Below are 57,671 nucleotides of genomic sequence, written 5' to 3' on the forward strand. Positions count from 1 at the left end.
GAAGACAATTGGTGGTTTGCTGGTCAGGGTTCACGCCCTCTGCTTGTTCGAAGCTGCACTTATCTGCAATTTGTGTTTCTGCATGTACACTTGGAATGAGAACCATGTTCACGACGCCCAGGAAAACCAAAACTCCAAAGGCTCTAAGATAATTTCTAATGCGAAGCCACTCCTTCTGCTAGATTAATAGATTTATTTTTTCAACGCTAGAATTATACCATTTTTTACCTTTAAATAACATAAAAAACGACCCGGACCTTAAGATCCGAGTCATTTAAATTATTTCAAAGCGAACATAATTTCCGCTTCACAAGCTACTTCACCATCTACGGTTGCTTTCGCTTTTCCTTTACCCATCGGTCCTTTCAATCTTACAATGTCCACTTCAAGTTTTAGACGATCTCCTGGTTTTACCTGACGCTTAAAGCGGCACTTATCAATACCCGTAAAAAAGGCCAGCTTGCCCTGGTTTTCTTCTTTTTTCAGCATAGCTACCGCTCCCATTTGAGCAAGGGCTTCCGTAATTAACACCCCGGGCATCACCGGGTAATCAGGAAAGTGCCCCTGAAAGAACGGTTCATTCATTGTTACATTTTTGTATCCAACAGCGCGTTCCCCTTCTACGATTTCTTCGACTTGATCAATTAGCAGAAACGGATACCTGTGTGGAATAATTTCTTTAATTTCCTGGATATCTAACATACATGCATGCAGCTCCTTTTGTTCATTCTACCCTTATTATATAGATGGATGTCCCTCTCGACAAAAGATAATTAAGACATCCCTTCAAAAACGGGTCAATAAAATCATAATAATGATTGTTGCATATAAGCTCCCGTTTGTTGAAGACTTGATTTCGAGATAAATCGGGCCCGTTACTTAATATAGAGAAGGGGGGCTACGGAAACAACTCGCTTTCCTGCGGGGGAACTGGCAAGCCTCCTCGCTCGTTTCACTCCCTGTGGGGTCTCGCCTAGCTCCTTCTCCCGCGGGAGTCTCGTCGTTTCCTCCGCCACCCCAACGATATCTAGTGAACGAACCCGGCTATAGCAGACAGGAGATTTACTTCATCTGCCTCAAATACGGTTTCTTCGCTTTAACAATCATTAAAACTCAGGGTGGATGATAGATGATCCACGTTCATTAGGTGGAGATTTTGCAGAGATCTTTGAACTCTCCATGAACGTAAAGGGGCGGAGAGGAACGGTGAAGACTCCTGTGGGATGAACATGATCGGTGAGATCCCGCAGGGCTGTTAAGCCCGAGAAAGCTCAGCTCATGCCCGCGGAAAGCGAGCCGTTCCCTGGAGCCCCTTTCTCCACATATATCTCTAAACTGAGTCTTCAACTAATCGGCCCGTTTGTGCAAGAATGCTTATCTTACAATTCACCACTATTTATCAGATTGCACTAAAACATGTTATAAATAGGTTCTCTAAGAAAATTATAAACCGCTGTGACTAAAGGGGTCACAGCGGTTTATTTTATGACGAGCGAGTTAATTCCTTGTTATCTTCCTGCTTATTAGAAAACGAACGTTCACCGTTGTTCATCTCCTGGGTCTGGCCCCACTCTTCTACTGGAGAAGATGGACTCATCCAGAACGTGTACCACGAGCCTTCTTTAACAATCGGATCTAAATCATACATATCAAATTTAGAATAAGCTGTAACCTCTTTTAACTCTTTCTTATCAGGCAGCGCAAAAAGATTCGAATGAGCTACAAAGAAGCTGTTAAACGCCGATGAAAAAGCTTCCCCATGCTCGGTCTCATTAATAGGTGTGATAACTGAAACGACCCCTTGAGCTCCCACATAACTATATATTTGCTCTAAAAGATCAGGGCGCGAATCCGGATGAACATAATGAAAGATATTGTGAAGCAGTACAACGTCCACTTTCTTTCCATCATCCGGCTTCCATTCATTTATATCTCCCACTTCAAACTTTATATTAGAGAAATCTTCAGATAATACGCGTGCACGGTCAATGACCGTTTGGTTCAGATCTACCCCAATCATTTGGATATCCGGGAATTCTTCGGCTAATTTTCGTAAATAACCGCCATGGCCGCAGCCAAGGTCCACAATGGTATCTACATTTCTTGCGCGTATCATCTTCTTAATCTTTTTAATCGCAAAGTGTTCTAGCAAGGCTGAAGTTTCCGCCACAACTTCTCCATGCCGCTCATGATCGAACAGGGCACGCTCATGAGACTCTAGTATAGACGGGTATTGCAGCATTGTAGGAATATGAAGCTCCATCATTTCTTTCAGCAACGCTTTCACACCAGGTGATTGATCCTGCCCCATAAGAGCAGAGCACCTTCTTTTTGAAGTACGGTAACGTTCATTTGGACGCTTCTTCAGATGCTTAACGGCGACTCCTACTTTAACCCAGGAAGCTAATAAATCATAAGAGTATCCTGTTTTTTCACTGACCGCTTCTACCGTCCTGGCAGATTTGAATTCATCAAACAGTTCTAATTCGGATCCCACATAAGCATGCCAGCTTGGCAGAAACGATTCATTCTTTTTCATCCACTTTCTAGCCTGCATAGCCGTTACCCATTCATTCATATGGTTCACCCTTTCTTAGTTCTCATTTTCCCATGGATAGTCTTCTGATTCTGAAAATAAGTATTTCCATTGTGTCTTATCTTTTATCTTTTTACTACGTGCTGGAAGAACACTCCCCTGGATGGCTCGATCTAGTAAGTTGAAATTCCACGCTCCCAAGCCTGATATATTGAGCATTTGTTTCACGTGAAGCTGGTCATCATCGTAAATCCGCTGAACAGCCTTCATTCGGATTTTTCTCCACCATTCAAAACGGAATGAATAGACGAGTGCTGACAGGTGACTTAAATGGAGAAGCGAAGCAACCCGAGGCTTCCTTACATCTTCATAGTAATGCAAATACTCATGATAATTTTTATTATTTTCTTTACACCAGGCAAGCAGTTCTCCAAGGACGTCAGCATCCTGTACAGCCAGGTTCATTCCCTCTCCGGCCATGGGATGGACGGTGTGAGCCGCATCACCTATAATGGCAAGATTTCCAGAATAATACTTGTCCACGTGATAGGTATAGGGAATCATAAGCTGAACTTTTTTCCAATCGTCAATGGTACGCACTCCCTCTGATAACTCTGGTTCAAGTTCGCTGTAGGCTTGATAGAGGTACTCAAGACCTTTTTCCTTAATGGTCTTGTATTCTCCAGCTTTTATTAGATAAACGGTTCTCACTTCATTGTCAGGGAGAGGAAACAATCCTAGAAAGCGGTCGGCTGTGGTTATAATTTTTCCTTTGGTGTAAGATGCTGGTCTAGGCATTGTAACGGTTAGAAAATGGTGATTGTAGTCTTTACGCTTCACAGCAGCATTCATAGCTTTTCGAGTAGGGGAGCTCCGCCCTTCTGCTCCGATATATACCTTGGCCTCTATATAGAAAGTCTCCTTCTTCTGTTTCACCTTTGCCATTCCTTTTTCAAAACCTAAAAACCGCGCGCCGCCTAAATAGTGGAAATGCTCTTCGAAGGTCCTTCCCTTTTCCCGTATAATGGACTTTGTTTTCTCATGCGGCACCATTAAGGCATGGTCATATTTACTGGCCACTCTGCTATAATTCAGCTCTGTTAAATTAATCTCTTCAGGGAAATTTCCTTCATGGCGGTGAATCTCCTGAAATCTAAGCTGGTCGATCACGTGACCGCATCTCTCAATTTCTTCAATAACTCCAAGTCTTTCCAGTATCGCAATGGTTTTAGGCTGCAGCAGTTCTCCTTTATATACCGGCGACTCCTTCGTCAGCTGTTCAGCAATCGTAACGTGAACACCGCGACTGGCCAGTTTAGCTGCCAATGTTAAACCTCCCACACCTCCACCAGCGATAAATACGTCGGTTTTCAAAGCTTGCTTCCTCCCCACAAAATAAATGATTAGATTTAAGATTTATTCCCTAAATAGCAGTTTCAGAAACAAGTTGATGTGCCAGACATTTCCTAAACACCTGGACATAAAAAAACACGAGTCTGTAGACTCGTGTAGAATTATGCTGATGCTATTCCGTTTTTGTAACAATATCCCATATGTGCTGCCAAGTGTCCCAGCTGAGAGCATCCATAGGTTTTCCGTCTCCGATCACTCCGTATCCGACCATTAACCCAATAAACAAAGCCAAGATGCTTAAGACAAGCACAATGATAATACGCAACCAAATAGGAAGAACACGGATACGGCTCTTATGCCCCGTCTTTTCATTGAAGGTCTTTTTCAGCTTCTGCCAATACCCTTGTTTTTTTGGATGATCTTGTTTAGTCGCTTCGTCTAAAGCTTTACGTTTCTTCTCTCTATCCTGCTCACGTTTATGGTTTTTGTTATTTGTATTAGGATCTGTAGCCATGGTCGTCAAACTCCTTACGTTTATGATCTGAGCTGATTGATCAGACCCATCATCTGATCACCCGTGGAAATCGATTTTGCATTAAACTGGTAAGCTCGCTGAGCATTAAGCATATCTGTCATTTGCTTAGAAATATCAACGTTGGAAGATTCAAGTGACTGGTTCTGTACTCGGGTTTCATTTCGGGAAACTTCTGCAATTATTCCCGTTCCTTCCATACCACTTGGAACTTTAAACCGGTTGCCGCCTGCCGCCTCAAGCATTCTTGGTCTTACGGCTTCCACTACTCCAAGCTGCCCTTCAACGGATGACTGACCGTCGCGTGTAACCACCAATGAACCTTTTTCATTGATCTTCAATTCCGCAAATCCATTTTCAAGCACAATAGGATCTCCCGCATCTCCAATTACAGGATAACCTTCCGAATCAGTAAGCATGACTTCATTGTCGTTAACGGGATTTAAATAAAAATTCCCTGCTCGGGTGTACTGTGTCTCTAAGCCCGCTTCTGTAGGAATTTGCAATTGAAATAAATGACTCTTCTCTAACAAGGCGATGTCCAGTTCTCTACCTGTATTCTGAAGGCTTCCCTGGCTAAGGTCAACATTTGTATGCCCAAGACTTGCACCTGACCCTATTCTAACTCCATCAGGTGTCTGACGGTTTCCAGGAGCTGGTTCGGAGGATAAATTGTCAATTTGCTGGTATAACAATGAAGAAAAGTCGGCCTGCCGACTTTTATAGCCAGTCGTGTTCCCATTAGCAAGATTATTCCCTATTAAATCAAGCTTACTCTGCAGCTGTCCCATTGTAACAGAAGCCTGAATCATCGAACGGTTAATCATTAGTCCCCAACTCCTTATCGCAGTCTGGCAATCTCAGTGACGGTTTTCTGCATACTTTGGTCGTAAGCTTTAAGTACTCTCTGGTTCATTTCAAAAGACCGATATGTATTCATCATTTCTGTCATTGTACGGGCACTGTTTACATTGGAACTTTCAAGAAAGTTCTGTTTTACATCGACTTCGACTGTGTTATCGTCACGGACATCTATAAGCTGAGTACCGTCTTCCCCAAGCCTGTATAAATCTCCGCCTTCTTTCATCATATCTTCCGGTGCCGTGCTATAAGATAAGCCTAAAGGAATAGCTTGTCCATCCACATTAATTATACCTTCCTCAGAGACCTTAAATTCTAGCCCGTTTGTTTCAATCGGATTTCCTGACTGATCCAATACATAGTTGCCTTGGTTCGTAGTTAAAAACCCTTCTCCGTCCACGGTGAAGTTACCATTTCTCGTGTAGCGTAGTTCTCCTGCTTCGTTTTGAACATCAAAAAAAACAGAGCCCGACTCGTCGGGCACGTTTCTTTGTAGGAGAGCTAAATCCGTACCAACCCCCGTTTCTCTCAAATCACCTTGAGTGAAAGCGGGCACAGCCTCCTGCATATAAACACCTGTATTAAGGGATCCGACGGGGTGCTGAACAGGAATATTCCTGCTACTTGTAAAACCAGGCAAGCTGCGGCTTCCCATTTGTTCAAGAAGCAATTCTGGAAAAGCACGCATCGTTCCCTGATCAGCTTTGTATCCTGGTGTGTTGACGTTCGACATATTATTCGATAATGTTTCCTGCATGCGCTGGTTAGCAAGCATTCCTGAGGCGGCTGTGTAGAATCCTCTTAACAAGGTGATCGCTCCTTTATTAAAATTAACGCAAGCTATAACACTATTTTACTGCGTTTATCCATGTTTTCTAGTATGATTCCTGTTCCAGCCGCTACACAATCCATGGGAGAGTGAGCAATCTGCACAGGGACTTTCAATTCTTCGAAAAGAAGCTGATCCACACCGTGAAGAAGAGCACCTCCCCCCGTCAAGGTAACCCCACGATCAATAATATCAGCAGAGAGCTCTGGAGGCGTTCTCTCTAATACTGCTCTAGCCGTTTGAACAATAACCTGGACAGGTTCGCGAAGCGCCTTCTCTATTTCTTCAGAGCTGACCGAAATCGTACGAGGGAGACCAGTAATCATATCACGGCCCCGAATATCAACTACTTCTTTTCGAGTCGCTGGAAATACAGTACCTACCTTAATTTTTATATTCTCAGCCGTCCGTTCACCAATTAATAATTGGTATTCTTTTTTTATATATTGAAGTATTTCCTGGTCCAATCGATTTCCTGCTATTTTGATCGACGAAGCTGTAACAATTTCCCCCATTGAAAGGACTGCTATATCAGCCGTTCCTCCCCCAATATCAACAATCATATTTCCATGTGGCTGATATATATCCATGCCTGCGCCTATCGCAGACACTTTTGGTTCTTCTTCTAAAAAAACTTTCTTACCGCCTGCTTTTTCAGCGGCTTGCTTTATTGCCTGCTGTTCCACTTTGGTTATATTGGTTGGACAGCAGATCAGCATCCGTGGTCTGGATAGAAAGCTTCGAACATTTATTTTTTGGATAAAGTACTTGAGCATAGCTTCTGTTACATCGAAGTCTGCAATAACGCCATCCTTCAATGGACGGATAGCTTCAATATTCCCAGGTGTGCGTCCCACCATCCGCTGAGCATCTTCTCCTACTTCCAGTACTTTTCCAGTATTACGGTCCATCGCAACTACGGTTGGTTGATTTAATACGATCCCTTTACCCTTAACATGAATGAGCACGTTAGCTGTACCAAGGTCGATCCCGATATCTCTTGCAAACATGTCCTGTAGATCCTCCCTATTGAAAGCATCCATGCCCGTAAACACACAAAATCGGCATAACTCTTCCGGTTAAGTGAGAGGTCCATAGTATTCAACCATGTTTTGGGCATTCCATCTGCGTTTTGAACTTTTACATCTTTGAAAAAGTTGCGTTCATTGCCTGTGTACCATCGTACACATCTAATTCTATATTCTATCATAAAATTATGACAATCGTCGCATTCGGATGAAAAAATCACCTTACCTGCAGGGGATTTTTCTTTAGGGAGAATGATAAAGGAAGTTAGGCAAGAGGCTGCACAGGTCCTTCTTCAATCAGTTGGGCTTTATACTTTCTTCGAGTTGCTTCTCCTCCACGGAGGTGTCTGATCTCCTTATGATAATCTAGAATTTTTTTAACTTCTTTAGCAAGCTCCGGATTCACTTCCGGGAGTCTTTCTGTAAGGTCTTTATGCACCGTACTTTTAGAAACGCCAAATTCTTTGGCGATCACTCTGACCGTTTTTTTAGTTTCAATGAGGTGCTCTCCAATCCTGATGGTCCTTTCTTTGATGTAATCATGCACTCCACTCGCCTCCTGTGATTGTCTATCCAAGGGGGTGGTTTCAAAGGAAAGCGCTTATGCTGTTAGTATGAGGGGGGTACTCTAGGTGTAAGTCATGGTGTTCCACCCTGGACGTTACCGAGTGCTCGGTTATCCTCATTGTATTAATAAAAAAGGTGAGTTATGCCACAGGGATAAGGTTGGAGCTTGCTTTATAGTTGTTTTTTATGTAAATGCTTTTTGCTAGTTTATGGTACAGCATTAAAAAAATGAGGGGCAGGCCCCTCATTTAGGTTTGAGTTGAAGAAATGGATGATGCACTATCCTCATCAGGAGTTTGTTCTCCTTCAGTGTTATCCGCAGGATCTTCATCCGTATTTAGTTCCTCATCATTTGGCTCATCAGATACTTCTGGTTCTTCTGTTGAGTCTTCGGCTGGAGTGCTGTCATCTTCAGCAGAAGGTACTTCTGCTTCTTTCTCAGCTTCTGCTTCTTCTTTCACTTCTTCTCCAATCTTACTGGAAGGTTGTCCGAAAAAGCTTTCCGGGTTAACAGGCTGTCCATCATTTCGTAATTCGAAATGAACATGCACGCCACTCGCTTGACCGAAGGAATTCTGTCCGGCAGAACCCAGCACATCACCTTGAGTAACTTCAGAACCAGCTTGGACTTTAATGTCAGCTAGACTAGCATAGACAGTTGATATGTCTTCATCATGTGTAATTTCAATGACATTGCCATAAAGTGGGTCTTCTTTTACTTCTGTGACTGTTCCTGATAGAGCTGCTGTTACTTCAAAAGCTTCTCCATCTTCTCTAGTTATATCGACGCCTTCACTCTGATAGTACTTATTGTTGTATAGGACCAGTGCACTTTCTTGATCTTCCTGAGACGCATTGTAATCATAGAACTTAGTAACGATTGACGCGGCTTCTTCATCAACGACTGGCATTTGCAAGTTTTCGTTTTGCTCCATGACTGGAACTGAATCCTCTCCGGAATCCTGAGTAGTGAACTCATCCTGGACTTCCGTTTCAGATTGATTAGCTAACTGGTTTTCTACTTCCTTACCACTTTGCTGATACCAGAATACCCCTACTAGAACTAATGCTGCTACTGACAAATACAACGCTGGATACAACCATTTCTTGCGCATTAAGCGTTTAAACTTTAATTTAGTCACGCTTTTCTTTCCTTCCTCTCTCATGTTCATCACCTCAAAAATCATTCTGAACACTTCTGAGGAATTATATACATGAAGAGGAAATTTTTTCTTAAAAGTATTTACAACTTCATAATAGAAATAAAGATCACCTTGGACGAACGAGTTTGTCCAAATTGTAACCCCTCCAACTTATGAAATGAAAAGCAGGGCCCCTGGCTTAAGGCCCTGTCTTTATCATATTCTATCAGTTGACCGACTTATCATTTCTGGAAGTTAACAATGCCGTCTGTTTATTGATAGACGATACTTCTGTATCGTGATAATAATGAGTCACAATATCTTTATAACTGCTGCCGCTCTTAGCCATTCCATTTGCTCCATATTGACTCATTCCTACACCATGGCCATACCCTTTTGTCGTAAAAATGACGTGATCGCCTTTTTGCTGCATCGAAAAATCGCTTGAAGGCAGCTCGAAGGTCTCTCTTATCTGTCTCCCTGAGAAGGTCTGATCCCCAACCTGAACCTTATCTACACGATTTCCCTCTGTCTTTGTCATGGTCATGTTTTGCACATTCCCTTTAAAATTTACGCCAAGAGCTGTTTGTACCTGAGTAATCGGAATAATTTTCTGATCTGTGAACTTAGGTGATTGTTGATCCCAGGGACTTTCCACACTTTTTAAATAAGGAATCTCATTCTCCCAGTAGTCTTCAGCATTTTCCGTGTATCCATTGCTTGTTGAAAAGAAAGCGGCCGTTATTGGCTCCTGGTTATATGTGATTATTTCTCCTGCTGTCTCGCTTACAGCTGAGTTGATTTTCTCCATATTGCTCGTATATTGATCATGCCACTGAGCTCTGAGTTCTTCATCATTCTTATACACCTGGTGATTAACGGTGTCCGTCACATCAGCTTCCTGCGATACAGGCTCTTCCTCAAGCAAATGTCTCGTTATATATGTTCGTGCTGCTAACGCCTGCGCTTTTAATGCTTCCAATTCAAATTCAGCAGGCATCTCAGATGCAACCACCCTTGCAACATATGTTTCCAGCGGGACTTCTTCTATCTTCCCTGATTGGCTTCGTTCAACTCTGACCGCTATTGGAGAGAGGTCTTCTGATGAATCAGCGGCTTTTTCAATCGGATTTGGAGTCTCCTGGACTTCATGTGAAGCACTGGAACCTGTAAAAGGTACCACAATTAGAGTAGGTAGTATAAGTATAGCCCCAAAGAGGCCACTTGTTATGAAAAATGCCATCCAATTTTTTCTTTTCATTCTCACCCTCCTGATTACATTGTAGATCTCTCTACTAAAATGTATCCCTCAAACAAGGATGATAGAACCAAAAAAAAGCTTGGCTGTTTCAAAAAATAATGAAACAACCAAGCTATAAGGATATATACATTATAAGGTCGATAAAGATTCGTTAGCTTCTTGTTCTTCAGAGTAAGATTCTTGTTCGTTAATTCTTTCTATATCAGCACCGAGTCCCGCAAGTTTATTGGAGAAATCAACATATCCACGGTCCAGATGCTTAAGTTCTGTTACGCGTGTATAACCATCGGCCACAAGACCAGCAAGAATAAGGGCTGCTCCCGCTCGTAAATCAGTCGCTGCTACTTCTGCTCCTTGTAAAGATGAAGGACCCTCCACAATAACGTTGCGGCCTTCAATCTTAAGATGAGCATTCATACGGCGGAATTCTTCCACATGCATGAAACGATTTTCGAATACTGTTTCCGTAATTACGCTTGTGCCTTTGGCGTTTAACATTAAAGCCATCATTTGAGACTGCATATCAGTAGGAAAACCCGGGTGTGGCATCGTTTTAATATCTGTAGCCTTCAACTGTTCAGGGCCAATAACTCGAAGTCCATCATCTTCCTCTTTAATGGTAACGCCCATTTCTTCCATTTTTGAAATAACTGAACGAAGATGTTCACGCATAGCACCTTTAACTAATACATTACCTCCAGTAATAGCCGCTGCAACCATAAATGTTCCAGCTTCTACGCGGTCAGGGATAATGGTATGAGTCGCTCCAATAAGCTTGTCGACTCCTTCGATACGAATGGTCTCGGTACCAGCCCCAATAACCTTACCGCCCATTTTATTGAGATAATTGGCTAAATCTACAATTTCCGGTTCTTTTGCACAGTTTTCAAGGATTGTTGTTCCTTCAGCCAGAGCTGCAGCCATCATAACGTTTTCTGTAGCCCCTACACTTGGAACATCAAAGTAAACCTTGGCACCCTGCAAACGACCTTTAACTTCTGCCTCAATGTAACCATTTCCTACGGTAACTTCGGCACCCATAGCTTCAAAGCCTTTTAAGTGCTGATCAATAGGACGTGATCCAATCGCACAGCCACCAGGCAGGGCAACCTTAGCATGGCCATACCGGGCCAAAAGTGGTCCCAGAACGAGAACAGAAGCTCTCATTTTCCTCACATATTCAATTGGTGCTTCTGTCTCGAGATCCCCAGAAGCATCTACGGTAACTGTGTTTCCATCTACTTTAACATCAGCATTCATATGTCGAATCACTTCATTGATAGTCGTGACATCTGCTAAAGCAGGGACTTCGTGTAAAACACTTTTTCCTTCACTGGCAATTATACTTGCTGCGATGACAGGCAGTACGGCATTCTTGGCGCCTTCTGCTTTTACAGTGCCATTCAGCTGCCTCCCACCACGGACGATGATTTTTTCCAAATTTCATTCTCCTCCGCGTCCATATTCATTATTATTAATATTCAGCAGTAATAATGGGTGTGCCAATAGTGATGTTTGTCCGCCCGCCCAAAGTTCTTGTAGCGAACTGAACATTCATCTTTCCACCGGCTGTCGGGATTGCTTGTCCCCATTCTTCCGTATATCCGGAGCTGCTAGTCCAATCTTTTTCTGCAACTTGATCTAATGGTTTAATGTCGAATGTTTGTTTGAATTTTTTATACACTAAAACATCATCTATAATACCACTAGACTCCGCTTTAAGACAAGAGAAAATTAGGACGTTTTTCGAGAAATACCGTTTCTCAATCTCTCGTATCCGATCTTTTACTTCTGGTGTCAAAGAAATTGTACCCTTACCAGCTATATAGTAAACCAATTCCGCCTTTTCATCTTTGTTTTTCGGCAGAATAATGCTATAACTTTCGTCAAATTCCCTATTATTAAGACCGTCTTTTAGAATAATCTTATTTGAATTATCTTGATCTTCATACGATACTTCAGCAGTTCGATGGGATTTGGAAATCTTCTTTTCCAATAATAATGAATCTGATCTCGGTATCGTCTCTTTAAGGGTGATCGACCATGCTGTTACGTCAAGCTGCTCACTCTCAGCAAATGCTGCAAATTTTTCAATAGGTGTCTCCGCAGTCAGTTCCTGTGAATAAGCACCTGTACATACCATAATCAATACCGTAATACCTGCTAGTAAACTTTTCATCTTCTGATGCCTCCCCAAGCATAGACTTACTATAAGTCTGACCGGAGAAGACAACAATCATACTGGACATTTTTAGACAAACTATTCACTTAACACTAGTCTCATTGATTTTCGTTTAAAATAAGTAGACCAGACTATTAGACCATGCTATAAAATCAAGAAAAAATCGACTGACCGTTGTTCCAATAGCAATGGTAATAAATATGAGTAAAACTCTTGCTTCAAAGACACGATGTTTCCTGAAAAACGCATCGAAATTGACCGACTGAAGCACTCTCCACGTTATGATAATGAAGATAATGTGTGAGGTCATACTAAGAATAGCTTCTTCAGCAAAATATTGATCCATACGAACTCCTCTCTTTCGTCTCTACTTTTAGGAACAGCATTCATCTACACAAAAATACCTTTTTATCCAATCGGCTAAACTCTAATAAAACAGAAGGCGACAAAGAAAATATTTCTGTCTCATTTCCCGGGCAATAATGACAAATATTTCTGCCAAATGGATATCTTAAGAGCTACCTTGCTGCTCCTTTGGTTAAGACTGGCCGAAAATTAAACACCAAAATTTCTATCAGGTTTCTTTAATAAAAAAACTGCTCTCAAGATGAAAGCAGTTTAGAAATTATTCTCATAAACATCTAAGCGATTAATGGCTCGCTTAAGGGCCAATTCAGCCCGTTTGAAATCAATGTCGGCTTGTTTGTCCTGGAGACGTCTTTCAGCACGCTCTTTAGCCATTCGGGCACGGTCTATATCAATATCAGTTGGCTTTTCAGCTGATTGAGCGAGTATGGTCACTTTATCAGGTCTCACCTCTAAAAAACCACCGCTGACTGCGATACGATCCGATTTCCCCTCGCCTTTCAGGCGTATGGCGCTGATTGTAAGCGGCGCCACCATAGGAATGTGACCGGGTAGTATTCCCAACTCTCCACTTTCCGCCTTACAACTAACCATTTCAAATGCTTCTTCCAATACCGGGCCATCAGGAGTGACGACACTCACCGTTAGTGTGCTCATATACATTCCTCCTTGGCTGTTAAGTGAATAAACCGGGCGCTCCTATGAACGCCCATTATCACTTGTGTTGACAGGTTTACTGCATTTGTTTTGATTTTTCAACAACATCCTCAATACGACCGACTAGTCGGAACGCATCTTCTGGGATGTCATCGTGTTTGCCGTCAAGGATCTCTTTAAAGCCTTTGACTGTTTCTGCAACAGGTACGTAAGATCCTGGCTGTCCTGTAAACTGTTCAGCCACGTGGAAGTTCTGAGATAAGAAGAACTGCACCCGACGTGCACGGGATACGGTCAATTTATCTTCATCAGAAAGCTCATCCATACCAAGAATAGCAATGATATCCTGCAATTCTTTATAACGCTGCAATGTACGCTGGACTTCGCGAGCTATTTGATAATGCTCGTCGCCAACTACATCCGGGTCCAGAGCACGGGAGGTAGAAGCAAGTGGATCAACAGCAGGATAAATCCCCTGTTCAGAAAGCTTACGCTCAAGGTTAGTCGTTGCATCCAAGTGCGCGAACGTCGTAGCCGGCGCAGGGTCAGTATAGTCATCGGCAGGCACATAAATAGCCTGAATAGATGTTACTGAACCTTTGTCAGTAGATGTAATTCGCTCCTGTAATTGCCCCATCTCAGTCGCTAAGGTTGGCTGATAACCAACGGCTGATGGCATACGTCCAAGAAGTGCAGATACTTCAAGACCACCCTGGGTAAAGCGGAAGATGTTGTCGATGAAGAACAGTACGTCCTGGCCTTGTTCATCACGGAAATATTCTGCCATTGTTAAACCAGACAGAGCTACGCGCATACGCGCACCAGGCGGTTCGTTCATTTGTCCAAACACCATAGCTGTTTTCTTAATAACACCTGAATCGGTCATTTCCCAGTAAAGGTCGTTACCTTCACGCGTACGCTCACCAACACCGGCAAATACAGAGATACCGCCGTGTTCTTGGGCGATGTTGTTAATTAATTCCTGAATGAGTACGGTCTTACCTACTCCGGCGCCACCAAACAATCCAATTTTACCACCTTTTACATATGGAGCTAAAAGGTCTACAACTTTAATTCCAGTTTCCAGAATTTCAGTTTCTGTAGCTAAGTTTTCAAAAACTGGTGCTTCGCGGTGGATTGGATCACGACGTACATCATCACTTAAAGGTTCATCTAAATCAATATTGTTACCAAGAACGTTGAATACTCTGCCCAATGTTACTTCTCCCACTGGAACTGAGATTGGGCTGCCTTTATCGATAACAGGTGTGCCACGCATTACACCTTCTGTGGAAGACATGGCAACAGTACGAACGGTGTTGTCACCCAGGTGAAGGGCAACTTCTAACGTAAGGTCGACGTTTTTTTCATCTTCGGATTGCGCATCATAACGTACATGTAGTGCGTTATTAATATCTGGGAGCTGCCCGTCATCAAATGTTACGTCGACAACTGGTCCCATGATTTGTGTCACGCGTCCATTACTCATCGATTTCCCTCCTAACTTACTGTTCAAAATCCAAGAGTCCCTATTCGAGGGCAGCTGCACCGCCGACAATTTCAGTAATCTCTTGGGTAATAGCAGCTTGACGTGCACGGTTATAAGATAGCGTCAGATCACCAATAAGGTCATCAGCATTATCAGTTGCACTCTTCATAGCTGTCATACGAGCTGCATGCTCACTAGCTTTACTGTCAAGTAAGGCTCCGTAAATCAAGCTCTCAGCATATTGCGGAAGCAAGACTTCCAAAATCTCTTCTTGGTTCGGCTCATACTCATAAGAACTTGTGGATCCTACACTCTCTCCACCAAAGTCCGTCAGCGGCAAGACTTTTTTCTCGGTTACTTCCTGTGTGATAGCACTAACGTAATGATTGTAATAGATATATAATTGATCGATCTCTTCGTCTGTAAAGAGTTGAATCGTATCCGATGCGATATCTTTAATATCAGCAAAGTCCGGCTGGTCTGCCAAGCCAGTAATATCCATATCTACCGGTATATTACGTTTACGGAAGAAGTCTCGTCCAATACGGCCAATGGTGATTAGTTTGTACTCTTCAGCAGAAGTATGATGCTGGCGAATCTGCTGATAGACTCTTCTCAAGACACTGCTGTTAAATGCTCCTGCAAGACCTCGGTCAGAAGTGATTACCAGGTACCCTGTACACTTTACTTCCCTTGATTCAAGCATTGGGTGACTTGCATCACCTCCGCCTTGGGAAATACTCGCTACGACTTCTTGAATTTTTTCGCTGTATGGAACAAAATACCTTGCGTTCTGTTCGGCACGATTCAATTTAGAAGCAGATACCATTTCCATTGCTTTTGTAATCTGTTTCGTCTTCTTGGTAGAGGTAATCCGGCCTTTGATATCTCTAAGGGATGCCACGCTGTTTCACCACCCTTTCCAGCTGTGTTTATTTATTCAGAGATCACAAATGTTTTCTTGAATTCTTTCACAGCTTCTTTCATATCTTCTTCCTCTGCCAGCTTTCCAGTTTTTCGGATCTGCCCAATCAGCTCTTTCCGATTGTTATCAAGCCATGTGTGGAATTCTGACTCAAAGCGAGTAACGTCATCCACTGGAATATCATCCAGAAATCCTTTGGTAAGGGCAAAGATAATCATAACTTGTTTTTCTACAGCCAGAGGCTGGTGTAAACCTTGCTTAAGAACCTCAACGGTACGCGCTCCGCGGTTCAGCTTAGCCTGTGTAGATTTATCAAGGTCAGAGCCGAACTGTGCGAAAGCTTCCAACTCACGATAAGAAGCTAAGTCGAGACGCAATGTACCGGCAACTTTTTTCATAGCTTTGATTTGAGCTGATCCACCAACACGGGATACGGATAATCCGGCGTTAATCGCTGGACGTACACCTGAGAAGAATAAATCTGACTGTAAGAAGATCTGACCGTCTGTGATGGAAATAACGTTTGTTGGAATATAGGCGGAAATGTCTCCTGCTTGTGTTTCAACGAAAGGAAGCGCTGTTAATGAACCTCCGCCCTTCGCATCACTTAGTTTAGCTGCACGCTCAAGCAGACGGGAGTGCAGATAGAATACATCTCCTGGGAACGCTTCACGGCCCGGTGGACGACGAAGCAGCAAGGATAGCTCACGGTATGCCGCTGCCTGCTTGGAAAGGTCATCATAAACGACGAGAACATGCTTGCCGTTGTACATGAATTCTTCCCCTAATGTTACGCCTGCATATGGAGCAAGGTATAAAAGCGGAGCTGGCTGAGAAGCACTCGCTGTTACGACAATTGTGTAATCCAATGCACCGTGACGGCGAAGAGTTTCTACTGTACCGCGGACGGTTGATTCTTTTTGACCAATTGCTACATATATACAAACCATATCCTGATCATGCTGGTTCAAAATCGCATCGATTGCTACAGATGTTTTACCAGTCTGACGGTCACCGATAATAAGTTCACGCTGACCACGTCCGATAGGTACAAGGGCGTCAATAGCTTTAATCCCTGTTTGAAGGGGTTCATCTACGGATTTACGATCCATAACCCCTGGGGCTGGTGCTTCAATCGGGCGTGTTTTAGTTGTTTCAATTGGTCCTCTTCCATCTACAGGCTGACCAAGTGGATTAACGACACGGCCCAGCATTTCTTCCCCAACAGGTACTTGCATGATACGACCTGTACGGCGTACTTCATCGCCTTCTTTAATATCTGTATAAGGTCCAAGAATAACAAGACCAACGTTACTTTCTTCTAAGTTCTGTGCCAATCCCATGACACCATTTGAGAATTCAACGAGTTCTCCGGCCATGACGTTGTCAAGACCATGAGCACGTGCAATACCGTCACCAACTTCGATAACTGTACCCACATCATTGACTTCTATATCTGATTCATAGCTTTCAATTTGCTGTTTAATCAGCGCACTGATTTCCTCAGCTTTAATGCTCATGCCATTTCACCCCTATCATCTTTTGTTAGCAGAAACTAGCTTGCGCTCCATGCGGCTAAGCTTTCCACTGACGGAACCATCAAATATCCGATTACCAATTCGCACACGGATGCCTCCGAGAATGCTTGGATCAACAATATTGTTCAGGTTCAATGAACGTTTTCCTACTTTTGGTGCAAATGTTTCTGAAATCCGTTTTTTCTCAGATTTCGAAAGTTCACGTACGGAGTAAACATCCGCTTCTGCTACTCCCTTTGCATCGCTCATCATTGTTAAGAAATGAGTGATCATTTCAGAAATAATGTCTTCTCTATGCCTGTCTACCAACAACTTAAGGGTGTTCACAACTTCTGCTGAATAAGACAGAAATGATTTATGAATGAGTTGTTTCTTTTGGTCGACGGAAATACGTGGATGCTTAAGGAATGTATAAAGTTGCTCATTATTACGGAACACCTTTTGCAGTTCTCGTAATTCTGTTTCTAATTGTTCTAATTTCAAGTGTTCTTGTCCAAGTTTAAAAAGCGCGTCAGCATAGCGTCTCGCAATGATTGTTTGACTCATCGCTCTTCTCCTGCCTCGTCAATATATTGGTGAATCAACTTCTCCTGATCCTTCTCCGAAAGTTCTTTTTCAATCACTTTGGATGCAATCATGACAGACATAGAAGCCACTTGATCTTTAAGGACCTGTACGGCTTTTTCTTTTTCTTGTTCAATTTCCTGCCGTGCTGATTCCTTCATTCTTTCAGATTCAGCGCGAGCGGACTCAATTATATCGCGTTCCTGCTGGCCTGCTGTTTTGCGTGCATCTTCGATTATCTTCTGTGCATCCTGACGGGTTTTCTTAAGTTCTTCAGAAGCTTCACGCTGCATTCGCTGTGCTTCTTCACGACTTTTTTCTGCGGTATTGATTTCGTTAGCTACGTAATCTTCACGCTCTTTCATCATATTCATTAATGGTCCCCAAGCAAACTTGCCTAAAAGAGCCAGCAAGATAAGGAAGAACACAAGTTGAATGATCATATCACCTATGTTAAGTCCTCCAGCTCCGAGGACAAGACTCTCTGTGAATCCTTGCACAGTTTTCACTCCTCTCCACACCATATCGTAACAGGGTTAACCCTCAAGCAAGCAAAAGCCTTATATAAGAACTCAGCTAGACAAGAGAAAAACCCGGCTTTAGCTTATAAAAGCTTCAGTCGAAGTTTTCTTTCCAATCCATTTGGGTATCAAGTTTTCGTAAAGGTATAAAGGAAAGGCGAAGATCGATTGAGTTGAACTTCGCCATAAGCGTATTCGCTCGTCCTGCTTTACTGACCCATTACGATAAATGCGATAACAACGCCGATGATCGGAATCGCCTCTACTAGAGCAACACCGATGAACATAGTTGTTTGAAGAGCACTGCGCAATTCTGGTTGACGCGCAATTCCTTCTACCGTACGACTTACAATCAGACCGTTACCAATACCAGCACCTAGTGCCGCTAATCCTACTGCAATTGCAGCTGCTAAAAGACCCATAATGAAAATCCTCCTCATATTTTTAAAAAAATAATTTTTTATTCTTTTATTTTAATGGTCGTCGCTCACCTTGTGAGACATATAAACCATCGTTAACATTACAAAGATGAATGCCTGGATAAAACCGATAAATGTACTGAAGCCCATCCAAGCTATCATTGGAAGTGAAGCTCCTAAAAATCCACCAACGCCGCCTGCTGCCATAGTGACAAGCAAGCTCAGTAAGATCTCGCCTGCGTAAATGTTCCCATATAGACGCAAACCAAGTGTAAGAGTATTGGAGAACTCTTCAATGATTTTGAAAGGTAGTAAAAACGGCAGAGGTCTTATGAAACCTTTACTGTATTCTTTACCGCCTTTCAGCTTAACCCCATAGTAGTGAGATAAGACGACAACAAGTGTTGCCAGGGTTAAGGTAATGCCGGGATCTGCGGTTGGAGATTTCCACCACAGTTCATGTCCAACAACTCCATTGGTGACGACTCCAAGCATATTAGCTACAAATATGTAGGCAAATAAGGTTAAACCAAGTGGAAGAAAGAGCCTTCCTGTTCGCCAATCCATATTTGAACCGATAATGCCTTTTATGAAATCAATCAGCCATTCCATAAAGTTTTGAAAGCCGGTCGGGAACCGTTTCATGTTACGTGTGGCTGTTACCCCTAGAATGAAAACGATTAATGAGGCCACAAACATCATTAAAACGTTGGAAAGGTTGAAATCAAGCCAACTGATCCCAAACGCATCATTCCACATCGGTGCTTCGTGATTCAATCTGTTCACCTACCTTCCATCGTGCTAAACTGTTGATTTATTGAACAGGTAATCTATAAAAATGACAATGTAGGCTGCCATTAAGCCCAATACTACGGAAATCAAATGAATGTGTTCTTCAAACTGGAGGGCAATGACTACAGCAAGTGCTCCTGAAGCCAAACGGGTAAACGTACCGATTCCTCTAACAGATTTATTCTCTGCGGAGGCTTCGCCAAGCTTGCGGATTTTGCGCTGCATAAGCCAGAGGTTATAAAAACTCAAAGCGCTTCCCAGGAGGAGACCTAGAAAAATCGGCTGCCAAGGGGTAAGGCCCCAGCCAAGAACGAGTAACGCCAGAAGGTAGAACATCCATTTTCGTTGACGGGCCATCATCTGTTGGTAGTGCTTCATGCTAATCGTCTCCCGTGTACGTCCGTACTAAATGAATGGTCCCATATGTACCTGCTCCTAATCCTAGGAAAATCCCTATGATTAAGAATGTGGGCTCTGTGGAAAATTGACTATCTATCCATTTCCCAAGGTAAACTCCGGCAAGTGGGCCGCCGGCAAGTTGAGAAACGATAGCACTAGTTAAGGCCATGGCCTGAAAAGGGGGTTTGGAATCTTTCATTTACAAGCCTCTTTTCACTTGAATGAAAAGGTGTCAGAACCTTTACAATTCGTTATGAAAACCTTATCATCCCACACTATGTAAGAATACATTAGGGGTTATATGATGTCAATGAGTTTGTGATTAAAAATACAAATGTATGACACTTTTCGATCACATTTTTGTCACATTTGTGACAAAACTTACATGTACCATTTTACCAATTCTACACCTAATATACATAGACTTTTCGAGCCATTTTTACAAAAACTTTCCACCTCAGGTCATCCATATTATGGATGACCTGAGGTGGAATATACTGGTTATCATGAAGGTGTGAATTTTACCGGAAATGGGTAACTTTCTTTCTGGTCTTTATACTCGAGAGTAAAGACGGCTATATAAGCCCCTTCAAGATGATCTGTATTTACTTTAAATTCCCCTTGTACCATACCCGGCTGAGGGTCTTCAAGTTCAAATAACCTCCCGTGAGAAAGCATGGTACCCGCCCTGTATAGATCGACAGTGATTTTATCTACGGACTCGGCAAGATGAAAACGATAAGTGTACTGCCTTGCATCGGCCCACTTAGCTGACAATTCTAAACCGGACACCTTTTCATAATCAGACGTTCCGATCATATAAAGATAAGGAACATGGAAATCGTGATCTTGATTTCTCAGTTTGATAAACCCCTGATGGATCCCAGGGTTTAAAAAGGATTTCGTAAGATGGAGTCCAATCTCCACTTCCTTCGTTTCATTCGGTTTCAAATGAACAGCGGACGGGAGGTCCCATCTGCTTCCATTTTCACGAACTGGGACCTCCATGTATACGGTCTGACTATCCTTCGTGGGATTGGTAAGCTTTAATTTTGCCTTTTTATTTAACAATGGTTGATCCACGCGCCCAAATGTAAGCGAGCCGGGTTCGATTAACAGTGCCGGGTCGAAAGATTCTTCTATATCAATAAAACCTGTACCTTGTTCAGTAGGCGAATAAGGAAGTTTTCCTTTTTCTAGAATATCTGCTGAACTCATTATAGCCCTTTTTATTTGCTGAGGAGACCAATCCGGAGAAGCTTCTTTTAATAAAGCCGCAAGTCCAGCAACATGCGGAGCAGCCATACTCGTTCCTTGTAATGCTGCATATCCTCCGGGCACCGTGCTTAAAATGTCCACACCAGGGGCTACCACATCTGGTTTTAATCCCCATGTGGTGGTTACGGGACCACGAGAACTGAAAGGAGCCAGTCGATGATCAAGTGAAGTTTCGCTGGTTTCCAGCCATTGATTCTGCTGAACTCCCTTTTGAATCAGCCACTCCCCATCTTTTTTGGATACTCCAGCGACCGGAATCGGAACAGATAGGTTATCTAATGAACCTTGAAATAATCCCGGTTCATTATTGTATATAATTACTCCAGCCGCACCAGCTTGATAAGCTTTAAAAGCTTTTTCCTGAAATGGAATTTCCCCACGTTCAAACAATACGATCTTTCCGGAAGCGTTATTTAGATCTTCTTTTCCTATGCCAGCGTCGATTAAAGGATATTTTCTGGAAAGTCCCCACGGTTTTGATCCCAGCAGGACTTGAACAGGGATGTGCCGGTCCTCTCCCGGAATTCCGAATACCGGTGCTTTTGAAGGAAGTGCCGAAGCTCCTACGGTTATAGCCTTTGATGAAGTAGCAGGCGATCCTACGGTCCAAGTGTCCGGACCTGAATTCCCAGCTGCAACGATAACGGTCACGCCAAGCTCTACTGCTCTATTAACAGCATGTGTCGTAGGCCAGTCGGGACCGTTCACATCATTACCAAGCGACAGATTAATTACATCCATTCCTTCTTTAACCGCTTCTTCCAGTGCTGCGATAACCTGCACAGAGGATCCAATCCCTCCTGGACCTAACGCCCGGTAAGCGTATAATTCAGCATCTGGAGCTATCCCTTTCATTTTTCCATCAGCTGCAATCACCCCTGCTACATGAGATCCATGCATGGTTGCGCCTTCCCCTTTGGTTTCCATAGGATCATTATCAAAATCTACGGTATCAACCCCCCCCTTGTAGTTCTTTTGAAGATCCGGATGAGAGTAGTCCACTCCTGTATCAATGACACCTACTTTTACCCCTTTACCTGTATAGGAAGGGTTAGATTGCTCACGGATTATCTGAGTAGAAAAGGTCCCCGTTTCCTGCTTGAGACTTTTATAATTTACGACTGGGTACTGATTCACTACCATATCCATACGAGCAAGCTTTTCAAGTTCTTGTGCCCTTCCTTTAACCGCAAGACCGTTAAAGATCGTGTCATACTGCGCAACAATCTCAATCCTCGGAATTCTAGACTCAATTTCTTCTGCAAGAAGGGATGAGGATTCTTCGGTCTCAATTATAATAGTTACTTCATCAGTTTCTTCTGGGGACTGAAAGCCTGTAAGAATTAATAAAAGAATGAACAAGTGCAGTAAACGCATAGGCCAGTCTCCTTTTTAGTTAGTTTGCGATGGATAAGGACAGCTATGCATGAACATGCTCAGGCAATTTTTGTATAAAAAAAAGACCAAACCCTTATGGATTTGATCTTTTACTCATTATTCTATTTCAAAAGGTGCTGGCTTATCTTCCCGGTGGTTAAAGAAATACCGGATCGCTTCAGCAATTCTGGCAGATGCATTTCCATCTCCATATGGATTGGAAGCATGCGACATTTCTTTATGTTTTTCCTCATTCGATAATAATTCATTTGCTAAATGGAAAATATGATCCTCTTCTGTACCAGCGAGCTTAAGCGTTCCTGCTTCAATTCCTTCCGGACGCTCCGTAGTATCGCGAAGAACCAATACCGGCACACCAAGTGAAGGTGCTTCTTCTTGAACGCCACCTGAGTCAGTAAGGATTAAATGAGCTCTGGAAGCAAAGTTATGGAAATCAATCACATCAAGAGGATCAATTAATTTGATACGCTCATCATTTCCCAGAATCTCATCAGCCGTTTCTTTAACGGCAGGGTTCAGATGTACAGGATAGATCACTTGAATGTCATCATGTTCTTCCACCAGGCGCTTAATTGCCCGAAACATCTGTTTCATATTATTCCCAAGATTTTCACGTCGATGAGCAGTCATTAGAACTAACCGTTTATCGCCTATTTCGTCAAGCACTTCTGAGGCATAATCGTCTTTGACGGTCGTTTGAAGCGCGTCAATGGCTGTATTTCCTGTGACAAAAATCTGGTTGGTCGGCTTGTTTTCTGCGAGCAGATTATCCATGGATTTATTGGTAGGAGCAAAATGTAAATCCGCCATAACCCCAGTCAACTGACGATTCATTTCCTCAGGGTAAGGAGAATATTTATTCCATGTTCGAAGTCCTGCTTCTACGTGGCCCACAGGAATCTGGTTATAATAAGCTGCAAGAGAAGCCGCAAAAGTCGTGGTGGTATCCCCATGTACAAGAACCACATCAGGTTTTGTTTCTTTCATCACTTCATCAAGGCCTTCAAGGGCGCGTGTCGTTACTTGTGCAAGGGTTTGCCTCGATTTCATAATATTTAAATCAAAATCTGGCTCAATACCAAAAATCGACATCACTTGATCCAGCATTTCTCTATGCTGCGCTGTTACCGTGACAATTGGTTCGAATTGGTCGGGACGATTTTTCAGTTCCAGAACAAGCGGAGCCATTTTAATAGCTTCCGGCCTTGTCCCAAATATGGTCATTACTTTAATGCGTTCTGCCATGAATGTACCTCCTTTAATGGAGCTTGAATAATTCTATTTATTTTGTACCGTACAATCGGTCACCGGCATCTCCCAGACCTGGAACAATGTAACCTTTTTCATTTAACTTCTCATCAAGAGCTGCAAGATAAATATCAACATCCGGATGCTCTTCGCGAACAGCCTCTACACCTTCAGGCGCTGCAACAAGACACATTAAGCGAATTTGGCGGGCTCCTCTTTTCTTCAATGAATGGATGGCCTCATTGGCAGATCCGCCTGTAGCAAGCATTGGATCAATGACGATAAGTTCACGTTCTTCAATATCACTAGGAAGTTTGACATAATACTCCACCGGCTGCAGCGTTTCAGGGTCGCGATAAAGTCCGACATGTCCTATTTTAGCAGCAGGAATCAATTGAATGATTCCGTCTACCATACCTAGACCGGCACGAAGAATGGGTACAAGTCCAATTTTCTTACCCGTCAGTACTTTAGCTTTTGCGTCAGAAGTGACAGGGGTGTCAATTTCAACCTCTTCAAGAGGCAGATCACGCGTAATTTCAAAAGCCATCAATGCGGCGACTTCGTCAACTAGCTCACGAAAATCCTTCGTCCCTGTTTCCTTTTTACGTATGTACGTCAGTTTGTGCTGAATTAACGGATGATCCAGTACATATACCTTTCCCATTGCCGATCACTCCTTCTCATAGTTTGCATCCTTTAAATTGTACTGAAAAACAAGTTGAACTGCAACCCGATAAATATGAATTTACCCAGGCCCACCTTTCATTCCTGCCAGCCCATATCAGAACATAATAATAGCCGCCAGCACTAGGCTGACGGCTTATTCTATTAAATAGAAGAATAATTTAAAGTTTGATAAAGAGGGAAACGGGAAGTCAGCTCACGCACACGCTCTGCCGCTTCTTTCATTTTTTCTTCATTATCGTGATGCTCAAGAGTAAAAGCAATCAGGTCTGCTATTTCATCCATCTCGTTTTCTTTGAAACCACGAGTTGTGACAGCAGCGGTCCCAATACGGATTCCACTCGTTACAAACGGGCTTTCTGTGTCAAAAGGAATCGTATTTTTATTGGTTGTAATACCAATATCATCCAAAGCCTTTTCGATCACTTTCCCTGTAAGACCTTTCTTTTGCAGATTCAGCAGCAGCAGATGATTATCCGTGCCGCCCGATACAATGTCAACACCTTTATCTACAAGGGATTCTCCGAGACGTTTAGCGTTTGCAATGATCTGCTTGGAATAATCTTTAAACTCCGGCTGCAGCGCTTCTTTAAAGGAAACAGCTTTGGCAGCAATTATATGCATTAATGGACCACCCTGCATACCTGGAAACACATTCTTATCGATTTTTTTCGCGAACTCTTTTTGACAAAGAATCATACCGCCGCGAGGGCCGCGAAGGGTTTTATGAGTCGTAGTTGTAACAAAATGCGCATGGGGCACTGGGTTAGGATGAAGACCGCAGGCGATTAGACCAGCAATATGAGCCATATCTACTAGAAGATAAGCTCCTACTTCATCCGCGATTTCACGGAATTTAGCAAAATCAATTTCACGTGGATAAGCACTTGCGCCGGCAACAATCAGCTTAGGCTGGACTTCTTTTGCTTTTTTCAATACGGCTTCATAGTTAATTCGTTCATCCTTTTCCTCAACGCCATATTCTTCAAAGTTGTACAGCTTACCACTGAAGTTTACGGAACTACCGTGCGTAAGATGTCCCCCGTGATTGAGGTTCATTCCAAGTACGGTATCTCCGTGATCAAGAACGGTAAAATAAACAGCCATGTTGGCTTGGGCGCCGGAATGAGGCTGGACATTGGCATGATCCGCACCAAAAAGCTCTTTCGCACGGTCACGAGCGAGATTTTCTACTACGTCGACATGCTCACAGCCTCCATAGTATCGACGGCCTGGATATCCTTCCGCATATTTATTAGTCATAACGGAGCCCATCGTTTCCATTACAGCCTCGGAAACAAAGTTTTCAGAAGCTATTAGCTCAATATTATTCTGTTGACGATCTCTTTCATCCTGAATAGCTGCAAATACCTCTGCGTCTGTTGATTTTACTTGATTCATAGTAAACCGTTCCCCTTTCCATTCCTATTCGTCACACGAACCTTCTTCTTCTATTATTTCATAAACAGCACGGACTCCTCCGATTAAAGGAGGCCGCGTTTTGGCAGCCGTAATGTGGGCGGCCCCTATCGTTTTCTGCTCAATACGCACAGGGACGGCCACTCGCTTCAAATGCATTCCAATTAAAGTATCCCCTATATCAAGTCCTCCATCAGCCTGGATGGTTTCTACCAGGACTGGGTCATCCATATGCTTAAAGGCATAAGAAGCCATAGAACCACCGGCTTTAGGTACCGGAATGGCCGAGACCTCTGTCAGTCTCTCTTTCTCAAAAACAGAGCGATCCACAACAATTGAGCGATTTAAATGCTCACAGCACTGGAAAGCCACATGAATATTCGCCTGATCTTCCATCTTTTTAAGTTCACGGAACATTACCTCCGCCAGAGACTCGTTTCCGGAAGTGCCAATCCGCTCGCCAGCTACCTCGCTAGTCGAACATCCTACCACAAATATACCATCTTTAATGGATCCCGATTGCACAAGTTGTTCCACTACAGCCCTGGTATCATCCTGGATGGTTCGGACATCTATCACGCCTGCCCCTCCTTATCGTTTTATTTCTAAAAAAGGAGAAGCCTGAATGCTCCTCCTTTAGTTATCAGCTTCCGCATTATTTAGCTTCCGCTTATCTGCTTTCATTGTATTATTTATTCTCATATTCGGCAATCTTAGTTATACGGTTTTGGTGACGGCCGCCTTCAAATTCTGTCGAAACCCACGTTTTTGCAATTTCTTTAGCAAGGCCAGGGCCAATGACGCGTTCACCCATGCAAAGAACGTTTGAATCGTTATGCTCCCGTGTAACCTTTGCTGTAAAAAGATCATGAACAAGAGCAGCACGTACTCCTTTTACTTTATTGGCAGAAATGGACATACCGATTCCAGTTCCGCAAATAAGAATAGCTTTATCAAACTCTCCGTGAGCTACTCGCTCAGCTGCTGGAATACCATAGTCAGGGTAATCCACAGACCCTTCACAGTCGCAGCCAATATCTTCAAAATCAATTTGAAGTTCAGTCAAAACATCTGCTACTTCCTGTCGCAGATTTACACCGCCATGGTCTGAAGCAAGAATTACTTTCATAGCTCCTACACTCCCGTCTTCTTAATTGTCAATCCTATCGTGACAGTTTACTGGGCTGCTGTCAATTGAACAAAAGGATTATCGAACATAAAAAAATAGAGCCATTTTACCGGCTCTATTTTTAAAATCAGGAGGCATGAATAATAGTGAATTTTAATGTTGACCAAATTCGTTAAGAGTTGAAAATTTGCTCGTTCATCAATTTTGAGACGGAGGTCAAAAAGTAAATAAAATGTCTATTTTATGTAATTCGGTACTCTCAAGCCTGCCTCACGGCTATAACCAGACCGTTAGGAAGAGGTACCGTTCAATCTTTTAACGAGAAGTTCAATATACTTATCTAACTCGTCCCGCGTCGCCCTATAAGCATCCAAACTCCCGCCAAAAGGGTCGATAATGTTAATATCAGGGATACTGTTTTCGATTTCTTCAATCTGTTTAATCTCTGATTTTAAATCAGTCATCAGCTTTTCTTCCATTTCTTCATCACTTAAATTTGCCGTATGACTCAATATAGAAGAACGTTTCTCTTCAAATCTAGCGTATAGCTCTTTCAGCTTCTGCCACTGATTTTCGTCGATAAGTACATATTCTTTTAGAGTAAAGTATTTATCCTGATAATCCGGATATTGAATGGCCAGGGTTTGTTTGTGACGATCCGTCATAGTCAACACAAGATCCGCCCACTCTAACAATTCTGCCGTTACTGAACTCGTTTTGTGATCTATGTCAAACTTCCATTCTCTAAGAACAAGTTCTGTATTTTTGGACATCGGCTCTCCTTCACCGGCAAATATACCGGCTGAACGTGCCTCAATCGTTGAGAGCTTTGCTTTTAAGAGAGCTTCGGCCATAGGGCTTCGGCAAGTATTTCCTGTACAAACAAATAATATATTCACAGCCAATTCTCCTAACCGTTTATCACTTTACTTCATAATATCATACACACAGGGGGGAGTTAAAATTTTTGTCAGAAAATGGCATGCAACCCGAGCGCGCAGAGAATACTTCCTCCGAGTAATTCACTATACACCCCAAGAAGACCACTGGCACGCCTTCCAATAACAAAACCCACCCAAGTTAGCAGCATACTGAACAGACCGAAGGAAAAAATAGACACAAAAACCTCTGATTCACGAAGTCCTAAACTGAAACCAACCGGAAAACTATCAATACTCACACTAAGGGCAAAAAGCCACAACCCAGCTCCCGCCAGGGTATAAGCCGCATTATGCTTGTCCGTGAATGATGCAAAAACGGTATAGCTTCCCAGACAGAAAAGCAATAAACCTCCTCCGACAGCCGCCCACTCACTAGCACTGCCTGAAAGCCATTGGCCAAGAGCCATGCCAAGCCCAGGCATAAACATGTGGAAAATACCTACCACAATCCCCGCAAAGAATGCGTGTTTTAAACGGACCGCTTGCAGTCCCATTCCTAGTGAAACCGAGAAAGCATCCAAACCTAAGGCTAACGAAAGCAAAACCAACCCCGTAACTTGTTCCAAATATGAGCCCTCCCCGGACATGCTATTTCATCGTATGCGGGAAGCAGACTCTATATGTCAGGGCTGCTCGATGATCTTAACAGAGGCTTTTGTTAATCGATTCATAACTGCCGCCCCTACGCCATAATTTGGAAAAGATTCGCATAGAATAAGATCAATATCTGACTTTTTATATTCACGCAAAACCTCGTAAAGTCGGTTAGCTACCTCCGTAAGGTTCTCTCTGGATCCACACGGAAGAACGAATTCATGATGAAGTTTCTCAGCCAGTTCATTGCTTGCAATGACCCCGATCCGGTACCCTTCTTCTTGTAATTCATGCAGCTTCTTCCTGAAGAACTCATCCTCCCCCTTTATTAACCACAACGGAGACTCAGGGGCATAATGTGTGTACTTCATCCCGGGAGACACCGGGGGCGTGTCTTTTCCGGCTAAGCCGGGGTCAATTTTCACTTCAGGCAATACCTCTTCAAGATCTTCTTTTGTAATACCTCCCGGGCGAAGGATAGCCGGAATGTCAGATGTACAATCCAGTACCGTTGATTCTACTCCTACCCCCGTCGGTCCTCCATCCAGAATACCTGCAATACGTCCTTCCAAATCCTGATGCACATGTTCTGCCTTTGTAGGACTAGGGCGACCTGAACGATTCGCACTCGGTGCGGCCAAAGGCAGTTCTGCCGCCTCCAGCAAAGCTAAAGCTAATGGATGATCCGGCATGCGAATCGCAACCGTTCTTAAGCCCGCCGTTACATTCTTTGCGGCTGTTCCGTTGCTTTCTAAAATTAAAGTAAGCGGCCCCGGCCAGAATCTTTCCATAAGATTACGAGCTACTTGAGGAATATGAGTAACGAGATCCTCTACTTCTCTTATGCTTGCTACGTGCACAATCAAGGGGTTATCAGATGGTCGCCCCTTAGCTTCAAAGATCCTTTGAACAGCACTTTCATTCGTAGCATCTGCTCCAAGACCATAGACTGTCTCTGTAGGAAAAGCAACCACTTGTTGTTCTCTCAATAAGTGCGCCGCTTCTTGTATGGAACCCTCTGATTTCTCTGGTTGTTCAGTTGGTTTCCACAACTTCGTGATCATACCCATTTCTAATACTCCTTTTCTTCGACAATTAACTTGTTCTAGTTGTCTCTATTCTACAAGTTTCCACAAATTCAGACATTATACACAGGTTGTCCTCAAGTTATCCACAAAGATACCCACATATCCAAAGAAACCGTTAGTAATTTTTACATTGAAAAAATATAATCCACAGGTTATCCACCGGAATAGACTTATATGTGCATAAGTACTCCATTTATACACAGTCAGTTGTGATTAACTCGATATATCCACAAGCACTTTTCGACATCTTGCCGTTCAAAATGCTGATGCTGCAGGATATGATCAAGGGATCCCGAATGACTGTCCACATGAATTTCATCCATCTTCTGTGCCTTCGCATAATACTGAATCAATTCAAAAACACCCAGAATCTGACTGGGTGAAATCTGGGAAACGACTTGCAGCTGCTCTAATTTAAATACCCCATTCCCCTGAGCACTCAATTGAAAATCTCCAATCTTCTGTTTTCCTTCTTTTAAATAGTAGAGTTTCTCGTCCATTTTTTCAATATACACGAATCATCCACACCCCTTTTCTTTTACATTATGAGAAAGGGTGTGGATGATATGCTAGGAAAATAGTTTATCCCAAAGTTTGACCACGAAGAATTTCACTTCTATTTCATCATCTGCAGGTTCGGCTTCTATTTTATCTGAATTTTTTTCCTCAGCTTGTGCTACACTTGTGCCGTTAGAGAAGTCAAGGAAACATAGCGGCGGAAATAATACGCACCACCAATTATCTCCCGTCCCTTGCCCCAGAGTAATTAAAATAGCTTCATATTCACCGGCCGGGTACATATATGTACCGTACAATTTAGCAGGAAACGTAACGGAGTCATTATAATCTACTTCATAAGAGTAGTTTATACCTTCTTTCTCGAGGGTTTCGGCTACTACTTTTTCAATCTCAGGAAGACGATTTTGAATCAGTTCTCTGGCTTCTTCAATAGAAGTTAAATCTTTTACCCACGTGTTAATCTCCTGATTTACTTCATCCCGTACAAGTCGTTTAATCTGCTGGTCCTTTTGATCATTGCTGTCAGCTAATATGCGCAGACGAATAGCTTCGTCAGGAATGACTTGATATTGTTTCCACTCAGCTCCTGTGCTTTGCCCCCAGGGTAATACGACAATAATAATGATTAATGCGAATAATAAGCGTACGGTGTTTTTCATTTTGGTAAGTCCTCCCTGTCCCTCTGTTAGTTGCTAGTATAGGCAGAGGAGGAAGAAATTAAACCTATTAATCTATAAACCTATTCTCTTTAAGATCATAAGGTACTTTTAACTTGGGTGTTGTTATTTGAATAGAATGGAGAAGTAGGAAGACATACGGCTCTATACATATAAACGACGTACTTTTAGCGAACTATCTCCCTATTCAGTTCTTTTAGATTCTGTTTCAGATCTATCTGAAAATGCAGCTGGCAAAAACCATCCTATCTTTTTTATTGATGTCTTTACGAATTTCTATCGTGTACTCAGGAAGGCTATCTTGAATTATTTTTTTTACTGCATTCCCTTGTAGATATCCAATTTCAAAAGCGATTAAAGAAGGACGATGACCCGAGTCCTTAATCTGTTTGATAATCGTATCGTAAGCAGCCAACCCTTCCCAATCCGCAAATAAGGCGAGAGCCGGGTCAAAGTTCACTACTGTATCATCCATCAAATCCTTATCTGCATACGCAATGTATGGGGGATTGGAAACCACAATATCAACCGGTCGATCCTTGAAGGGTGCATAAAAATCACCTTGAATAAATTGAATATCTGCTCCTAGCTTTTGAGCATTGCCAGAAGCGGTTTGCAATGCTTCCTCAGAAATATCGCTTGCATATACATCTGCTTGGTTCAGTTCAAGCGCTAGTGTTATAGCTATAACCCCACTTCCAGTACCTATATCCGCTATTTGAGGCTTATCCTTTTTAGAGGTTTCTACCCATTTCAAGATACCTTCCACCAGTTCTTCCGTTTCAGAGCGAGGGACTAAAACATTTGAGTTCACTGAAAAGCTTCTGCCATAAAATTCAGCCTCTCCTATAATATGCTGGACAGGCATGCCGGTTTCAGCGTGAACCCGCACACTTTCCACGAAAACCTCGCGTTTATTTTCCGGAAAAGGGTCTTTTTCATAAGCTAACAACTGAGCGAAAGACATGTTTAAAACATGCTCCAGCAATAAATCAGCTACTCTTGTTTCCCGCATATGCCTACCTAAAAAAACGGAAGCCCAGTGCCGGGCTTCCTGAATCGTAGTAAAATTTGAATTCATGTTATTCACCAAGCTGCTCAAGCTTTTTCGTCTGCTCCTCTATAAGAAGAGCCTCAAGAATTTCGTCCATATTCCCTTGAAGAACTTGATCCAGCTTCTGTAAGGTTAAACCAATTCTATGGTCTGTAACACGCGTCTGCGGGAAGTTATACGTACGAATGCGCTCTGAGCGGTCACCGGTCCCAACTGCAGATTTACGACTCTCATCGTATTCTGCTTGAGCTTCCTGCTGGAATTTGTCATAGATACGAGCACGAAGAACCTTCATCGCTTTCTCTTTGTTCTTGATCTGGGATTTTTCATCCTGACAGGATACAACGATACCGGTCGGTTCGTGGGTTAAGCGGACAGCTGACATGGTCGTATTAACACTCTGCCCCCCTGGTCCACTCGAAGCAAACGTATCTACACGAATATCTTTATCATGTACTTCTACTTCTACTTCTTCCGCTTCTGGCATAACTACAACAGTAGCCGTAGATGTATGAATCCGCCCTCCTGATTCTGTCTCAGGGACACGCTGGACACGATGAGCTCCGTTTTCAAATTTCATTTTGGAATAGGCACGCTCACCGTTCACAATAAAGATAATCTCTTTATACCCGCCTACATCGTTGGCATGGGCTTCAATCACTTCCGTTTTCCAGCCTTGCATTTCCGCATAGCGGGCATACATACGATATAGGTCGCCAGCGAATAAGGCAGCCTCATCGCCTCCGGCCGCACCGCGAATTTCCATAATAACGTTTTTATCATCATTAGGATCACTCGGAAGCATGAGGACTTTCAGGCGTTCTTCTAATTCCTGCTTCTTCTGAGAGAGTTCATTAAGTTCTTCCTTTACCATTTCTTCCATATCATCATCAAGGTTATCATCAAGCATCGCTCTGGCATCGTCCCTTTGCTCGGTAACCTCTTTATATTCTCTATAAGCCTCTACGGTCTCCTGTAGACCGGATTGCTCTTTAGAGTATTCGCGAAGTTTATTCGTGTCAGAAATGACTTCAGGATCACTTAATAGCTCGTTTAATTTTTCATAACGATCTTCCAATGTTTGTAAGCGTTCGATCAATGGTATGCACCTCTTTCTCCATAACATTATAATTATATTATAGAGAACTCGTGGATACAACCTGAGCTCCTTCACTAATCTGAATAACCTGGGGGCTGGCTGTAAAAAATGCCTGGTCAGACTTTAAAAAAAGAAAACGACCAGGCACATTCCTTATTTAATCTTTACATGAATATTGTAGCGAGGAACAGCTTTATATACGGCTTGCTTGATTTCAGATTTCCATTCTTCGATTTCTTCATCCGACATTTTATCTTCATTCTTCATATCAACCGAAACCCAGACTTGACTCGCTTCCAGAATGACTCGTTTTACTTTAACACCCGGTACTTCATCGGCAGCTTCTTTAATAAGCTTTCGATCTTGTTTCAGCCCCCATGAGTCACCAACATATTTAATTAAACGAGGGTTTTGAGTATCCGTCGTTATCTTCTCATTCATACCCATATTTTCTATGTCATCTCTACTTGTCTGCCCTTGATACTTATCCACTTGAAGTCCGCAACCTGAGAGAAACAATACGGCCGCAAGAACGAGTATCGTGTACCGAAACATGACAATCACCTCTTCTCTTTTACTGTTATTGTTCTCTCAGACCCATGGGTTTATGTATGGTTTACAAAGTAAAAAAAGGTGCCTCCCTTTTCGGGAATGCACCTTTCTTCATGTATTATTCTTTTATAGTCAGTTTATATTTACTCGGTATAATCGCTTCCTTCACAATAAGCTGCTTATACTTTTCTGCTTCATCGTAACTTTTGAACGTTATTTCTTTGTTATCTTTTCTAAATTCGATGACTATATTATAATCATCTACTCCAACAATGCGATAAGTCATTGCAAGACCCCTTTCTTTTGTCCATTTCCAAGACAATCACATTATTTTACAATTCAAAACACAAAAGCCGAAAAGGCCATATATAATGGTCTTTTCGGCTTTTGCCTAGCTCTATTATCTAGTCAAACTTTACCGGAGGTATAATTTGAAGTTGTAATTTACATTCCTATAAAAGACAGCACATATTTGAACCGTCTCCAATTACTATTATAGTATAGAATCATCTTAAATAAAAGGGGTCTAAAGTCAGGCTAAATGGATTCTTTCCACTCTTTTTTTGTAGAGTGTACCTGAAAACCCATAATTTTTTCACACATCCCTGCATACTTTAAACACATTTGATACGTATCTTCCCTAAGAGAATCCTGTTCAAGTTTAAGACAGTCTTCCGCACATGCCCGGCAAACTTCAGCACAGGACTTGCACATATCTTCCGCCATTCGGCTGTTATTCTGATGAACCTCTACAGCATAAGCATAAGCTTGACAGCAATTTTTTAACAAATCAGCTTTTCTCAATAATGGGCTGGAACCAGTCACAGGCATCGTTATTCCACCTTTCCTTTTGCAGGAATGTCACACCTTTTGTAAAAAAAGAGCTTGTCCATTTCTATTCTCAGCTTTCGGGTTTCACAATCAAAATAATGTGACTAAAGTCAGAGTCGAAATCCCAATCCACAAAGATGTCTTCTACTTTCAGCTGTAATATTTTCTCTAATGACAGTTGGTGAAGCAGTCTCTTCTCAAGATGGCGTTTAGCCATTCTGAGCTGTTCACCAAAGCCGGAACGAATCATTTCTTTTTCAATAGCCACAAGTATACCATTACGTTCCACCACTATCGTGCGGTCGTTGATTTTAAAAGAGTTTACCGATTCCGGTACTTTTTCCGCTTGCTTGGAGACTTTCTTTATTTCTTCCTGAAGAGCCGCTTTGTGCTTATAATCCTTCACGGACGGATCTAACTCTTCATCTGATTGAATAATTCCAATGATCATCCCTGTACGATTTGTCAGCGACCAGTCGTAATAAAGGGACTTCAATTCTATCCCCGCCGTAGCACGGAAAGTTGCTTTAATATCAGGGATTAATTCCTGCATAAGTAAATCACGGGTTTCCTCTACTTTATCTTTATTATTCTGACCTACCAGGAGCTTTTCCATTGGAGCCAGAAAATCTTTCAAGTAAATGGTTACATAAGGTTTTTGAATGGTAACGTAAACGGAAGCCGGTCCTTTTCCGAAGTTATCACGCAAAAGCTTACCAATATAGCTGGATATTTCAGATTGCAGTGAACGTTCCTCCATACATGTCATCCTTTTAAAAAGCATTTTTATAGTCTTTAAATGATTTTCCACTAGCATTGTTATATTAAACGTTCCCCAATACATCCAAAATTATAATTAAGGTTAATTATAATTTTGGAAACAAACAATTTCGCGGGAGTACGACTTGTAAGAGACGCTTACCATCCCTGCAACCAGGCAAAACCATCCTACTTGTTAATGATTACAGGATAATTATTAATTAAAAAACCGGGTGTGTACATTCTACACAACCGGTTTTCCTGTTTCTATTTATTTTCTTTCCGCATAAGCCGCCTTAACTTGCTGCGGTCTGGGCTTATGAGGGACTTCATGGTGATGGCGGCAGCGCGGTTCGTAAGATTCAGATGCCCCAACCAAAATAATAGGATCATGATAAGAAGCCGGTTTCCCATCAATTAAACGCTGAGTTCGGCTTGCCGGCGAACCACATATAGGACAAATTGCATTTAGTTTAGTGATACTTTCACTAAGTGCCATCATCTCCGGCATCTTCCCAAAAGGTTCTCCACGAAAATCTGTATCCAGCCCTGCCGTAATAACACGAATCCCCCGATCAGCCAGACATTCTGCTACTTCTACAATGTGTTCATCGAAAAACTGTACTTCATCAATCCCGACGATATCCACTTCATCACCGACATCGCTCAGGATATCCAGAGATTCCTTCATAGGGCGTGCCAGAACTGAAGTGCCATTGTGAGACACGACTGCATCTTCTTTATAACGATTATCAACGGCAGGCTTATACACACGAACCGTTAAGTTTCCAAACGTCGCACGGCGTACCCGGCGAATTAATTCCTCCGATTTCCCACTGAACATACTTCCACAAATGACTTCTACCCATCCGCTTTGCTTCATTACATACACGTCCACTGTCGCTCCCTTCTTACACAATCAACACGTCGCAGGTTTCATTAAAAAAGAGCCCTCCTGATTCCGTCCCCGAACGAATGATCAATCGCTCACGGACCATCAAGGACAGCTCTATGTATAAAGATTATAGAGGACTCGAGCAACCAACCCTAACATACACAAAACTATAAAGTAGCCACTTTCCTTTTCCACAATATAGTTTCACTTATGTTAACCATCTTTTTTCAGTTCATTTCTGAAAAAGGTTCTCTCTCCCTGTTTCCAGTCATTTTTGACAAAAAAACAGGCAAACCATAAAGACAATTTGCCTGTTTTTTGTTCAAAATGATGCAGCATCCATCCATAAGGATAGGCGCTCATTATTATGAAAGGTTATATTTTTTCTTGAAGCGATCCACACGGCCACCAGCTTTGTCAGCTTTCTGTTTGCCAGTGTAGAACGGATGAGACGCAGAACTAATCTCGATACGGATCAATGGATAAGTGTTTCCATCTTCCCACTCGATCGTTTCTTCGGATGCTTGTGTAGATCCGGTTAGAAACTTGAAATTAGAACTTGTGTCTAGGAATACAACTTTACGGTATTCTGGATGAATTCCTGATTTCATGTTCTTCCACTCCTTTTTGCCCTGATTCCTTTAGAAACAGAGTTATTGTAAGAGCCGTCGAAGGTTAGTTTACACACCTTTTACTGAAACTCACATAGAAAGATTATAACAGGGGACACCCCCCATTGCAAGATTAGATCCTGCATGGTCTTAGGTGAAAATAATGTAAGAGTACTAGGAGCGTCTTCCTTGAGCTGATTTGCCCTGCATATCTTTGTTCATCATTTCAAAAAATTCTTCGTTATTCTTGGAAGTTTTGAGTCGTTTCATGAATCTCTCTGAGAAATCAGGGGCATCTGACATCATTTTTCTTATAGCCCAAATTTTTTCTAAATGGTCTTTTTTAAGAAGTAACTCTTCTTTACGGGTGCCTGAACGAAGTAGATCAATCGCTGGAAAGATACGACGCTCTGCCAGACTTCGATCCAGATGGAGCTCCATGTTGCCTGTTCCTTTAAATTCTTCATAAATAACATCATCCATACGAGACCCTGTATCGACTAATGCAGTAGCCAGTATAGTCATGCTGCCGCCTTCTTCAATATTTCTGGCCGCTCCAAAAAAGCGCTTCGGACGGTGAAAGGCAGCGGGATCAATCCCCCCGGAAAGCGTTCGTCCACTCGGAGGAATGACTAAGTTGTAGGCTCTAGCGAGTCTCGTAATACTATCCATTAAGATAATAACATCACGCTTATGCTCTACTAAACGCATGGCACGTTCTAAAACTAGTTCCGATACTTTAATATGGTTCTCTGGAACTTCATCAAAGGTAGAGCTGACCACATCTACATCGGAATGGACGGAGCGTTCAATATCCGTCACCTCTTCCGGACGCTCATCGACAAGTAAAATGATGAGTTTTGCATCAGGGTGGTTAGTGGTAATGCTGTTAGCCATTTGCTTAAGCAGCATCGTCTTACCAGCCTTTGGAGGTGCTACAATGAGTCCACGCTGGCCATACCCTACCGGGGAAATGACATCCATTACACGTGTAGAAAGTTTGTTAGACTCTGTCTCCAGTTTCATATGACGATCCGGATACAGAGGGGTAAGAGCGGGGAAGTGAACCCTCTCTTTTGCTGAATCAGGATCTTCTCCGTTAACCGCATCTACGTGCAGCAATCCATAGTAACGTTCATTTTCTTTTGGTGGACGTACTTTTCCAGATACTTTATCTCCGTTCCTTAAGTCAAATCGACGAATTTGGGAAGCAGAGATATAAATATCCTCAGCACTTGGAGAATAATTAATTGGGCGGAGGAAACCAAACCCTTCCGATGGAATGATCTCTAAAATTCCATCCATAAATAAAAAGCCATCTTTCTCGGCCTGTGCTTTCAATATAGCAAAGATTAATTCTCTTTTTGTCAGTTTTGCATAATAGGAGACTTTGTACTGTCTTGCTTTCGCATAAAGTCCCTTTAACGTCATCGTCTCTAAATTGGAGATGGTTAAATCTGCCACAAAATCACCACTTTTATTTTAATTTCTAATCGAGTCTGAACAGGAATTTTTTCCAATGTAAGCTTATTTATGCGGAAAGAAATTTGACTTCTCTATTGAATGTCGGAATGAAAGTAAAAGGAGAAGTTAAGTGAAGTTAAATACTGAAGCTTATGGAGGGTTAAATAGTCCATTCTCTTCTATCTCTATCGAACAACCTATATTGTACTCTTGTCCTCCTGAGGATTCAATCGTAAAGTTTGGAAACATACTGAGAAGACGTGCGGTATCTTTTCGTAGAATAGGAGGAAGCCGGAGCCCGGCTTCCATATTTTAAATTTGGCTATGGTGCAGGTTTGTCTATTACAATTCATTTGTTGACTTAATAGCTATCGTAACTTTCATTTGAAGTACGCCACTACTATCTTTACGCCTTTACATTTCTCAAAGTGTTCATCTATAGATGGTATTAGCTTCCCTCGAATGTCTCCGCCTAAACATTTAAAAACAGCAGGCAACCTCTCTTCCAGCGCCGAGCCTGGACTACTCAGAGAATTTCGGCTTCGTTTGCTCAAAAGGTATATGAATTACCGCCGCCTCAGTACTGTGCAGGATCATTAAACTTTTGAACAGGTCAATCGGAAACCTACGAGTTCTGGAATTGTTCAATTTCTCTCTCGGACATTTCCTCGTACCAGACATTAGCACCTAGTTCAATCAACTTATTCGTAATGTTTTCATATCCTCGCTCAATATGATCGACACCTGTAATCTCCGTAATCCCTTCTGCCATCAGACCTGCAATAACAAGAGCAGCACCAGCACGAAGATCTGAAGCCTTCACCTTTGCTCCTTGTAGTTTGGAAGGTCCAGCGACGATAGCTGAGCCTCCTTCGACTTTTATAGCGGCATTCATGCGTCGAAGTTCATCCACGTGTTTAAAACGAGCCTGGTAAATGGTATCTGTTACAATTCCTGTTCCTTCTGCTTTTGTAAGCAGCGAAGTGAGCGGCTGTTGTAAGTCGGTAGGGAACCCTGGATATACAAGCGTTTTAATATCCACACTTCGCAGATGCTTCCCGGGACGTACATACAATTGTTCGTCATTTTCCTCGATCGTTACGCCCATTTCACGCAACTTAGCAAGTAACGACTCAAGGTGCTGAGGAATAACATTATCAATGATCATTTCATCCCCTTGAGCTGCAGCCATAATCGTATAAGTCCCGGCTTCAATCCGATCAGGAATAATGGTATGCAAGCAGCCTTTTAGTTCCTGCACTCCCTCGATCCGGATAACATCCGTCCCTGCTCCTTTAATTTTAGCTCCCATACTTGTGAGTAGTGTAGCTACATCAATGATTTCAGGCTCTTTTGCTGCATTTTCAATTACCGTTTTTCCTTTAGCTCTGACAGCAGCAAGCATAATGTTGATCGTAGCTCCTACACTTACAACATCTAAGTATATTCGCGCACCACGCAACTCTTCAGCTCGAAGATAAATTGCCCCTTGCTCGTTTGTTACTTCAGCGCCTAATGCCTCGAAGCCTTTAATATGCTGGTCAATCGGCCTTGGCCCTAAATGGCAGCCTCCCGGCAGTCCGATGACCGCCTTATTAAAACGTCCAAGCATCGCTCCCATGAAATAATAAGAGGCCCTAAGCCTTTTCACTTTTCCATTTGGAAGCGGCATGGAAACCATTTGGGAAGGGTCGATGTGGATGGTTCGTCCATCTTTTTTCACCGTGCCCCCGATTTCTTCTAAAAGATCGGACAAAATCCCAACATCTGAAATGTCAGGAAGTCCTTCAATTGTGACTGGAGAATCAGCTAGAATAGCTGCCGGAAGCAAAGCAACGGCACTGTTTTTCGCACCGCTTACGCGAACTTGTCCACGTAAACGCGATCCACCTTCTACTAATAATTTATGCATGAGATACTCCTCGCTTTAAAGGTAAAAGTTGATGACCTTATTATGTGCAATTTTTACCATTTAACACGTTATTTTTGATTGTTCCAGTCATTAAGAAATTTTTCAATCCCCTGTTCCGTGAGTGGATGCTGAACAATCTGCTCGAAAATTTTGTAAGGAACGGTCGCAATATGAGCTCCGTTGATAGCGGCTTCCGTTACATGGATTGGATGACGAACCGAAGCTGCAATGATTTCTGTATCAATGGCATGACGGTCGAATATTTCAGAGATCTGCGCAACCAGCTCCATCCCGTTCTGACCAATATCATCCAATCGGCCAAGGAACGGAGAAACGTAAGAAGCTCCAGCACGAGCAGCCATCAATGCTTGGTTGGCAGAAAAAATAAGGGTGACGTTTGTTTGGATGTTCAATTCACTTAGCATTTTAACAGCTTTCAGACCTTCAAGCGTCATAGGAACTTTCACCGTAATGTTAGGAGCAATGGCCGCAAGCTCTTTACCTTCTTCAACCATAGATTCAGCATCTTCTGAAACGACTTCCGCACTAACAGAGCCGTCTATTTCTCCTGTTATTTCCTTCAAGCGTTCGTGGAATGAAACTCCTTCTTTTGCTACGAGACTCGGATTTGTCGTTACTCCAGATAATAACCCCAGGGATTTAGCCTCACGGATTTGGTCAATGTTTGCTGTATCAATAAAGAATTTCATTTTTAAATCCACCTTTCAAATATTTAATTCAATGAAAAATATTGAATGATTGCGTTTTCATTCATGTGGAAAAGGAAACCGCTACGATGTAACGGCTTCCTATTCTTGAGTGATTATGCTTTTTGAGAGGAACCAAATTCACGCATTTTGCCGATTACTGTTTCTTTAATCGCGTCACGTCCTGGTCCTAGATATTTACGAGGATCATACTGCTCAGGCTGTTCAGCTAGTACTTGACGTACAGCTTTTCCTTGAGCCATTTGGCTTTCAGTATTCACGTTGATTTTTGCTGTTCCGAACGAGATCGCTTTTTTCACGTCGGCTGTTGGAATGCCGGTACCACCGTGAAGAACAAGCGGTTTGTCTACAAGACCCATGATTTCTTCCATACGGTCAAAACCTAGGTTTGGTTCACCTTTGTAAGGACCGTGCACAGAACCAAGCGCCGGAGCAAATACATCAACATTCGTTTCGTCCACTAGTTTTTTACACTCAGATGGAATGGCATAAGCTGCTTCTGCATCATCTACGATAATATCATCTTCCTGACCACCTACACGGCCAAGCTCTGCTTCTACAGAGACACCATGAATGTGTGCTAATTCCACTACTTTTTTAGTTAGTGCAATGTTTTCTTCAAGTGGATCATGGGAAGCATCAATCATAACAGAAGTAAATCCAGCGTGGATTGCTTCTGCACATTTTTCGAAGCTTGAACCATGATCAAGGTGAATCGCTACCGGTACAGTTGTACCATAAGATTTCATAAGCGCTTTAACCATGTCAACCACGACGTTAAAACCGCCCATATATCGACCAGCGCCCTCGGATACTCCAAGGATTACTGGAGATTGCTCTTCTTCAGCAGCCTGCAGGATTGCTTGAGCATATTCAAGATTGTTAAGGTTGAACTGTCCTACTCCGTAGCGTTCTTCCTTAGCTGTTTCTAGCATTTCTTTCATTGATACCAGTGGCATGAAAGATCCTCCTTTTGTAAATACGATCTATACTCTACACGTACATTTCCATATGAAATTATAACATGCAAGTTTACTCACAGTAATAGAATACCAATACCCTATCCCAGGTGCAACACTCTAAAAAGCAGTAGAACGCTTACATTTGAAAAATATTAGTTCAGCTACTATGTGTTAAGGTTCCAGATACCATTTCTTTCAATTTATGGATGTCAAATGGCTTTAAAATAATTTCCTGTACGAAAGAATATTCCATAGCTTCTTCAATGGATTCTCTCGATCGGCCTGTAATTATAAGCACTGGTTCGGTAAAACCGATTTTATCAAGATGAGACAGCACTTCACTTCCATTCATAATCGGCAGATTGTAATCCATAATCACAAGGTCGATGCTTTGTTGTTCAGCAAGTTCACAAGCTTGTTTTCCTGTTTTAGCACTTATTGTTTCATATCCCTCGGTCTTTAAGATTTCTTCAAGTAAAAGCCTTATACCGGCCTGGTCATCTACGATTAGTATCTTGTTCGACATGGTTTATCCCTGCCTTTCGAATATTAGTAAATATACACCTTATCTCCTAGTCCTCTTCTTTCTCTCTGCTTGTTTAGTTCGATGATTGTAAGCCGTTTTCCTGCGCACACATGTTCGAACCCTAAATTTCTCTTGTTTTGAGAAGAAGAAAGTCGAATTTTGCAACTAAACACGACATGATATAAAAAGCTGTAAAATCTCAATTGGCTTATTTTTATATGGCCTTCTCACCTTAGAGCTTATTGAAGAAACGGGCCGATTACTTGAAGACTCAGTTTCGAGATAATTCGGGTCTGTTACGGTATGTGAAGAAGGGCTGGTGGGGAAATAACTCGTCTTGTTCTATCACCCAGACACTCGAGACATAAGCCGTTCATCAACGGACGGAAAGACCACCGTCCTTTTGATGCTCGGCTTATGCTGGTCGTGTCTTGCGGGGTGATGCCACATTTGAACACTTTCCTATGGCCCTACACGACGTAGAGTCGATCGACGTTGCCACAGGACGTGGCGACTTTAGTCGATCCTCCTTTTGGCCAAGAGTTTCCTCGCTCGTTTCACTCGCTGCGGGATCTCACCTAGTCCCTTCTCCCATGGGAGTCTCGCCATTTCCCCACCAGCCCAGCCGAGTAAGAATAACGGACGCTTTTATAGGAAAGATTGTACTCCTTCTTATCGGTCCTAAATCCTTTTATGACATGCTATTCCACAACGTTATATCATGAAATAGCCTCATAATCACATGCTTTTTTTCTCATCAATCCGTCGACGTCTTAAATGGTTTCGAGCATCTAATTCGGCAAGCTCCGAAGGGGGACGATGCAGACTTCTGCGGGATGAACATGATCGGTGAGATCCCGCAGGGCTGATAAGCCCGAGGAAGCTCAGCACATATAAGAAGTTCGACTAAGATCGCCACGTCCTGTGGCAACGTCGAACGACCCTGCATCGTGCAGGGCCGAAAAGCGAAATCGTCCCCCGTAGGACCAAATTCTCACAAAAGTCTCGAAATCGAGTCTTCAAGTAATGGGAGCTTATCTGCAACAAGGAAAGTTAAAACTACGCATTCCGTTTAGCCAGCCTGCAAAAAAAGATGTTACAACAAAATTGTCGTAACATCTTTTTATTACATATTTACTATTTCTGATTCATAGCTGCGCCTACAAAGCCATAGAAAAGTTCTTGAGGGCGAGTAGGACGAGACTTAAATTCCGGATGGAATTGGCTCGCCACGAACCAAGGGTGATCCTCAACTTCAATAATTTCGATTAATCTTCCATCAGGACTGGTTCCAGAGAAGTTGAAACCGGCCGCTTCCATCTGATCGCGATAATGATTATTGAACTCAAAGCGGTGACGGTGACGTTCATATATAACCTCTTCTCCATAAGCTTCCAAAGCTCTGGAACCTTCCTTAAGACGGGATGGATAAATACCCAGTCGTAGTGTACCCCCAAGATCCGAAACCTCTTTCTGCTCAGGAAGAAGGTCGATGATCGGGTGCGGAGTAGATGGATTAATTTCAGCCGAATGTGCCCCTTTCAGTCCCAGTACATTGCGAGCAAATTCTACCGTTGCCAACTGCATTCCCAGGCAGATGCCAAGGAAAGGTACTCGATGCTCCCTCGCATAGCGAATAGCTTCGATTTTTCCTTCAATTCCACGATCGCCAAATCCACCAGGAACGAGAATACCATCAGCATCCTGTAATTGTTCTTGCACATTTGAGCTTGTGATAAATTCGGAGTTGACCCATTTCACTTCAACATCCGCATTAAAGCTATATCCTGCATGTTTCAGAGCTTCAACTACTGAAATATAAGCATCCGGAAGCTCTACATACTTCCCTACGAGTGCAATGGTCGCTTTCTCTTCAAGGTTCTTCACCTGATTAATAAGCTGATTCCATTCTGTCATATCGGCTGGCGGGCAATCCAAACCAAAGTGATCACAAGTAAGCTGGTCTAAATTCTGCGCTTGAAGTGTAATAGGTACGTGGTACAACGTATCTGCATCTCCCGCTTCGATTACAGCGTTTTTGTTAATATCGCAGAAAAGCGCAATTTTTTCTTTCATATCCTCAGATATTTCCATCTCAGTACGCAGTACGATAACGTCCGGCTGAATCCCAAGAGAACGTAATTCTTTAACACTGTGCTGGGTTGGTTTCGTCTTCATTTCACCAGCAGCTTTCAAATAAGGAACCAGGGTGCAATGGATATACATGACGTGATCACGCCCGATATCACTCTTAATTTGACGAATGGCTTCGAGGAATGGAAGTGATTCAATGTCGCCAACCGTTCCTCCGATTTCTGTGATGACAACGTCAGCATTTGTTTCATGAGCAGCACGAAAGACACGTTCTTTTATTTCATTGGTTATATGCGGGATAACCTGAACTGTCCCACCCAGATAATCTCCGCGGCGTTCTTTCTTAATAACGTTTGAATACACTTTACCTGTAGTTACGTTACTGAATTTATTTAAATTAATATCGATGAAGCGTTCATAGTGACCTAAATCCAAGTCGGTTTCTGCCCCATCATCCGTTACAAATACTTCTCCGTGCTGATAAGGACTCATCGTCCCTGGGTCCACGTTAATGTAGGGATCGAATTTCTGAATCGTTACTTTAAGTCCCCTATTTTTTAATAATCTCCCTAATGAAGCAGCTGTAATCCCTTTTCCTAAGGAAGACACTACACCGCCAGTTACAAATATATATTTCGTCTCTTTCGCCACTACGATCCCTCTTTCTCTATTAGTCATTATTAGTTATTCACTATAATTAAATATTTGATGAATGGATTCAATAACCCATCCTCGTTAATCGCACATAAAAAACAAAAAACGCTCCCCGCACTTGGGGAGCGTTCGATTATTTCGTGTCAGAAATTAAAGAGCCCAAATAAGATTGTACTTATATCGGTTTTGAAAGTCAACCGCCGTTTTTATTTATCGTCTTCCTCATCTTCATCGCCTACGAAGCTAACGTCATCTTCTACGATTTCTTCTTCCTCTTCGTCTAAGTCGTCATCTTCATAATCTCCATCATAGTCATCATCATCGTCGAGATCTAGATCTTCATCGGTAAGTTCCACATCTTCTTCCGGGTCATCCTCTTCGTTACTATCATAGTCAGATACACCCAATTCATCTTCAAGAAGCTTGGAAGGCTTTTTCTTTTTCTTCTTACGTTTCTGAGGAAGATTAGCAATTTCTTCTTCCATTTGTTCTACTGGATACCATTTTTTCAGTCCCCATCTATTTGTACCAATGGTCATAAATCCACCATCAATATTCATGTCAGTATAAAACTGCGCAATATACTGCTCTTTCTCAGCTTCTGTAAAACCTTTTAATTTGGCAATACGTTGGAAGATCTCATTAAAGTCGATCGCTTCTCTTTCCTCTTCCAAAATGATCGTTGCAAGTTCAATCATTGATGTTTCATTAATCTGATCTTTGCTCAGTTCTTTTACGCTCACGATCCAGCACTCCTTTATATTCACAAAATAGGATAAGTGACCTCATAGGCATACGAATCACATTTAATCATACCATCCATTATATGATTAGGTCTTTTAAAAATCAAATAGATTATCGCAGGTTTCTACTACCCTTTTGTATTCCTTTCTAACCAAGCATGTATGATTATAAACATCTATCTAAAACTATTTAGACAGGATACTTGGTGTTCGCCTGAAAATATTTTAAAATAAAGCTATGCTAAAACGTTGTGGCTGATTTTTTCATTTGAGTTATTCAATTATGGCATTGTTATCCGGAGGGCTCCCCTTCAGAACTTTCAGGTAAGGAGTGGCGGTCTGGTAAATAAAACATTTCCCCGGTTGCATTTCTCTACCTATATAACAACGAGATTTTATTTAAGAACTAGTAGCTTATATGAAAAATCAACGCGAAGAATGATCAGCATGAAATATCGTATATACAGAACTTAAAGGAGAGATATCTGTGAAAACCCATCCTTTTAACTGGTTTGCCACCATCATAGCCGTCATCGCTGTTTCGCTCTGGCTGTTTACCAGCTATGGTAAAATTCATTCTAAACACTTAACAGAAGCGACGATTTCAGAGAAGACCCATGAAGAGGACGAATACTACATTAAAGTCGATGGAAAGAAAATCAAAGTGAAGGACTCAAGCACCTGGATGGTCCTTGAAGCTGGTGAGAATTACGAACTCACCTATGAATGGTACGGTATTAATAAGCCATACGTTAAAGAAATTAATCAGGCCCATGATGATGACCAAATCGGGGGCGGCCACTAGCCCCAAATAAACGCCCTGCCTCTTTCGTAGAGGCAGGGCATTGTTCATTTACATATTTCTTCGGTACTGGCCACCTACTTCGTAAAGGGCATGTGTAATCTGGCCAAGACTTGCCACACGGACGGTTTCCATCAGTTCTTCAAAGATGTTTCCTCCGCCGCTAGCTGTTTCTTTCAAACGATTGAGTGCTTTTTCTGTTTCAGTTTGATTGGATTCCTGGAATTTACGGAGTTCCCGAATCTGATGTTCCTTTTCTTCTTTAGATGCACGGGCTAATTCCATGGAGTCGATCTCATCTTCAGAAGGAGGATTAGGGTTAAGATACGTGTTCACTCCTACAATTGGCAGCTCCCCTGAATGTTTTTTACCTTCATAATAAAGGGATTCTTCCTGAATTTTACCTCGCTGGTACTGGCGCTCCATTGCTCCCAGCACTCCGCCGCGGTCGTTGATCCGCTCAAATTCCTGTAGAACCGCTTCTTCTACCAAATCTGTAAGCTCACGGATAATGTATGAACCTTGTAATGAATTCTCATTTTTCGTTAAACCGAATTCTTTACTGATAATCATTTGGATTGCCATTGCTCGTCGGACGGACTCCTCTGTCGGCGTCGTAATGGCCTCATCATAGGAATTGGTATGGAGCGAATTACAATTATCCTGGATGGCAATGAGTGCCTGCAGAGTAGTACGGATATCATTAAAGTCGATTTCCTGTGCGTGAAGAGAGCGTCCAGATGTTTGAATATGATATTTAAGCTTTTGGCTGCGCTCGTTGGCTCCATACTTATCGCGCATAACAATCGCCCAGATCCTGCGAGCAACCCGCCCGAGAACGGTATATTCCGGATCCAGTCCATTTGAGAAAAAGAAAGAAAGGTTAGGTGCGAATTTGTTGATGTCCATGCCGCGGCTCAAATAATATTCGACATACGTAAAACCATTTGCGAGTGTGAACGCGAGCTGCGTAATCGGGTTCGCTCCTGCTTCTGCAATATGATACCCGGATATAGAAACGGAATAATAATTTCGCACTTGATGATCAATAAAATACTGCTGAATATCCCCCATCATACGAAGTGCAAATTCTGTAGAAAAGATACACGTATTCTGACCCTGATCTTCTTTTAGAATATCTGCCTGAACGGTACCTCGAACCACATTAATCGTCCGGGCTTTCACCTCTTCCGCTTCTTCAGAATTAGGTTCACGTCCATGCTCTTCCCGGAATTTATCAAGCTGCTGATCAATGGCTGTATTGAAAAACATCGCTAAAATAATGGGAGCAGGGCCGTTAATGGTCATGGAAACTGAAGTAGTTGGATCAATTAAATCAAACCCATCATACAGCTTTTTCATATCTTCAAGTGTACAAATATTTACGCCGCTTTCCCCGACTTTACCGTAAATATCAGGTCGCTCATCCGGGTCTTCACCGTAGAGCGTGACCGAATCAAAAGCTGTACTCAAACGCTTAGCTTCGTCTCCCTCAGATAAATAATGGAATCGGCGGTTGGTGCGCTCCGGTGTACCTTCCCCGGCAAACTGGCGTTTCGGATCTTCTCCTTTACGTTTGAACGGGAATACTCCAGCGGTAAACGGAAAAGCACCAGGAACATTTTCCCTGAGGAGCCAGTTGACTCGGTCACCCCAATCCGAATATTTAGGTAGTGCGACTTTAGGAACTTTCAAACCGGTCAAGCTTTCGGTCGTAAGATCCATGGTAATTTCCTTTTCTCTCACTTTAAACGTGTAGGTGTCTCCGCTGTAACGCTTATGAAGATCATCCCAGTCATCCAGCTTTTCTTTCGCCTCGCGGTCTATTGTTCGTTCATAATCTTCAACCAGACGCTCGATACTCGCTTTTGCGGCATCGTCCTCAAGCTCTTCAAGCGTGCCTTTCAATTGGTAAAGCTTGCGGGCTTTTTCTGCCTGCGTTTTTGCGTTTTCATGATAATCACGAACGGCAAGTGAAAGATCTCGTAAGTATTGTTTTCGATCATTAGGAATAATTACGTTCTGCTTCTCCACTTTGCTTACGCGCTCAAAAGAGGTGTCGTCCTGCCAGGAGAATTTATCGTTTAACTGATCAACAATGGCTGCAAACAGAGTGTTGGTACCAGGATCATTAAATTGACTCGCAATTGTTCCGTAAACAGGAAATTGTGTCTCGTCTTCATGAAACAGCATGTGACTTCTCTGATACTGCTTCTTAACCTGGTTCATAGCATCTTCAGAACCTTTTTGTTCAAATTTGTTGATCACGATAAAATCAGCAAAATCAATCATATCAATTTTCTCAAGTTGAGACGGCGCCCCAAATTCAGAAGTCATGACATACATTGATAAATCGGTAATATCGGTAATCGCAGCATCGCCCTGGCCAATCCCGCTCGTTTCTACAATGACCATGTCCATGCCGGCAGCCTTAAGAACATGAATCGATTCTTCCACGGCAGTAGAAAGTTCCGAACGTGCTTCCCGCGTAGCAAGTGATCTCATATAAACCCTTGGGTTGAAAATGGCATTCATACGAATACGGTCACCCAAAAGGGCTCCGCCTGTTTTCTTTTTCGTGGGGTCCACAGAAAGGATAGCTATCTTTTTATCAGGAATTTCATTAATAAAGCGACGAATTAATTCATCGGTAAGTGAGCTTTTTCCTGCTCCTCCTGTGCCTGTAATACCAAGGACAGGGATCGTCTTTTCCTGCGTATTTTCAACAGCGGTTTCAAAAGCGGCAACGGCTTCCCGCTCTTCTTTCGGGGTGTTTTCTACATACGTAATAAACCGGGCGATCGCCTGGTGATTTCCCTCTGTCAATTCCTCAATTCCTTTTTCTACGTTAAGGGGTGGAATAAAATCACATTCTTCAATCATCTGATTAATCATTCCCTGCAGACCTAGCGTGCGTCCATCTTCCGGTGAGAATACTCGAGCGACTCCGTAGTCATGCAGCTCTTTAATCTCCCTTGGAATGATTACGCCTCCCCCTCCGCCGTAAACACGTATGTGTCCTGCTCCTTTTTGATTTAGCAAATCAACCATATATTTAAAGTATTCCACATGCCCGCCTTGATAAGAGGAAATAGCAATCCCCTGCACATCTTCCTGCACAGCCGCATTTACCACATCTTCAACAGAGCGGTTATGGCCGAGGTGAATCACTTCTGCTCCTGTAGATTGCAGAATACGTCTCATAATATTGATGGAAGCATCGTGTCCATCAAACAAGCTGGATGCAGTCACAAAACGGACGGGGTTTTTCGGCTGATAAACCGTTGGTTGTTCCATGTCCGAATTCCTCCTTTAGTTAGGATCGTTCTCTTTCCCTGGTGTCCAGACCTTGAAGGAGCAATTGAATTTGCCCTTCTGTATAAGATTCCAGCGTAAAAGAACGCTGCAGAATCCAACGCCTGAACCCCCACATTTGTCCTTGCACAAATATATTATTAGCAATCAGCTTAACTTCCTCTTTTGAGTGATGTTCAGGTAAGCTGTTCAAAATCACTTGCTCAAGCATGGCTACCATATCTCGTTCTTTTTGAAGGACATAGTCCTGTGCCTCGCGTGAGAGTGATTTAACTTCCTGATACATCACAAGAACTTCATCCTGCATATCGTCCATAAGCTGAAAATAGGACTGTATGGCATGAATTAGACTCTTTATACTTGTCTGGGTGGGATCAATAGAAGCTTCCATACGTTCCTTTACGCGCTGGTAAATAGAATCACAGACCAGAAAGAGCACGTCTTCCTTTTTACGGATATATTCATAAAGGGTACCGATACTAAAACCAGATGCTTTCGCTATTTCACGGGTGGTTGTTTTGTGGAACCCTTTTTCAATAAATAGGGTAACCGCTCCTTTAATCATCTGATTTCTTCGTTTTATAACCAGGACTTCATCTTTTATAGAAGAGGGAACTTGGTTTTCAGCCATCGTCATTCTCCTTTACTCATCCATTCTTGAAACCAGGAGTGTGCCAGCTGGTATGGATCTGCCTCCACGTCGTTCAATGACTTGAGCTTAGCAGAATCCTTTTCGATGGCATCTCTCACTTCGCGCCACACTTCCTCACGAATCAATTCATAGACTTCAAGCGTCAGTTGCTGCTTCCTTCGTTTGAACCCTTGATTTGTTTCATAAAGATAGTCCTGATGCTCTTTCATACGACTATATAATTCAGCCATACCCTGGTTCTCTGTGGAAATTGTCTGTACTATAGGCGGCACCCACCCTTTAGGCTGAGCAATCATCATATACTCCTCAAGGGTTGTCTTCAGCTTTTCGACTCCAGGAAGATCCGCTTTATTAATAACAAATAGGTCAGCTATTTCCATAATGCCTGCTTTAAAGATTTGGAGCACATCCCCGCTGTTGGGAGTTAAAACGAGTCCTGTCGTATCCACAACTTTCATAATATCCAGTTCGGATTGACCGACCCCTACCGTTTCAACGAGAACTATATCAAATCCGTACGCGTCACAGATGCGGATCGCGTCCTTGGTGGCGCGCGCAAGCCCTCCCAGGCTCCCTCTTGTCGCCATACTGCGAATGAAAATCCCGGGATCCATGAAATGCTGGTTCATTCTGGTTCGGTCCCCAAGCAGCGATCCGCCGCTGAATGGACTTGTAGGATCTACCGCTATAACCGCGACACTCAGATCCAGACTGCGTAAATAGGTTAAAAGCCTGTTAATCATTGAACTCTTGCCTGCCCCCGGAGACCCGGTAATTCCGATGTAATGAGCTGATTTTTTAATGGAAAAGATATCGCTCATGAATGTTAATTTCTGGTCATCATCATTTTCAACAAGAGTAATAGCGCGGGCAAGGGCTCGCATATCCTGTTTTTGAATTCGTTCTGCAAGTGGATGCATGGGACAGCCCCTTTCCGCTTGAAGCTTTTTTCGTTAGCTGCTGACCATTCGGCCGATTACAAGACGCTGGATTTCCTGCGTCCCTTCATAAATCTGCGTAATTTTCGCATCACGCATATAACGTTCCACAGGGTAATCTTTGGTGTATCCATAGCCTCCATGTACTTGTACGGCTTCTGTGGTAATTCTCATCGCTGCATCCCCTGCATACAATTTGGCCATGGCAGAAGCTTTTGAATATGGGAGTCCTTCTGATTCAAAATACGCTGCCTGGTAAGTGAGCAGACGGGCCGCTTCTATCTCTGTTGCCATATCGGCTAACTTAAAAGAAATGCCCTGAAGCTTCGCAATCGGCTTGCCGAATTGCTCTCGATCTTTTGCATAGGCGACCGCTTCATCCAATGCTCCCTGCGCAATTCCTACTGCCTGAGCCGCTATACCGTTTCTTCCCCCGTCTAACGTCATCATCGCAATTTTAAAACCTTCCCCCTCTTTTCCGAGCAGGTTTTCTTTAGGAATTTTACAATCTTCAAAGATAAGTTCGGTTGTCGGCGAAGAACGGATACCAAGCTTTTTCTCTTTCTTACCAAACGAAAATCCCGGCGTTCCTTTCTCAACGATAAACCCGCTGACCCCGCGTCCCCCTGCTTCTGGGTCGGTTTTTGCAAATACGATATAAATGTCTGCCACTCCACCGTTTGTAATCCACACTTTATTACCATTCAGCACATAGTGGTCGCCATCTAATTTCGCTTGAGTTTTCATGGAGGAAACGTCACTTCCAGCTCCAGGCTCAGATAATGCATAAGCGCCTAGTTTTTCTCCCGTTGCGAGTTGGGATAGGTAGGTCTTCTTCTGTTCTTCATTCCCAAACTTATAAATCGGCCAGCTGGCTAATGATATATGAGCAGACAATGTGACCCCTGTAGAGGCGCAAATACGAGATAATTCCTCAACAGCGATCGCGTAGCTTACGAAGTCAGATCCTATCCCTCCATATTCTTCAGGCCATGGAATTCCAGTTAATCCAAGCTCCGCCATTTTATCGAAAATTTCACGATCAAATCTTTCTTCTTCATCACGTTCTGCTGCCGTAGGTTCTACTTCATTTTTAGCAAAGTCTCTTACCATTTTCCTCAGCATTTCCTGTTCTTCTGTCAGTGTAAAATTCATTCTCGTCTCCCCCTCAGTCTCTAATCAAATGGTTGCTGATCACGATGCGCTGGATTTCACTTGTTCCTTCGTAAATTTCGCAAACTTTGGCATCCCTGAAAAAGCGTTCCACAGCGTAATCCTCTGTGTATCCATATCCTCCGTACACCTGCACAGCTTCAATTGCTGATTTGACCGCCGTTTTAGATGCCATCAATTTAGCCATCGACACTTCTTTTCCGCATTTTACTCCTGCCGCTTGTAAAGAGGCCGCATGATAGACAAGAAGTTTAGAAGCCTCTACTTCTGTAGCCATATCAGCGAGCTTAAACGAAACTCCCTGGTGCTTGGCAATGGGGCGTCCAAACTGCTCGCGTTCCTTCGCGTAGGCGACAGCGTGCTCATAAGCCGCTTCTGCAATACCCAGAGCTTGTGCAGCAATCCCAATTCTCCCCATATTTAAGTTTGATAAGGCGATTTTATAACCTTCTCCCTCTTCACCTAGAAGTTGTGAAACAGGAACTTTACATTGATCAAAATTTAACTCCACCGTGCTTGAACCATGCATTCCCATTTTCTTCTCTGCTCTACCAATTGAAAATCCTGGCGTATCCCGTTCAATGATAAAAGCGCTTAATCCTTTTCCACTTGGAATATCAGGGTTCGTACGGGCAAATACAATAAATGTATCCGCATGCCCGCCATTTGTAATGAATACCTTCGATCCATTTAAAACATAATGATCTCCCTTGTTAACAGCACGCGTTCTAAGACTTCCAGCATCTGATCCTGCACTTGGCTCGGTCAGGGCAAAAGCACCTAAGAACTCGCCGCTTGCAAGCTTCGGAATGTATTTATTTTTCTGCTCTTCGGTACCGAAATATAAAATCGGATTTGTTCCCACAGACGTATGAACAGATAAAATGACGCCAAGAGTTGCACTTACCTTAGAGATCTCGTGGATCGCTATAATATAAGATATATAATCCATTTCCGCTCCGCCGTACTTCTCCGGAATAGGAATTCCCATTAAGCCAAGCTCCCCCATCTTCGGGATCAGCTCGGCAGGAAAACGATCTTCCTGCTCCATACGTTCAACCGCGGGCGCGACCTCTTTTTCAGCAAAATCACGGACCATCTTCCGCATCATCTCTTGTTCATCTGTAAACGTTAAATTCATCGTCACCGTCTCCTTCACCTGTTATTCGTAGCTGTAAAAACCTCGACCCGATTTCTTTCCAAGCCAGCCTGCCTTCACATATTTCCGTAGCAGCGGACACGGCCGGTACTTGCTGTCTCCGAACCCTTCATGCAAGACTTCCATAATATACAGACATGTATCAAGACCGATAAAATCAGCCAAAGTCAAAGGACCCATTGGATGGTTCATACCAAGCTTCATCACTGTGTCCACATCTTCCGGAGATGCTACGCCTTCGTGAACGGTGTAAATCGCTTCATTAATCATAGGCATCAGGATGCGGTTAGAAACAAAACCAGGAAAATCTTCTACTTCAACGGGCGATTTATTTATTTTTTTCGTTAAATCTTCGATCGCTTGATAGGTTTCGTCACTGGTCTGGATGGCACGGATGATTTCCACCAGCTTCATTACCGGTACTGGATTCATAAAGTGCATTCCAATAACCTGCGAAGGACGATTTGTTGATGCTGCAATCTCAGTAATGGGAAGCGAAGATGTATTCGACGCTAAGATGGCATGGTCAGGCATAATTTCATCCAGACTCTTGAATACTTTTGTTTTTATATCCATATTTTCAACCACGGCTTCGACTACGAGATCACAGTCAGATGCTTCGTGCATATCTGTCGTGCCTGAAAGCCTTTCCATTGCCTCATTTTTATCTTCAGTCGACAACTTTCCTTTTTCCACAGCTCGATCCAGCCTCTTTTTAATTCCATCCAGCCCATTATCTAAAGCGTCCTGATTTAAATCATTTAACTTTACCTGCAGGCCTGATTGAGCAAATACCTGTGCAATACCTGCGCCCATTTGCCCTGCACCGATGACCATGATTTTGTTAATTGACATTCCGCAGCTCCTCCTTTATCCCTTTGGCACTTCGATTAGTACGGCATCGCCCTGGCCGCCGCCGGAACAAATAGCCGCAATTCCAAGGCCGCCTCCGCGGCGCTTCAATTCATAAGCAAGCGTAAGTAAAATTCGAGCTCCACTTGCACCGATCGGGTGCCCAAGCGCTACAGCTCCACCGTTCACATTTACTTTCTCAGGATCAAGGCCTGCGATTTTGCCGCTGGCTAAGGACACCGCTGCAAATGCTTCATTCACTTCGAATAAATCAATGTCTTCTATGGATTTTCCTGCTTTTTTCAATAGTTTATTAATGACCAGACCCGGGGTTTGCGGGAAGTCTTGAGCTTCCACGGCAATTTCATCATGAGCAAGGACAGTGGCCAGGGATTCCAACCCTAGTTCGTTTGCTTTTTCATCAGACATGAGCAGCATCGCACATGCTCCATCGTTGACACCCGGCGCATTACCAGCCGTAATCGTTCCATTTTGGTCGAACACAGGGCGCAGTTTAGATAGAGCTTCTACCGTTGTATTTTTTCGTGGTGCTTCGTCTGTGTCGACCACAATCGGGTCCCCTTTTCGCTGCGGCACTTCTACAGACACGATTTCCTCACTCATCGTTCCGTTTTCAATGGCCTGGGATGCGCGCTGATGACTGTTATACGACCACTCATCTTGCGCTTCACGTGTTAACTCGAATTCCTCAGCTGTACGGTTTCCGTAGTTACCCATATGCACATTCTCGAATGAACAGGTGAGACCATCGTGTACCATCATATCTTTAACAGGAGCGTCCCCCATGCGTAATCCCCATCGTGCTTTTGGCATGAAATAAGGAGCATTACTCATGCTTTCCATTCCGCCCGCTACGATGACATCCTCTTCGCCTAAACGGATGAACTGATCAGCCATCGTTACACTCCGCATTCCAGAGGCGCACACCTTATTGACTGTCTCTGTTTTCACGTGCCATGGAATTCCCGCTTCACGCGCAGCCTGGCGGGATGGCAGTTGTCCCTGTCCTCCTTGTAAAACGCTTCCCATGATCACTTCATCTACGTCTTCACCCTTATATCCAGCACGCGTTAAAGCCTCTTTAATCACGATACCTCCAAGCTGAGAAGCGGTTAAAGGAGCAAGAGCGCCCCCGAATTTTCCAAATGGAGTACGAGCCCCTGAAACGATTACTGTTTTACGCATTTTTAAATTCCTCCCCTTTGTGATAACGCTTTCAAAATTGGCGATTGAACGCTCGCTCAATTTGTCCTCATAAGGAAAGTGTACCTAAAATAGTGTACACTTTCCACAATTTTCATAATTTTTTTCTGATATTTGACCAGATCTTCCAACTAATTACGCTGTCTTTTCCTCTGTTGATTCAAAAATGGATTTGGCCAGGATCTCTGCTATATCCATTGTACTCACTTCTTCTTCCACTTCTTTAGCTTTAGTACCATCCGATAACATGGTGAGACAGAATGGACATCCACTTGAAATCATCGTTGGTTCCACTTCAAGAGCCTGTTCTGTACGAGCTACGTTAACACGGTTCCCTGATTTCTCTTCCATCCACATCATGCCTCCGCCAGCTCCACAGCACATTCCATTGGATCGATTACGCTTCATTTCGACAACCTCTACGCCCGGAATCATTTCGAGTACTTCGCGAGGTGGTTGATATACTTCGTTGTAACGGCCCAAGTAACAGCTGTCGTGGTAGGTAATCTTTTCATTCACTACACCTTCAGGCTTCAGGCGCCCTTCTTTCAACCATTCAGAAAGCATTTCCGTATGGTGATAAACTTCCGCTTCAAGACCAAAATCCGGATACTCATTCTTGAAAATGTTATAAGCATGGGGATCAATGGTAATAATTTTTTTCACATCATTCTTCTCAAATTCTTTCATATTTTTCTCAGCCAGTTCCTGGAATAGAAACTCGTTACCCATGCGGCGTGCTGTATCACCGGAATTTTGCTCTTTATTACCGAGAATGGCAAATTTAATGCCGGCTTTATTCATAAGCTTAGCAAAAGCAACGGCGATTTTCTGACTCCGGTTATCGTAAGATCCCATTGAACTGACCCAAAAAAGATATTCGAATTCTTCTCCTGATTTCTTCAGTTCTTTTACTGTAGGGATATGAGCTTCTTCATCAAGGCTTCTCCAGTCTTCTCTTTCCTTCTTGGAAAGTCCCCACGGATTCCCCTGGCGTTCAATATTCATCATCGCTCTTTGACCATCAGGATCCATTTTTCCTTCTGTAAGAACAAGATAGCGGCGAAGGTCGATGATCTTATCTACGTGTTCATTCATAACCGGGCATGCATCTTCACAATTACGACAAGTGGTGCAGGCCCATAACTCTTCCTCAGTAATGACATCGCCGATTAAGTTTTTATTATGAGCAGCTTCCACAGCAGCTGCCGCTTCATCTGTCCCCTTAGTGCGTGCCATCTGAGCCAATGTGTTTCCTTCCGTGCCTGAGAAGGCATAAGCAGGAACCCAGGGTGACTGCCCCGTAACAGCGGCACCTTTTTCAGTCAAATGATCTCTCATTTTAATAAGTAAATCCATTGGTGAGAGCATTTTACCTGATCCGGAAGCAGGACAGACATTGGTACAGCGTCCACACTCCACACAGGCATACAGATCAATCATCTGCAGTTGGTTCAATTCCTCAATTTTTCCAACACCAAAGGAAACATCCTCTTCGTCTGCTTCTTCATCCATTTCAAAATTAATAGGTTTCAGTTTACCTGGAGGATCTTCACGGCTTAAGAAAACGTTAACTGGTGCTGCCAGCAAGTGCGCATGCTTGGATTGCGGCACATACACAAGGAAAGTAAGCAGAATGAGGAGGTGAATCCACCACATAATAAAGAATACAGTAGCAGCAGCTGCCGGAGGAAGCCAAGCGAAAGCGCTTGCAATAACCGTCGCAACAGGTT

The 57,671-nt window shown here is 42.9% G+C and carries 59 protein-coding genes (2 of these 59 cut by a window edge); 1 reads left to right on the forward strand and 58 read right to left on the reverse strand.

The genetic code is table 11. From position 1 onward, the window contains the following. From LCM11_RS09075 to rpoE, 50 genes are all read right to left on the reverse strand, one after another. Positions 1-106 carry the beginning of an S-layer homology domain-containing protein gene (locus LCM11_RS09075; protein WP_224893936.1) on the reverse strand. It extends 1,322 nt beyond the left edge of the window, so the window shows 106 of its 1,428 coding nt (coding positions 1-106); the start codon lies at positions 104-106; the stop codon falls past the left edge of the window. A 173-nt stretch (positions 107-279) separates the two neighbouring features. After that, entirely contained in the window at positions 280-702 is a 423-nt protein-coding gene (gene fabZ, locus LCM11_RS09080) for a 3-hydroxyacyl-ACP dehydratase FabZ (RefSeq protein WP_014644805.1), read from the reverse strand. Positions 703-1,483: 781 nt separating this feature from the next. After that, a complete protein-coding gene (locus tag LCM11_RS09085) occupies positions 1,484-2,578 on the reverse strand; it encodes a class I SAM-dependent methyltransferase (protein WP_224893937.1) in 1,095 nt (364 codons plus the stop codon). Positions 2,579-2,593: 15 nt separating this feature from the next. Next, positions 2,594-3,910 carry an FAD-dependent oxidoreductase gene (locus LCM11_RS09090; protein WP_224893938.1) on the reverse strand — a complete coding sequence of 439 codons (1,317 nt, stop codon included), beginning with the start codon at positions 3,908-3,910 and terminating at the stop codon, positions 2,594-2,596. Between the two features lie 151 nt (positions 3,911-4,061). Then, positions 4,062-4,403: a DNA-directed RNA polymerase subunit beta gene (locus LCM11_RS09095; RefSeq protein WP_224893939.1), complete on the reverse strand. Its 342-nt coding sequence runs from the start codon at positions 4,401-4,403 to the stop codon at positions 4,062-4,064. Positions 4,404-4,423: 20 nt separating this feature from the next. Then, on the reverse strand, positions 4,424-5,248 hold the full coding sequence (locus tag LCM11_RS09100; RefSeq protein ID WP_224893940.1) for a flagellar hook-basal body protein: 825 nt from the start codon (positions 5,246-5,248) through the stop codon (positions 4,424-4,426). Between the two features lie 14 nt (positions 5,249-5,262). Further along, positions 5,263-6,090 carry a flagellar hook-basal body protein gene (locus LCM11_RS09105; protein ID WP_224893941.1) on the reverse strand — a complete coding sequence of 276 codons (828 nt, stop codon included), beginning with the start codon at positions 6,088-6,090 and terminating at the stop codon, positions 5,263-5,265. Between the two features lie 32 nt (positions 6,091-6,122). Continuing rightward, positions 6,123-7,121, reverse strand: coding sequence for a rod shape-determining protein (locus LCM11_RS09110; protein WP_224893942.1), 999 nt, complete (start codon positions 7,119-7,121; stop codon positions 6,123-6,125). Between the two features lie 283 nt (positions 7,122-7,404). Further along, on the reverse strand, positions 7,405-7,686 hold the full coding sequence (spoIIID, locus tag LCM11_RS09115) for a sporulation transcriptional regulator SpoIIID (protein WP_318246145.1): 282 nt from the start codon (positions 7,684-7,686) through the stop codon (positions 7,405-7,407). Positions 7,687-7,954: 268 nt separating this feature from the next. Next, positions 7,955-8,848 (reverse strand): peptidoglycan DD-metalloendopeptidase family protein, encoded by an 894-nt coding sequence (locus LCM11_RS09120; RefSeq protein WP_224893943.1) that lies wholly within the window; start codon positions 8,846-8,848, stop codon positions 7,955-7,957. A 226-nt stretch (positions 8,849-9,074) separates the two neighbouring features. Then, entirely contained in the window at positions 9,075-10,109 is a 1,035-nt protein-coding gene (gene spoIID / locus LCM11_RS09125; protein WP_224893944.1) for a stage II sporulation protein D, read from the reverse strand. Positions 10,110-10,238: 129 nt separating this feature from the next. Beyond that, on the reverse strand, positions 10,239-11,549 hold the full coding sequence (gene murA / locus LCM11_RS09130) for a UDP-N-acetylglucosamine 1-carboxyvinyltransferase (protein WP_224893945.1): 1,311 nt from the start codon (positions 11,547-11,549) through the stop codon (positions 10,239-10,241). A 34-nt stretch (positions 11,550-11,583) separates the two neighbouring features. After that, complete coding sequence (locus tag LCM11_RS09135; RefSeq protein ID WP_224893946.1) at positions 11,584-12,288, reverse strand: YwmB family TATA-box binding protein; 705 nt, start codon at positions 12,286-12,288, stop codon at positions 11,584-11,586. A gap of 115 nt (positions 12,289-12,403) precedes the next feature. Continuing rightward, positions 12,404-12,637: a DUF1146 family protein gene (locus LCM11_RS09140; RefSeq protein ID WP_014644817.1), complete on the reverse strand. Its 234-nt coding sequence runs from the start codon at positions 12,635-12,637 to the stop codon at positions 12,404-12,406. 272 nt (positions 12,638-12,909) lie between these two features. After that, positions 12,910-13,314 (reverse strand): F0F1 ATP synthase subunit epsilon, encoded by a 405-nt coding sequence (locus tag LCM11_RS09145; protein ID WP_089751325.1) that lies wholly within the window; start codon positions 13,312-13,314, stop codon positions 12,910-12,912. Between the two features lie 76 nt (positions 13,315-13,390). Further along, positions 13,391-14,803 (reverse strand): F0F1 ATP synthase subunit beta, encoded by a 1,413-nt coding sequence (gene atpD, locus LCM11_RS09150; protein WP_089751324.1) that lies wholly within the window; start codon positions 14,801-14,803, stop codon positions 13,391-13,393. A 40-nt stretch (positions 14,804-14,843) separates the two neighbouring features. Further along, on the reverse strand, positions 14,844-15,707 hold the full coding sequence (atpG, locus tag LCM11_RS09155) for an ATP synthase F1 subunit gamma (RefSeq protein ID WP_014644820.1): 864 nt from the start codon (positions 15,705-15,707) through the stop codon (positions 14,844-14,846). A 32-nt stretch (positions 15,708-15,739) separates the two neighbouring features. Continuing rightward, a complete protein-coding gene (gene atpA, locus LCM11_RS09160; protein WP_089751323.1) occupies positions 15,740-17,248 on the reverse strand; it encodes a F0F1 ATP synthase subunit alpha in 1,509 nt (502 codons plus the stop codon). A gap of 15 nt (positions 17,249-17,263) precedes the next feature. Continuing rightward, a complete protein-coding gene (locus LCM11_RS09165) occupies positions 17,264-17,812 on the reverse strand; it encodes a F0F1 ATP synthase subunit delta (protein WP_224893947.1) in 549 nt (182 codons plus the stop codon). Continuing rightward, positions 17,809-18,330 (reverse strand): F0F1 ATP synthase subunit B, encoded by a 522-nt coding sequence (atpF, locus tag LCM11_RS09170; protein ID WP_014644823.1) that lies wholly within the window; start codon positions 18,328-18,330, stop codon positions 17,809-17,811. Before atpF ends, LCM11_RS09165 begins: the two co-directional genes overlap by 4 nt. Before the next feature lie 230 nt (positions 18,331-18,560). After that, positions 18,561-18,773 (reverse strand): F0F1 ATP synthase subunit C, encoded by a 213-nt coding sequence (atpE, locus tag LCM11_RS09175; protein WP_014644824.1) that lies wholly within the window; start codon positions 18,771-18,773, stop codon positions 18,561-18,563. 51 nt (positions 18,774-18,824) lie between these two features. After that, on the reverse strand, positions 18,825-19,547 hold the full coding sequence (gene atpB / locus LCM11_RS09180; RefSeq protein ID WP_224893948.1) for a F0F1 ATP synthase subunit A: 723 nt from the start codon (positions 19,545-19,547) through the stop codon (positions 18,825-18,827). Between the two features lie 24 nt (positions 19,548-19,571). Next, on the reverse strand, positions 19,572-19,940 hold the full coding sequence (locus LCM11_RS09185; RefSeq protein ID WP_089751319.1) for an ATP synthase subunit I: 369 nt from the start codon (positions 19,938-19,940) through the stop codon (positions 19,572-19,574). A 1-nt stretch (position 19,941) separates the two neighbouring features. Continuing rightward, positions 19,942-20,160 carry an AtpZ/AtpI family protein gene (locus LCM11_RS09190; protein ID WP_224893949.1) on the reverse strand — a complete coding sequence of 73 codons (219 nt, stop codon included), beginning with the start codon at positions 20,158-20,160 and terminating at the stop codon, positions 19,942-19,944. A gap of 305 nt (positions 20,161-20,465) precedes the next feature. Beyond that, positions 20,466-22,616, reverse strand: coding sequence for a S8 family serine peptidase (locus LCM11_RS09195; RefSeq protein ID WP_318246146.1), 2,151 nt, complete (start codon positions 22,614-22,616; stop codon positions 20,466-20,468). A gap of 117 nt (positions 22,617-22,733) precedes the next feature. Further along, positions 22,734-23,882, reverse strand: coding sequence for a non-hydrolyzing UDP-N-acetylglucosamine 2-epimerase (gene wecB / locus LCM11_RS09200; protein ID WP_224893950.1), 1,149 nt, complete (start codon positions 23,880-23,882; stop codon positions 22,734-22,736). A gap of 37 nt (positions 23,883-23,919) precedes the next feature. Then, positions 23,920-24,552, reverse strand: coding sequence for a uracil phosphoribosyltransferase (gene upp / locus LCM11_RS09205; protein ID WP_224893951.1), 633 nt, complete (start codon positions 24,550-24,552; stop codon positions 23,920-23,922). 164 nt (positions 24,553-24,716) lie between these two features. Next, positions 24,717-25,973 (reverse strand): serine hydroxymethyltransferase, encoded by a 1,257-nt coding sequence (gene glyA, locus LCM11_RS09210; protein WP_224893952.1) that lies wholly within the window; start codon positions 25,971-25,973, stop codon positions 24,717-24,719. A 24-nt stretch (positions 25,974-25,997) separates the two neighbouring features. Further along, entirely contained in the window at positions 25,998-26,552 is a 555-nt protein-coding gene (locus LCM11_RS09215; protein WP_224894073.1) for a TIGR01440 family protein, read from the reverse strand. A 127-nt stretch (positions 26,553-26,679) separates the two neighbouring features. Further along, complete coding sequence (gene rpiB / locus LCM11_RS09220; RefSeq protein ID WP_224893953.1) at positions 26,680-27,120, reverse strand: ribose 5-phosphate isomerase B; 441 nt, start codon at positions 27,118-27,120, stop codon at positions 26,680-26,682. Positions 27,121-27,410: 290 nt separating this feature from the next. Next, entirely contained in the window at positions 27,411-28,019 is a 609-nt protein-coding gene (locus LCM11_RS09225; RefSeq protein WP_224893954.1) for a low molecular weight protein arginine phosphatase, read from the reverse strand. A 71-nt stretch (positions 28,020-28,090) separates the two neighbouring features. Beyond that, positions 28,091-28,627 carry a manganese efflux pump MntP family protein gene (locus LCM11_RS09230; RefSeq protein WP_224893955.1) on the reverse strand — a complete coding sequence of 179 codons (537 nt, stop codon included), beginning with the start codon at positions 28,625-28,627 and terminating at the stop codon, positions 28,091-28,093. A gap of 57 nt (positions 28,628-28,684) precedes the next feature. After that, positions 28,685-29,719 (reverse strand): L-threonylcarbamoyladenylate synthase, encoded by a 1,035-nt coding sequence (locus tag LCM11_RS09235; protein ID WP_412098141.1) that lies wholly within the window; start codon positions 29,717-29,719, stop codon positions 28,685-28,687. Positions 29,720-29,946: 227 nt separating this feature from the next. Continuing rightward, positions 29,947-30,258 (reverse strand): hypothetical protein, encoded by a 312-nt coding sequence (locus LCM11_RS09240; RefSeq protein ID WP_224893957.1) that lies wholly within the window; start codon positions 30,256-30,258, stop codon positions 29,947-29,949. Between the two features lie 54 nt (positions 30,259-30,312). Next, positions 30,313-30,921: a stage II sporulation protein R gene (gene spoIIR / locus LCM11_RS09245; RefSeq protein WP_224893958.1), complete on the reverse strand. Its 609-nt coding sequence runs from the start codon at positions 30,919-30,921 to the stop codon at positions 30,313-30,315. Positions 30,922-31,153: 232 nt separating this feature from the next. Next, positions 31,154-32,020 carry a peptide chain release factor N(5)-glutamine methyltransferase gene (gene prmC, locus LCM11_RS09250; RefSeq protein ID WP_224893959.1) on the reverse strand — a complete coding sequence of 289 codons (867 nt, stop codon included), beginning with the start codon at positions 32,018-32,020 and terminating at the stop codon, positions 31,154-31,156. A gap of 1 nt (position 32,021) precedes the next feature. Further along, complete coding sequence (gene prfA, locus LCM11_RS09255) at positions 32,022-33,092, reverse strand: peptide chain release factor 1 (RefSeq protein ID WP_224893960.1); 1,071 nt, start codon at positions 33,090-33,092, stop codon at positions 32,022-32,024. A gap of 153 nt (positions 33,093-33,245) precedes the next feature. Next, positions 33,246-33,647: a hypothetical protein gene (locus LCM11_RS09260; RefSeq protein WP_224893961.1), complete on the reverse strand. Its 402-nt coding sequence runs from the start codon at positions 33,645-33,647 to the stop codon at positions 33,246-33,248. A gap of 115 nt (positions 33,648-33,762) precedes the next feature. Then, positions 33,763-33,930 carry a hypothetical protein gene (locus tag LCM11_RS09265; protein ID WP_224893962.1) on the reverse strand — a complete coding sequence of 56 codons (168 nt, stop codon included), beginning with the start codon at positions 33,928-33,930 and terminating at the stop codon, positions 33,763-33,765. Positions 33,931-34,181: 251 nt separating this feature from the next. Then, the gene (locus LCM11_RS09270; protein ID WP_224893963.1) at positions 34,182-34,475 is read right to left on the reverse strand and encodes a four-helix bundle copper-binding protein; all 294 of its coding nucleotides are present in this window, start codon (positions 34,473-34,475) and stop codon (positions 34,182-34,184) included. 70 nt (positions 34,476-34,545) lie between these two features. Then, the gene (locus tag LCM11_RS09275) at positions 34,546-35,235 is read right to left on the reverse strand and encodes a Na-translocating system protein MpsC family protein (RefSeq protein ID WP_224893964.1); all 690 of its coding nucleotides are present in this window, start codon (positions 35,233-35,235) and stop codon (positions 34,546-34,548) included. 270 nt (positions 35,236-35,505) lie between these two features. Beyond that, positions 35,506-36,126, reverse strand: coding sequence for a thymidine kinase (locus LCM11_RS09280; protein ID WP_224894074.1), 621 nt, complete (start codon positions 36,124-36,126; stop codon positions 35,506-35,508). Between the two features lie 368 nt (positions 36,127-36,494). Next, positions 36,495-36,740 (reverse strand): type B 50S ribosomal protein L31, encoded by a 246-nt coding sequence (locus LCM11_RS09285; RefSeq protein ID WP_014644848.1) that lies wholly within the window; start codon positions 36,738-36,740, stop codon positions 36,495-36,497. A 174-nt stretch (positions 36,741-36,914) separates the two neighbouring features. Beyond that, positions 36,915-38,204, reverse strand: a complete 1,290-nt coding sequence (rho, locus tag LCM11_RS09290) for a transcription termination factor Rho (protein WP_224893965.1) — start codon at positions 38,202-38,204, stop codon at positions 36,915-36,917. A gap of 625 nt (positions 38,205-38,829) precedes the next feature. Then, on the reverse strand, positions 38,830-40,116 hold the full coding sequence (locus tag LCM11_RS09295) for a UDP-N-acetylglucosamine 1-carboxyvinyltransferase (protein ID WP_224893966.1): 1,287 nt from the start codon (positions 40,114-40,116) through the stop codon (positions 38,830-38,832). A gap of 68 nt (positions 40,117-40,184) precedes the next feature. Further along, on the reverse strand, positions 40,185-40,826 hold the full coding sequence (gene fsa, locus LCM11_RS09300; protein WP_224893967.1) for a fructose-6-phosphate aldolase: 642 nt from the start codon (positions 40,824-40,826) through the stop codon (positions 40,185-40,187). 113 nt (positions 40,827-40,939) lie between these two features. Further along, positions 40,940-41,803: a class II fructose-1,6-bisphosphate aldolase gene (fba, locus tag LCM11_RS09305; protein WP_089751296.1), complete on the reverse strand. Its 864-nt coding sequence runs from the start codon at positions 41,801-41,803 to the stop codon at positions 40,940-40,942. Between the two features lie 160 nt (positions 41,804-41,963). After that, positions 41,964-42,332 (reverse strand): response regulator, encoded by a 369-nt coding sequence (locus tag LCM11_RS09310; RefSeq protein WP_224893968.1) that lies wholly within the window; start codon positions 42,330-42,332, stop codon positions 41,964-41,966. Positions 42,333-43,469: 1,137 nt separating this feature from the next. Further along, positions 43,470-45,077 carry a CTP synthase gene (locus tag LCM11_RS09315; RefSeq protein ID WP_224893969.1) on the reverse strand — a complete coding sequence of 536 codons (1,608 nt, stop codon included), beginning with the start codon at positions 45,075-45,077 and terminating at the stop codon, positions 43,470-43,472. A 209-nt stretch (positions 45,078-45,286) separates the two neighbouring features. Then, positions 45,287-45,823, reverse strand: a complete 537-nt coding sequence (gene rpoE / locus LCM11_RS09320) for a DNA-directed RNA polymerase subunit delta (protein WP_224893970.1) — start codon at positions 45,821-45,823, stop codon at positions 45,287-45,289. Positions 45,824-46,310: 487 nt separating this feature from the next. Between rpoE and LCM11_RS09325 the strand changes: the two genes are divergently transcribed. Beyond that, on the forward strand, positions 46,311-46,628 hold the full coding sequence (locus tag LCM11_RS09325; RefSeq protein ID WP_224893971.1) for a hypothetical protein: 318 nt from the start codon (positions 46,311-46,313) through the stop codon (positions 46,626-46,628). A gap of 48 nt (positions 46,629-46,676) precedes the next feature. On the opposite strand, the gene icmF is transcribed toward LCM11_RS09325, so the two are convergent. The 8 genes from icmF to LCM11_RS09365 form a co-directional block, all read right to left on the reverse strand. Further along, positions 46,677-49,922, reverse strand: coding sequence for a fused isobutyryl-CoA mutase/GTPase IcmF (gene icmF, locus LCM11_RS09330; RefSeq protein WP_224893972.1), 3,246 nt, complete (start codon positions 49,920-49,922; stop codon positions 46,677-46,679). Positions 49,923-49,941: 19 nt separating this feature from the next. Then, entirely contained in the window at positions 49,942-50,571 is a 630-nt protein-coding gene (locus LCM11_RS09335) for a TetR/AcrR family transcriptional regulator (RefSeq protein ID WP_224893973.1), read from the reverse strand. Positions 50,572-50,573: 2 nt separating this feature from the next. Beyond that, entirely contained in the window at positions 50,574-51,512 is a 939-nt protein-coding gene (gene meaB, locus LCM11_RS09340; protein WP_224893974.1) for a methylmalonyl Co-A mutase-associated GTPase MeaB, read from the reverse strand. A 33-nt stretch (positions 51,513-51,545) separates the two neighbouring features. Continuing rightward, entirely contained in the window at positions 51,546-52,685 is a 1,140-nt protein-coding gene (locus LCM11_RS09345) for an acyl-CoA dehydrogenase (RefSeq protein ID WP_014644862.1), read from the reverse strand. A 13-nt stretch (positions 52,686-52,698) separates the two neighbouring features. After that, on the reverse strand, positions 52,699-53,844 hold the full coding sequence (locus LCM11_RS09350; RefSeq protein WP_224893975.1) for an acyl-CoA dehydrogenase: 1,146 nt from the start codon (positions 53,842-53,844) through the stop codon (positions 52,699-52,701). Positions 53,845-53,865: 21 nt separating this feature from the next. After that, entirely contained in the window at positions 53,866-54,717 is an 852-nt protein-coding gene (locus LCM11_RS09355) for a 3-hydroxybutyryl-CoA dehydrogenase (protein WP_224893976.1), read from the reverse strand. 15 nt (positions 54,718-54,732) lie between these two features. Beyond that, a complete protein-coding gene (locus LCM11_RS09360; RefSeq protein WP_224893977.1) occupies positions 54,733-55,920 on the reverse strand; it encodes an acetyl-CoA C-acetyltransferase in 1,188 nt (395 codons plus the stop codon). A gap of 153 nt (positions 55,921-56,073) precedes the next feature. Further along, on the reverse strand, positions 56,074-57,671 hold the 3' portion of the coding sequence (locus LCM11_RS09365) for a heterodisulfide reductase-related iron-sulfur binding cluster (RefSeq protein ID WP_224893978.1). It continues 535 nt past the right edge of the window; only the last 1,598 of its 2,133 coding nucleotides appear in the window; its start codon lies off the right edge, out of view; the stop codon is at positions 56,074-56,076.

The sequence above is a fragment of the Halobacillus halophilus genome (genome assembly GCF_020171985.1).
GTDB classification, from domain to species: Bacteria; Bacillota; Bacilli; order Bacillales; family Halobacillaceae; genus Halobacillus; species Halobacillus halophilus_A.

Coding starts and splice junctions, on each gene's coding strand:
- fabZ (WP_014644805.1), bottom strand. CDS start 702: ATGTTAGATATCCAGGAAATTAAAGAAATTATTCCACACAGGTATCCG.
- LCM11_RS09085 (WP_224893937.1), bottom strand. CDS start 2,578: ATGAATGAATGGGTAACGGCTATGCAGGCTAGAAAGTGGATGAAAAAG.
- LCM11_RS09095 (WP_224893939.1), bottom strand. CDS start 4,403: ATGGCTACAGATCCTAATACAAATAACAAAAACCATAAACGTGAGCAG.
- LCM11_RS09100 (WP_224893940.1), bottom strand. CDS start 5,248: ATGATTAACCGTTCGATGATTCAGGCTTCTGTTACAATGGGACAGCTG.
- LCM11_RS09110 (WP_224893942.1), bottom strand. CDS start 7,121: ATGTTTGCAAGAGATATCGGGATCGACCTTGGTACAGCTAACGTGCTC.
- spoIID (WP_224893944.1), bottom strand. CDS start 10,109: ATGAAAAGAAAAAATTGGATGGCATTTTTCATAACAAGTGGCCTCTTT.
- LCM11_RS09135 (WP_224893946.1), bottom strand. CDS start 12,288: ATGAAAAGTTTACTAGCAGGTATTACGGTATTGATTATGGTATGTACA.
- LCM11_RS09140 (WP_014644817.1), bottom strand. CDS start 12,637: ATGGATCAATATTTTGCTGAAGAAGCTATTCTTAGTATGACCTCACAC.
- LCM11_RS09145 (WP_089751325.1), bottom strand. CDS start 13,314: ATGAGCACACTAACGGTGAGTGTCGTCACTCCTGATGGCCCGGTATTG.
- atpD (WP_089751324.1), bottom strand. CDS start 14,803: ATGAGTAATGGACGCGTGACACAAATCATGGGACCAGTTGTCGACGTA.
- atpA (WP_089751323.1), bottom strand. CDS start 17,248: ATGAGCATTAAAGCTGAGGAAATCAGTGCGCTGATTAAACAGCAAATT.
- LCM11_RS09165 (WP_224893947.1), bottom strand. CDS start 17,812: ATGAGTCAAACAATCATTGCGAGACGCTATGCTGACGCGCTTTTTAAA.
- atpE (WP_014644824.1), bottom strand. CDS start 18,773: ATGGGTCTTTTAGCAGCTGCAATTGCAGTAGGATTAGCGGCACTAGGT.
- LCM11_RS09185 (WP_089751319.1), bottom strand. CDS start 19,940: ATGAAGCACTACCAACAGATGATGGCCCGTCAACGAAAATGGATGTTC.
- LCM11_RS09190 (WP_224893949.1), bottom strand. CDS start 20,160: ATGAAAGATTCCAAACCCCCTTTTCAGGCCATGGCCTTAACTAGTGCT.
- LCM11_RS09195 (WP_318246146.1), bottom strand. CDS start 22,616: ATGCGTTTACTGCACTTGTTCATTCTTTTATTAATTCTTACAGGCTTT.
- wecB (WP_224893950.1), bottom strand. CDS start 23,882: ATGGCAGAACGCATTAAAGTAATGACCATATTTGGGACAAGGCCGGAA.
- upp (WP_224893951.1), bottom strand. CDS start 24,552: ATGGGAAAGGTATATGTACTGGATCATCCGTTAATTCAGCACAAACTG.
- glyA (WP_224893952.1), bottom strand. CDS start 25,973: ATGAATCAAGTAAAATCAACAGACGCAGAGGTATTTGCAGCTATTCAG.
- rpiB (WP_224893953.1), bottom strand. CDS start 27,120: ATGAAAGTAATTCTTGCTTCAGACCATGGCGGTGTAAATCTGCGACAG.
- LCM11_RS09235 (WP_412098141.1), bottom strand. CDS start 29,719: ATGATCACGAAGTTGTGGAAACCAACTGAACAACCAGAGAAATCAGAG.
- spoIIR (WP_224893958.1), bottom strand. CDS start 30,921: ATGAAAAACACCGTACGCTTATTATTCGCATTAATCATTATTATTGTC.
- prmC (WP_224893959.1), bottom strand. CDS start 32,020: ATGAATTCAAATTTTACTACGATTCAGGAAGCCCGGCACTGGGCTTCC.
- LCM11_RS09260 (WP_224893961.1), bottom strand. CDS start 33,647: ATGTTTCGGTACACGATACTCGTTCTTGCGGCCGTATTGTTTCTCTCA.
- LCM11_RS09265 (WP_224893962.1), bottom strand. CDS start 33,930: ATGACTTATCGCATTGTTGGAGTAGATGATTATAATATAGTCATCGAA.
- LCM11_RS09270 (WP_224893963.1), bottom strand. CDS start 34,475: ATGCCTGTGACTGGTTCCAGCCCATTATTGAGAAAAGCTGATTTGTTA.
- LCM11_RS09275 (WP_224893964.1), bottom strand. CDS start 35,235: ATGGAGGAACGTTCACTGCAATCTGAAATATCCAGCTATATTGGTAAG.
- LCM11_RS09285 (WP_014644848.1), bottom strand. CDS start 36,740: ATGAAATCAGGAATTCATCCAGAATACCGTAAAGTTGTATTCCTAGAC.
- LCM11_RS09295 (WP_224893966.1), bottom strand. CDS start 40,116: ATGCATAAATTATTAGTAGAAGGTGGATCGCGTTTACGTGGACAAGTT.
- fsa (WP_224893967.1), bottom strand. CDS start 40,826: ATGAAATTCTTTATTGATACAGCAAACATTGACCAAATCCGTGAGGCT.
- fba (WP_089751296.1), bottom strand. CDS start 41,803: ATGCCACTGGTATCAATGAAAGAAATGCTAGAAACAGCTAAGGAAGAA.
- LCM11_RS09310 (WP_224893968.1), bottom strand. CDS start 42,332: ATGTCGAACAAGATACTAATCGTAGATGACCAGGCCGGTATAAGGCTT.
- icmF (WP_224893972.1), bottom strand. CDS start 49,922: ATGGAACAACCAACGGTTTATCAGCCGAAAAACCCCGTCCGTTTTGTG.
- LCM11_RS09335 (WP_224893973.1), bottom strand. CDS start 50,571: ATGGCTGAAAACCAAGTTCCCTCTTCTATAAAAGATGAAGTCCTGGTT.
- meaB (WP_224893974.1), bottom strand. CDS start 51,512: ATGCATCCACTTGCAGAACGAATTCAAAAACAGGATATGCGAGCCCTT.
- LCM11_RS09345 (WP_014644862.1), bottom strand. CDS start 52,685: ATGAATTTTACACTGACAGAAGAACAGGAAATGCTGAGGAAAATGGTA.
- LCM11_RS09350 (WP_224893975.1), bottom strand. CDS start 53,844: ATGAATTTAACGTTTACAGATGAACAAGAGATGATGCGGAAGATGGTC.
- LCM11_RS09355 (WP_224893976.1), bottom strand. CDS start 54,717: ATGTCAATTAACAAAATCATGGTCATCGGTGCAGGGCAAATGGGCGCA.
- LCM11_RS09360 (WP_224893977.1), bottom strand. CDS start 55,920: ATGCGTAAAACAGTAATCGTTTCAGGGGCTCGTACTCCATTTGGAAAA.